The sequence below is a fragment of the Shewanella baltica genome, assembly GCF_900456975.1.
Classification (GTDB): Bacteria; Pseudomonadota; Gammaproteobacteria; order Enterobacterales; family Shewanellaceae; genus Shewanella; species Shewanella baltica.
In genome coordinates this window covers 4209051-4266721 of sequence record NZ_UGYM01000002.1, presented here as the reverse complement: position 1 = coordinate 4266721, position 57671 = coordinate 4209051, and the positions used below count along the sequence as shown (strand labels likewise).

General features: G+C 46.7%; 49 protein-coding genes (2 of these 49 cut by a window edge). 38 read left to right on the top strand and 11 right to left on the bottom strand.

Going from position 1 to position 57671, the window contains the following annotated elements; all coding sequences use genetic code 11:
• The 5 genes from DYH48_RS19040 to DYH48_RS19020 all read right to left on the bottom strand — a co-directional run.
• A protein-coding gene (locus DYH48_RS19040; RefSeq protein ID WP_115335642.1) for a DUF3373 domain-containing protein crosses the window boundary here: on the bottom strand, positions 1-31 show its beginning. Its footprint begins 1694 nt before the window's first position; 31 of the gene's 1725 nt are visible here — the first part of the coding sequence; it begins with the start codon at positions 29-31; the stop codon falls past the left edge of the window.
• Between the two features lie 193 nt (positions 32-224).
• Complete coding sequence (locus DYH48_RS19035; RefSeq protein WP_006087070.1) at positions 225-554, bottom strand: cytochrome c; 330 nt, start codon at positions 552-554, stop codon at positions 225-227.
• A gap of 497 nt (positions 555-1051) precedes the next feature.
• Positions 1052-1825, bottom strand: coding sequence for a substrate-binding periplasmic protein (locus DYH48_RS19030; RefSeq protein ID WP_115335641.1), 774 nt, complete (start codon positions 1823-1825; stop codon positions 1052-1054).
• Between the two features lie 236 nt (positions 1826-2061).
• Positions 2062-3597, bottom strand: coding sequence for a tetratricopeptide repeat protein (locus DYH48_RS19025; RefSeq protein ID WP_115335640.1), 1536 nt, complete (start codon positions 3595-3597; stop codon positions 2062-2064).
• A 118-nt stretch (positions 3598-3715) separates the two neighbouring features.
• Positions 3716-4552 carry a mechanosensitive ion channel family protein gene (locus DYH48_RS19020; protein ID WP_063883323.1) on the bottom strand — a complete coding sequence of 279 codons (837 nt, stop codon included), beginning with the start codon at positions 4550-4552 and terminating at the stop codon, positions 3716-3718.
• 170 nt (positions 4553-4722) lie between these two features.
• Here DYH48_RS19020 and DYH48_RS19015 point away from each other — a divergent pair, with 170 nt between their 5' ends.
• Both DYH48_RS19015 and DYH48_RS19005 read left to right on the top strand, forming a co-directional pair.
• Positions 4723-5202 carry a hypothetical protein gene (locus tag DYH48_RS19015; protein WP_115335639.1) on the top strand — a complete coding sequence of 160 codons (480 nt, stop codon included), beginning with the start codon at positions 4723-4725 and terminating at the stop codon, positions 5200-5202.
• Positions 5203-5859: 657 nt separating this feature from the next.
• Positions 5860-7035 carry a type III PLP-dependent enzyme gene (locus DYH48_RS19005; protein ID WP_115335637.1) on the top strand — a complete coding sequence of 392 codons (1176 nt, stop codon included), beginning with the start codon at positions 5860-5862 and terminating at the stop codon, positions 7033-7035.
• Positions 7036-7099: 64 nt separating this feature from the next.
• Here the strand turns inward: DYH48_RS19005 and DYH48_RS19000 are convergent, their stop codons facing one another.
• Entirely contained in the window at positions 7100-7312 is a 213-nt protein-coding gene (locus DYH48_RS19000) for an HP1242/YdcH family protein (protein WP_006083288.1), read from the bottom strand.
• Positions 7313-7725: 413 nt separating this feature from the next.
• Between DYH48_RS19000 and udp the strand changes: the two genes are divergently transcribed.
• Positions 7726-8484 (top strand): uridine phosphorylase, encoded by a 759-nt coding sequence (udp, locus tag DYH48_RS18995; RefSeq protein ID WP_006083287.1) that lies wholly within the window; start codon positions 7726-7728, stop codon positions 8482-8484.
• A 102-nt stretch (positions 8485-8586) separates the two neighbouring features.
• On the opposite strand, the gene DYH48_RS18990 is transcribed toward udp, so the two are convergent.
• Positions 8587-9339, bottom strand: coding sequence for an outer membrane protein OmpK (locus DYH48_RS18990; RefSeq protein WP_063883325.1), 753 nt, complete (start codon positions 9337-9339; stop codon positions 8587-8589).
• A 475-nt stretch (positions 9340-9814) separates the two neighbouring features.
• On the opposite strand from DYH48_RS18990, the gene DYH48_RS18985 reads away from it, so the two are divergent.
• From DYH48_RS18985 to DYH48_RS18975, 3 genes are read left to right on the top strand one after another with little or no spacing between them, the layout of a single operon-like run.
• Positions 9815-10285: an NfeD family protein gene (locus DYH48_RS18985; protein WP_012586650.1), complete on the top strand. Its 471-nt coding sequence runs from the start codon at positions 9815-9817 to the stop codon at positions 10283-10285.
• Positions 10286-10297: 12 nt separating this feature from the next.
• Positions 10298-11233, top strand: coding sequence for an SPFH domain-containing protein (locus DYH48_RS18980; protein ID WP_006083284.1), 936 nt, complete (start codon positions 10298-10300; stop codon positions 11231-11233).
• Positions 11233-12171: an SPFH domain-containing protein gene (locus tag DYH48_RS18975; protein WP_006087061.1), complete on the top strand. Its 939-nt coding sequence runs from the start codon at positions 11233-11235 to the stop codon at positions 12169-12171. The genes DYH48_RS18980 and DYH48_RS18975 overlap by 1 nt, the downstream gene beginning before the upstream one ends.
• A gap of 206 nt (positions 12172-12377) precedes the next feature.
• Here DYH48_RS18975 and DYH48_RS18970 read toward each other — a convergent pair whose 3' ends face one another.
• From DYH48_RS18970 to priA, 4 genes are all read right to left on the bottom strand, one after another.
• Positions 12378-12602 carry a hypothetical protein gene (locus DYH48_RS18970; protein ID WP_006083282.1) on the bottom strand — a complete coding sequence of 75 codons (225 nt, stop codon included), beginning with the start codon at positions 12600-12602 and terminating at the stop codon, positions 12378-12380.
• 356 nt (positions 12603-12958) lie between these two features.
• Complete coding sequence (locus tag DYH48_RS18965; protein ID WP_012088109.1) at positions 12959-13675, bottom strand: SPOR domain-containing protein; 717 nt, start codon at positions 13673-13675, stop codon at positions 12959-12961.
• A 3-nt stretch (positions 13676-13678) separates the two neighbouring features.
• The gene (gene argS, locus DYH48_RS18960; protein WP_006083280.1) at positions 13679-15424 is read right to left on the bottom strand and encodes an arginine--tRNA ligase; all 1746 of its coding nucleotides are present in this window, start codon (positions 15422-15424) and stop codon (positions 13679-13681) included.
• 134 nt (positions 15425-15558) lie between these two features.
• Positions 15559-17754, bottom strand: a complete 2196-nt coding sequence (gene priA, locus DYH48_RS18955) for a primosomal protein N' (RefSeq protein ID WP_107402736.1) — start codon at positions 17752-17754, stop codon at positions 15559-15561.
• A gap of 102 nt (positions 17755-17856) precedes the next feature.
• Here priA and DYH48_RS18950 point away from each other — a divergent pair, with 102 nt between their 5' ends.
• The 32 genes from DYH48_RS18950 to DYH48_RS18795 form a co-directional block, all read left to right on the top strand.
• The gene (locus DYH48_RS18950) at positions 17857-18906 is read left to right on the top strand and encodes a FimV/HubP family polar landmark protein (RefSeq protein WP_115335636.1); all 1050 of its coding nucleotides are present in this window, start codon (positions 17857-17859) and stop codon (positions 18904-18906) included.
• 181 nt (positions 18907-19087) lie between these two features.
• Entirely contained in the window at positions 19088-19300 is a 213-nt protein-coding gene (gene rpmE, locus DYH48_RS18945) for a 50S ribosomal protein L31 (protein WP_006083277.1), read from the top strand.
• A gap of 534 nt (positions 19301-19834) precedes the next feature.
• The gene (locus DYH48_RS18940) at positions 19835-21079 is read left to right on the top strand and encodes a malic enzyme-like NAD(P)-binding protein (RefSeq protein WP_115335635.1); all 1245 of its coding nucleotides are present in this window, start codon (positions 19835-19837) and stop codon (positions 21077-21079) included.
• 185 nt (positions 21080-21264) lie between these two features.
• On the top strand, positions 21265-23208 hold the full coding sequence (csrD, locus tag DYH48_RS18935; protein ID WP_115335634.1) for an RNase E specificity factor CsrD: 1944 nt from the start codon (positions 21265-21267) through the stop codon (positions 23206-23208).
• 245 nt (positions 23209-23453) lie between these two features.
• Complete coding sequence (locus DYH48_RS18930; RefSeq protein WP_063883333.1) at positions 23454-24332, top strand: hypothetical protein; 879 nt, start codon at positions 23454-23456, stop codon at positions 24330-24332.
• Entirely contained in the window at positions 24329-24931 is a 603-nt protein-coding gene (locus DYH48_RS18925) for a PilN family protein (protein ID WP_115335633.1), read from the top strand. The genes DYH48_RS18930 and DYH48_RS18925 overlap by 4 nt, the downstream gene beginning before the upstream one ends.
• Positions 24928-25578: an MSHA biogenesis protein MshJ gene (locus tag DYH48_RS18920; protein ID WP_115335632.1), complete on the top strand. Its 651-nt coding sequence runs from the start codon at positions 24928-24930 to the stop codon at positions 25576-25578. The genes DYH48_RS18925 and DYH48_RS18920 overlap by 4 nt, the downstream gene beginning before the upstream one ends.
• Positions 25565-25885 carry a hypothetical protein gene (locus tag DYH48_RS18915; RefSeq protein ID WP_063883335.1) on the top strand — a complete coding sequence of 107 codons (321 nt, stop codon included), beginning with the start codon at positions 25565-25567 and terminating at the stop codon, positions 25883-25885. Before DYH48_RS18920 ends, DYH48_RS18915 begins: the two co-directional genes overlap by 14 nt.
• Before the next feature lie 14 nt (positions 25886-25899).
• Positions 25900-27579, top strand: coding sequence for a pilus (MSHA type) biogenesis protein MshL (gene mshL / locus DYH48_RS18910; protein ID WP_115335631.1), 1680 nt, complete (start codon positions 25900-25902; stop codon positions 27577-27579).
• Positions 27580-27585: 6 nt separating this feature from the next.
• Positions 27586-28494 (top strand): ExeA family protein, encoded by a 909-nt coding sequence (locus tag DYH48_RS18905; RefSeq protein ID WP_011847945.1) that lies wholly within the window; start codon positions 27586-27588, stop codon positions 28492-28494.
• Complete coding sequence (locus DYH48_RS18900) at positions 28491-29849, top strand: tetratricopeptide repeat protein (RefSeq protein ID WP_115335630.1); 1359 nt, start codon at positions 28491-28493, stop codon at positions 29847-29849. Before DYH48_RS18905 ends, DYH48_RS18900 begins: the two co-directional genes overlap by 4 nt.
• A complete protein-coding gene (locus tag DYH48_RS18895) occupies positions 29846-31606 on the top strand; it encodes a GspE/PulE family protein (RefSeq protein ID WP_115335629.1) in 1761 nt (586 codons plus the stop codon). Before DYH48_RS18900 ends, DYH48_RS18895 begins: the two co-directional genes overlap by 4 nt.
• A gap of 2 nt (positions 31607-31608) precedes the next feature.
• Positions 31609-32829: a type II secretion system F family protein gene (locus DYH48_RS18890; protein WP_006083266.1), complete on the top strand. Its 1221-nt coding sequence runs from the start codon at positions 31609-31611 to the stop codon at positions 32827-32829.
• A 50-nt stretch (positions 32830-32879) separates the two neighbouring features.
• A complete protein-coding gene (locus DYH48_RS18885) occupies positions 32880-33374 on the top strand; it encodes an MSHA biogenesis protein MshF (RefSeq protein WP_115335628.1) in 495 nt (164 codons plus the stop codon).
• Between the two features lie 75 nt (positions 33375-33449).
• Positions 33450-34067, top strand: a complete 618-nt coding sequence (locus DYH48_RS18880; protein ID WP_115335627.1) for a prepilin-type N-terminal cleavage/methylation domain-containing protein — start codon at positions 33450-33452, stop codon at positions 34065-34067.
• Between the two features lie 111 nt (positions 34068-34178).
• Positions 34179-34700 (top strand): prepilin-type N-terminal cleavage/methylation domain-containing protein, encoded by a 522-nt coding sequence (locus tag DYH48_RS18875; protein ID WP_115335626.1) that lies wholly within the window; start codon positions 34179-34181, stop codon positions 34698-34700.
• A 170-nt stretch (positions 34701-34870) separates the two neighbouring features.
• Complete coding sequence (locus DYH48_RS18870; protein WP_172481215.1) at positions 34871-35368, top strand: type II secretion system protein; 498 nt, start codon at positions 34871-34873, stop codon at positions 35366-35368.
• The gene (locus DYH48_RS18865) at positions 35358-35912 is read left to right on the top strand and encodes a type II secretion system protein (protein WP_115335624.1); all 555 of its coding nucleotides are present in this window, start codon (positions 35358-35360) and stop codon (positions 35910-35912) included. The genes DYH48_RS18870 and DYH48_RS18865 overlap by 11 nt, the downstream gene beginning before the upstream one ends.
• Entirely contained in the window at positions 35912-36784 is an 873-nt protein-coding gene (locus DYH48_RS18860) for a PilW family protein (RefSeq protein WP_006087043.1), read from the top strand. Before DYH48_RS18865 ends, DYH48_RS18860 begins: the two co-directional genes overlap by 1 nt.
• Positions 36774-37253 carry a hypothetical protein gene (locus DYH48_RS18855; protein WP_006083258.1) on the top strand — a complete coding sequence of 160 codons (480 nt, stop codon included), beginning with the start codon at positions 36774-36776 and terminating at the stop codon, positions 37251-37253. The genes DYH48_RS18860 and DYH48_RS18855 overlap by 11 nt, the downstream gene beginning before the upstream one ends.
• Complete coding sequence (locus DYH48_RS18850; RefSeq protein ID WP_115335623.1) at positions 37243-41874, top strand: DUF6701 domain-containing protein; 4632 nt, start codon at positions 37243-37245, stop codon at positions 41872-41874. Before DYH48_RS18855 ends, DYH48_RS18850 begins: the two co-directional genes overlap by 11 nt.
• A gap of 339 nt (positions 41875-42213) precedes the next feature.
• On the top strand, positions 42214-43263 hold the full coding sequence (locus DYH48_RS18845) for a rod shape-determining protein (RefSeq protein ID WP_115335622.1): 1050 nt from the start codon (positions 42214-42216) through the stop codon (positions 43261-43263).
• A 44-nt stretch (positions 43264-43307) separates the two neighbouring features.
• Entirely contained in the window at positions 43308-44318 is a 1011-nt protein-coding gene (mreC, locus tag DYH48_RS18840) for a rod shape-determining protein MreC (protein ID WP_115335621.1), read from the top strand.
• Complete coding sequence (gene mreD / locus DYH48_RS18835) at positions 44315-44803, top strand: rod shape-determining protein MreD (RefSeq protein ID WP_006083254.1); 489 nt, start codon at positions 44315-44317, stop codon at positions 44801-44803. Before mreC ends, mreD begins: the two co-directional genes overlap by 4 nt.
• 2 nt (positions 44804-44805) lie before the next feature.
• On the top strand, positions 44806-45408 hold the full coding sequence (locus tag DYH48_RS18830; protein ID WP_115335620.1) for a Maf family protein: 603 nt from the start codon (positions 44806-44808) through the stop codon (positions 45406-45408).
• Between the two features lie 229 nt (positions 45409-45637).
• Entirely contained in the window at positions 45638-47104 is a 1467-nt protein-coding gene (gene rng, locus DYH48_RS18825) for a ribonuclease G (RefSeq protein WP_172481252.1), read from the top strand.
• The gene (locus DYH48_RS18820) at positions 47104-51444 is read left to right on the top strand and encodes a YhdP family protein (RefSeq protein ID WP_115335618.1); all 4341 of its coding nucleotides are present in this window, start codon (positions 47104-47106) and stop codon (positions 51442-51444) included. Before rng ends, DYH48_RS18820 begins: the two co-directional genes overlap by 1 nt.
• Positions 51368-52198, top strand: a complete 831-nt coding sequence (locus tag DYH48_RS18815) for a carbon-nitrogen hydrolase family protein (RefSeq protein ID WP_115335617.1) — start codon at positions 51368-51370, stop codon at positions 52196-52198. Before DYH48_RS18820 ends, DYH48_RS18815 begins: the two co-directional genes overlap by 77 nt.
• Before the next feature lie 113 nt (positions 52199-52311).
• Positions 52312-53760: a metalloprotease TldD gene (gene tldD, locus DYH48_RS18810; RefSeq protein WP_006083249.1), complete on the top strand. Its 1449-nt coding sequence runs from the start codon at positions 52312-52314 to the stop codon at positions 53758-53760.
• Positions 53761-54030: 270 nt separating this feature from the next.
• Complete coding sequence (locus DYH48_RS18805; protein WP_006083248.1) at positions 54031-55452, top strand: TolC family protein; 1422 nt, start codon at positions 54031-54033, stop codon at positions 55450-55452.
• Positions 55442-56416, top strand: a complete 975-nt coding sequence (locus tag DYH48_RS18800; protein ID WP_006083247.1) for an HlyD family secretion protein — start codon at positions 55442-55444, stop codon at positions 56414-56416. The genes DYH48_RS18805 and DYH48_RS18800 overlap by 11 nt, the downstream gene beginning before the upstream one ends.
• Positions 56417-56496: 80 nt before the next feature.
• Positions 56497-57671 carry the 5' portion of an ABC transporter permease gene (locus DYH48_RS18795; RefSeq protein WP_172481251.1) on the top strand. Its footprint extends 43 nt past the window's final position, so only the first 1175 of its 1218 coding nucleotides appear in the window; the start codon lies at positions 56497-56499; its stop codon lies beyond the right edge, outside the window.

Genomic DNA, 57671 nt, shown 5'->3' with positions numbered 1-57671 from the left:
TAGCAACGAGTATTGAGATAAGGGTACGCATAAGGTTTCTCCCTGAGTTTTTCTGTTGGCGCTATCTCGCTAAGAAGCATTTCGCCAAATTTACCCAATAGGAGTCCCTGAGGTGTTTCCCCATTTTTCTCGCATTGGTTTTTTAAATTCTTTAAGTCAATGAGTTAGGTCGCAGTTGCAGGGCTGCTTTCTACCATTGCCTTAGGCCGTTAAATTGGCAGAGATCAGCCGCAGGTTTGTGGTTGGTCTGAGTCGGCGGCGTGGTCATACAAAAATTGCTGTATGTCCTTGAGGTCTTGTTCTGTGAAGCCGTTGAATACCTCTGGTTTGAGTTTGTGCTTATCTTTATCAAAGAAGCGATCCCATTGGCTCATAGTCTTGGTCATCGGTGTGAGTTCACCGCCTTCGCCACCTTGGCTATGGCAGGCTTTACATTCTTTTTTGTATAAATGTTTACCTTTCTTTGGGTTACCACCGTCTGCTGCGTAGGCATTGATACCTAAGCTGCCTATTACGGCCATTGCTATTGCTATCTTGGTTAATGTTTTCATCATCTCATTCCTTACTTTTGTGGCCATTTGTATGACTTTGTTGGCTAAGTGTTTTTATTGATTCCGCCTTGTGAACAAATTTATCAAAAACCACAGTGAGTAAATTTGAGGTGCATCACTTCCATTAAAAAAATCTAATTGATAAAAACTTCATTGATAAAAATCTAATTGACTATATTTTGTCGCGGTTTACGTCATTTTTATTTCAGTAAAACCAATAGGTTGATTTTTTAGCTAAATTAGCCATGACGATTTTACCTGTCGTGTTTGGTACTTAACACGCAAAAAGTGACTGTGACTTGGTTAACACTTTGTAAAATATGCATTAACTAAAGTAGCTATTTTAAAATTAGCGAGATGGTGGAGGGATGTGGCACTAAGCTGAAAATGCCACAGCATGATCAGATATTTTTAGTTTTTGGCTCGGGTTTGATGAGTGTTTCTGAACCGTATAAGCCTAAACAGTCTAGGCGAATAGGGACTCGGGACTGACTATCAGCTTAGTGAGTGGTGGGCGATTCGGTGAGATTTAGCGGAGGCTCGACACCATAGGATTCAAATAGCCGAGTGATTTCGCCTGAGGTGCGCATGTCGTCGACTATCTGGTGAACTTGCTTGGCATATTGATGCAGTGGCGACTTGAGCGGAATGCTGAAATAGCGACCGTTCTTGCTGATGTCGACGTATTCCATCTGCTTAAGTTGGGGATCTTTAGCAAAGAATGGCATCTCATGTTGTTCGGAGGTGATGGCTAAATCGATACGTTCTGCCTTCAACATATTGATTAACTGGCCGTTATCATTAACAAAAGACACTTTTAGTTGGTTTTGATTGTCATTGAACTGCGGACAGTAAAAAGCGCCTCTGAGTGCGCCAATGATATAAGGCTTTAATTCATCGAAATTTTTGACCTCAAGCTGTCGATTCGCAAGGGCAAAGTAATAGACGTAGCGCTTGTCGTAGCCCAGTAGCATAGGGTCCAGAAAATCGTTGCGCTCGGGTGTCATCGAATGGACGGGAATGAGGTCGACTTGTCCCGTTTCGGCGACTTTAATCGTGCGTGCCCAAGGCACATTACTCCAATTTACCTTGTGACCTAGATGGGTGATAACTTGATTGATCACCGCAGCACCTGGGCCTTTGCATTCACCATTTTCGAAATAAATAACAGGATGCCTATCGCGACAGTGTGCTTGCCAGACAATAGCAGAGGTTTCTGCTCTCGCTTGGGGCAGAAATAAGCATGAAATGACGATTATCAGTATCAGCCTCATTCATCTTGCCTATTAAAATGGTCAGTTTTAATTATCGGGCTGGACAGTTAATCCGACTAGGTTTTATGTCTAGTCATTTAGCCGTACAGGTTTAGTGAATACAATGATTGTAGTGCTTATAAATCCACTGTGCTTTTTAAGTAATTATAAATGCACTCTATTTTGCCACTAAAAGGTTTGGCTTATTTAATTTGGCCAAACCTTTTCTGGGGCTTATTCGCTACTGCGAAACTTACCTATACAGACTCAAGATAGGGCGTTAATTGAGTTTCAATGGCCTCAATTTGGGTTTCGGCGTAGACAAGCTCGGATTCTGTTAGGCAAGATTTAGCGTTGGTTTGATAGAGCAGCTGATCGCTATTCATACCGTATTTGCCAAAATGACGCAGTAATAAGCTAGACCAAATAAACACTTGTACTGGCTTGTTTAATCGCTCCGCGCCATAAATATCCACCAGTTCTTGCATGGCATTTTCATTACCTAGCTCTGCCGATTTGATGTACCAAGCTTCTGCTGCCTGTAGATCCTCTCGCGTAGGATTTTCACCACTTAGAAACGATTCAGCCTTGTTGCCATAGAAATAGGCTTGTTGCTCAGTGGGGATCGGATACTGATGCAAGAAACTGTCACGCAGCCGCTCGGCCTCTCTTATCTCTAAGGTGCCTAATTGTTGACTCAATCTGACTAATTCTTTTAGGTGATCAGCGCTATGGCTCATGGCCGCGAGCTGATAATACATTAACGCTTTAATCGGCTGGCGGCTCACGCCTAAGCCTTGTTCATGTATTTTGCCTAAGCCTGATAGGGCGTCCTCATTCCATTCTGTGATGAGTTCTTCGTAGTAATTTTTGGCTTTTAGGTAGTCATCATCATTTTGCGGGTCGACGAGTAAAAGATTGGCCAACGTGACCTGAGCAAAGCTATTACCTGCTTCACAGGATTTCGTTAACCAATAACGGGCCTTGACATAATCCACTGGAAAATCTTCGCCATAAAAGAAGCGTCTACCCAAGTAAAATTGTCTGAAATCATTGTCTTCGGCTTGTTCGCTGAGCAAAGCCTCTGCGCGAGCTACATCTTTTGGCCCACCTTGGCCTGCGAGGAGCATATTGCCTAAGTGCTCTTTGGCCAGTTCATCGCCTTGAGCCGCAGCTTTTTCAAAGTACTGTCTCGCTTTGGCAAAGTCAGACGTCACTCGTTTGTCATGCCAATAAAGCGCTCCTAGGTGGTAATCGGCATCTGGATGTTGTTGGGCTGCAGCTTTTTCAAACCAATCAATGGCTTGAGTCGCATCTGGATCGAGTAAAGGCTGCCTTTCATATAAAAGCCCAAGTTCATACTGAAAGGCGGCATCGCCTGCTTCAGCATTGGATTTGAGCTGAGCCTCCAGCATTTCTAGATCTTCCCGCGTTTGCGCTTCTGGCGAAAGCAAATTCGGTAGCGTTAACAGTGATAAGTATTGGGCATCCAGTTCGGCCGCTTTTTTATACCAATCGTTCGAGGCTTTAGCATCGGCTGGCACTTGTGGAAATCGGCCCGAATATAATTCGGCAAGGGTGATAGCCGCAACTGCTAGCCCTTTATCCACGGCTTGATGAATAAAATCTAAGCCTGTTTCTACTTGATCTTTATTAATCAGTGCGATGCCATGATGGAGTAGCGCATTGGGCTCTCCTGCGGCAAGCGCTTCGGCTTGAGCTTGTTTTTTTTGATATTTAGCGAAGAAAATAAACAGTACAACAAAAGAAATAATTATGAGTATCAACAACATAGTAATCCATCACTATCGATATTTGGGAGCATAGTAAACGTAAATTCGTACAAGAATGCAAGTTTACAATGTGAGCTAGGCTGACTGACTACGCCGGTCAACCCCAGGATCATTAGCGTTATTTATCTTGCAGATGGATCTCCCTGATGGGGCAGGCAATCTCTATTCCCGCCTGCTTAAGGGCGTTGTAGAGGGCTAAGTTCACCTTATATTTATGCTGAAAATAGCTTTGCGTGGGCACCCAATAGCGCACTCCCATTTCAATCCCGATAGCATTAAAACCATTGATGCCGACATTGGGCATGGTCTCTTGATAGACATAGGGATTGTTGCTCAATAACTCAGTGATCACACTAATGGCCCGTTCGGGATCTGTGTTGTAACTGAGATTAAACTGGGTTTCGACCAGTTTATTGCTAAAGGAATTATGCAGGATCTCACCGACGATATGCTTATTGGGAATGCTGATTTGTTCGCCTTCCTCATTGGTGAGTATGGTCATGCCTAAGTGAATACGTTTAACGACGCCGCTTTCCCCTTTGATTTCGATAGTGTTTCCCACCACGAAAGGACGGGTGACGATAATGGTCACGCCGGCGGCATAGTTGGCCAACATGCCTTGCAAGGCTAAGCCAGCACCTAAGGAGGCTGCACCAATGGCTGCCACCATAGGGGTGACGCTGATGCCAATTTTGCCGAGGGCGATGATCCCAACCATGATGATGATCAGAATGCGGATCAGGTTACTGACAAAATTACTTAAGGTAATGTCGATATTGTGTTTTTCGAACTGCTTCGCGACTAAACGTGATGCCTTACTGGCGACCCACAAACCCAGTAAAAAGATCAGCAAAGCGCCGACCAATTGGAAGCTATAGGTAACTAAAAACTCTGTGATCAGCTGATAAACGCCTTGTAGTTGCTGCAATTCCTGATCGAGTCCAGGTGTTATCATTATGATATCCTTGTAATAAACTTAACTGTGCGATTATAGCGCAGAAATCCCATCAAATGCTTATTCGCCATGCATGTGTGAAGCGTATCATGTAATCGCGGTTGGTTTAATGAGTCGATAGGGGGAGTCAGGTATGCTGTCCGCCTATCCAATAATGGAGTCGAGTGTTTATGAAAACGCTGTTGTTATGTCTGTCTTGTCTATTAACCCCCATGTGGGCCTATGCTGCGAGTTATGTTGCTGGCGATGCGATTAATCCTATTTCACTTCTCGATCAAAATGATCAAACGATAAGTGTGACAGATGAAACTCAAGTTTTACTCTTTAGCCGCAGCATGAAAGGCGGCGATGTGATTAAAGAAGCACTCACGCCTCTGAGTACGACTCAAATGCCTGCTGGGTTAGTTTATGTCGCGGATATCAGTGGCATGCCTTCTTTGATTGCTAAGTTTGTTGCTGTGCCACAAATGCAAGATTTACCCTTTGCGATTGGGTTAGATAGGGAAGGTGAGATCAGTCGCTTATTACCCGATACCAAAGATATGGCCACTATGATATTGCTTAATCAGCGCAATATTTTAGATATCGCCTATTTTGATTCCAGTGAAGCCTTGGGCCAAGCACTCACAAAATTGAATCAGCCGCAGTAACGATTCAACTTACTTGAACCATTTTAAGGCATCACATTAGCTCGTTTTCGTGGCGTGCTCGCCCCTCAAGCTTATCGCTTTGGGATGGAAATGTTGGCTTGAGCCAGTCAATCCATCTCCTTTGCGATAACGTCGTAAAAAATTCACTTTTTATTCTGCTAATGCACACAAATTTACCTTATACCAATCACATTAAATATCTAATCAGTTCAGAGCCTCACAGGCATCTCAATCCAAGGCGCATTGACGCAGAAATGGTTATTCCCTTTTAAGTCAATGCAACACCGGAGTGGGATGCCTGTGTGGCTCCCGAAGGGCGGCTGATGTTAAAGGCATGGCAACGCGCTTTATACTGCGTTCAAGGCTTTCGACAGAGCACCACTATGCCTTCAAGCCTTCGCCTTGTCTAAAGCGCGTTGAATTCCCGCTCAATGAACAGATATTTAATACGATTGGTATTAGGGTTTGTGTGCATAATCATTTGTTTTATAGAGGCTTTTTTTGGTGGTCTGGCCCCTTAAAACATTGTGGAATAAAAAGTTATAAATTCAGCATAAAAATTCGTTGCGTAAAGCGATAAAATATCGTTTACTGCGCACGTTTTTTAAGACATTACACTCACTTTTATCTACCTGACCCAAAGGAGACTCTGGCCCAATGAGCCAATTTCAATCTATTGATGTTGCTGACTATTATGACATGGACACATTCAAGCGTATTGAAGCGTATGCCAAAGACAAAGCAACCCCGTTCGTAGTGATTGATACCAGTATCATAGCGAAACAATACGATGACATGGTTAATAGTTTTCCTTACGCCAACGTTTATTATGCAGTTAAGGCAAACCCCGCGGCCGAGATCTTATCTTTACTTAAAGATAAAGGGTCAAACTTTGATATTGCCTCGATTTATGAGCTAGATATGGTCATGAATGTCGGCGTGACAACCGACCGAGTCAGCTACGGCAATACCATTAAAAAGCGTCAAGATGTACGTGCATTTTATGAGCGTGGTGTGCGTATGTATGCATCCGACTCAGAGGCCGATCTACGTATGATCGCCGAAGAAGCACCGGGATCGCGTATTTACGTGCGCATTCTGACCGAAGGCACAGATACGGCTGACTGGCCGTTATCGCGTAAATTCGGCTGCCAAAACGAAATGGCCTATGAGCTATTAGTATTGGCGCAGGAATTGGGCTTAGAACCTTTTGGTATTTCGTTCCACGTCGGTTCACAGCAACGTGACATCGGTGCTTGGGATTCTGCCATTGGTAAAGTGAAAAGCATTTTCGACCGTCTGCGTGATGAGCACAATATCACCCTGAAGATGATCAACATGGGCGGCGGTTTCCCTGCTAACTATATTGATAAAACCAATCAATTGGGTGTGTATGCCGAGCAGATCACTCACTTCCTGAAGGAAGATTTCGGTGACGATTTACCGCAAATTATTCTGGAGCCGGGCCGTTCGTTGATTTCTAACGCGGGGATTTTAGTGTCTGAAGTGGTACTGATCAGCAAAAAATCCTACACAGCGTTAGAGCGTTGGGTATTTACCGATGTGGGTAAATTCTCAGGCTTGATTGAAACGATGGACGAGGCGATTAAGTTCCCGATTTATACTGATCGTCAAGGCGAGCTGGATAAATGCGTTATTGCCGGCCCAACCTGCGACAGTGCCGATATCATGTATGAGCACTACAGCTATGGTTTACCGAATGACTTAGCCATTGGTGATCGCATGTATTGGTTAACCGCTGGCGCTTATACGACGACGTATTCGGCAGTGTGCTTTAACGGTTTCCCACCGCTGAAAGATTACTATCTGTAAGCTATTGTGGTGACATGAATAAGGGCGCTTAGGCGCCCTTGTTGTTCGGTAAAGAAGTTTGGGATTACTCGTGGGATTTGAGGATCTGATAAATCTCTTCTTTTAGGTGTAACTTTCTGCTTTTGAGTTCTTTCACTGTCGGATTGAAATCACTGGCGACACGTTTTTCCAGTTGTTTGATTTCCTCGTCTAACTGATTATGCTCGTTAAACTTACGTTGAAAATGAGCATCTTGGGTTTTCAGGGTGGAAATTAATTCTCTGTACTCTGGAAACATCGGCATTCTCCTTGTCGTCATCTACTACACTTCTGGTTTCGCCTTAACCCTAACCTTTCACTCTATAGTGAAATGTGACTTAGATCACCTTTCGTCCCGCTTCAGATTAATACTAAATGATGATTTATTTTAATCATTTATAAATCATTGGATTAGATGATTTCGGCCGCTGTCTATGGCATGTGATTAGGATCTGGTTCACACTTTGTTAGGCATAAATCAGACTGACATTCGCAGCGCGGGCAAATTTGCTATCTTGTGATCAGATGTGAGAGCAATTGGTAATTTCATTACGACTAAACAATTACCTCTTGCCGATAATTCTGTGATCAAGTTAACCTTCACCGCTTCGATACTAGGTTAAAGTCGATTTTATAAGAATTTAATTATCAAAAATGAAAGGGGTTTTCACAATGGCTGATGTATTTCATTTAGGTTTGACCAAAGCAATGCTCGATGGTGCAACTTTGGCAATCGTTCCTGGTGATCCAGAGCGCGTAAAACGTATTGCCGAACTAATGGACAATGCGACGTTTCTTGCTAGCCACCGCGAGTATACAAGCTATTTAGCTTATGCCGATGGCAAGCCAGTAGTCGTGTGTTCAACCGGTATCGGTGGTCCATCTACTTCTATCGCAGTAGAAGAACTTGCACAGTTAGGTGTGAATACCTTCCTGCGCGTTGGCACTACAGGCGCAATTCAACCCCATGTGAATGTGGGCGATGTGATTGTGACTCAAGCTTCAGTGCGTTTAGATGGCGCGAGCTTGCACTTTGCACCTATGGAGTTCCCTGCGGTTGCAAACTTTGAATGTACCACTGCTATGGTTGCAGCGTGTCGCGATGCAGGCGTAGAGCCACACATTGGCGTAACGGCTTCTTCTGATACTTTCTACCCAGGCCAAGAGCGTTATGACACTGTCACTGGCCGTGTAACGCGTCGTTTCGCGGGTTCAATGAAAGAATGGCAAGATATGGGTGTACTGAACTATGAGATGGAATCTTCCACTTTGTTCACTATGTGTGCCACTCAAGGCTGGCGTGCAGCCTGTGTTGCTGGTGTGATTGTAAACCGCACCCAACAAGAAATTCCTGATGAAGCTACAATGAAGAAAACCGAAGTAAGCGCGGTTTCTATCGTGGTTGCAGCAGCGAAAAAACTGTTAGCCTAATTTTTATTACGCTAAGCGACACTCCCCTGCAAAGTGAGTGACCAAACTAAAAAAGGTGCCAATGGCACCTTTTTTGTTACTTCAAAATTGTGTCTATACCGATTAGAAGTGGTATTGGGCAATCACAGAGTAAGTGTCTTGATCGACGCCTTTCACACCGTATTTATTGGTCCACAGATCGTATTCAATACCCACCAATAGTTTATTGGCTTGATGATCACCGAACAGACTCTTACCTAGATCGTATTTCAGCTGTGGATTGAAGTGGAAGTTCTCCTCGTAGCCATTATCATCGGTGGCAAATACCCAGTCGATAAAGCCATCGAGCACTATGTTGGCTGAGCCAACGGGAATGTCGATGCGAAATACTGGGGTGAACTGCCAGCCGTCACTGTTGTTACCTGTGCTCATGCCATTGCGGCGATAGGTGTTAAAGTTAAGATAAGTGAAGTATGGTACTGCTACGTCAACGCCTAAACCGTACAGCAGGCTGTGAACTGGGCCTTCACCTTCTTCATAGGTCAGTGCCAGAGACAAATCTGTCACTGGACCAAATGCGATTTTCTCGCCGAGGATTTTGCTGGCACTGAAGCGTGGCGAAATCTCACCATAGGTGGTGCTTTCCATGCCCGTGTCGTTACCTTTGAAATAGATAAAGTCTTGGAAGGCAAACCAATCACCGTATTTCCAGCCGCCCGCCGTTTCTAAGGTGATAGTAGCTTGTTTGTCCGATGGTGCTAAATCGTAGTCTTCGCCATAGAGGGCTGTTGCACTGAAATCCCACCATTGTACTAAGTCACCCGCAAATGCTTGAGGAGAAAGCATGAGTGCTAGGCATAGGCATGTTTTTTTCATTGTTATTTCCTGTTGTATAGGTCGAAGTTAATTCGTGTCTTACTCAATCTGCTCTCTGACCTATGGCATGGTTTGATGGGTAAGTTCAAACCATGCGTGGGTGTACGTCAAAGGACTGGCACAAAAGTGGGGGCAATATATGCAAAAATTTACATTTATTCAAAGTTTTTATCGAATGTTGTTGTCAAAATCACATAATCGTTATGGTGGAAATTCATTTTTAGCCGATTGATTTTAAATGGATTTTTTTATGAATGAATAAGTGTCGGCTTTGAGGTTTGCTATCTTTTTGAATTGATTATGCTTAATCTTAAAACAACCTAAGGGCATTGCCGTGTGGATGTGGGAGAATGAGGCTTAACACATAGGCGATTGATTGCGCGTTTGGCTGAGTAAATTTTGACATATTATGTCGCTTATCCGAAACGCTGCTGTTATAGTTGCTGCAAAGGACACTCTCATTTCAGGGGGAAATATGGAGTTTTCAAATCCGATTTTAGTGTGGGCTGTGGTGGGGCTAGTATTCATGCTCGCCGAAATAGTGGTTCCCGGTGGCATCATAGTGTTGCTGGGTGCGGCTTGTTTAGTCGTGGCTGGCGCGTTAGGCATAGGACTAGTCGAAGGCGTGGTGCAGAGCATGACCCTATGGTTTATCTCGGCCATTGTGCTGTTATTGACCTTCAGACAAGTGACTCAAAGGCTCGTTGGTGGTGATTCCCATGTGGATAACACGGATGAAGCAATCGATCTATACAATCAAATTGTTCGCGTTAAGCAGACCATAGGTCCTGGGCAAGCACCTGGGCGGGTGGAATTTCAAGGTAGTGAATGGCCAGCGCTTGGCGATGGCACCACTATCGCTGCGGGGACCGAAGTCAGAATTATTTGTCGTGAAAATATCGCTCTAGTCGTTGAGCCTATTTCAATAGAAGCTTCCAAAAACTAAAGGATGGAATCTATGTTTGTATTTACCTTAGTCATTTTATTTATCTTTTTTATTCTCTATAAGTTGATGCTTATCGTGCCGATGCGTGAAGTGCATGTCATTGAGCGTCTTGGCAAATTCCGTGCAGTATTAAGCCCTGGATTTCATTTTTTGATCCCTTTCTTCGATCGCGTCTCCTACCGTCACGATACCCGTGAGCAAGTATTAGATGTGCCGCCACAGAGCTGTATCTCTAAAGATAACACTCAACTGGAAGTGGACGGCTTAGTCTACCTAAAAGTCATGGACGGCAAACTGGCGAGTTATGGTATTGAAAACTATCGTAAAGCGGCGGTGAACTTAGCCCAAACCACAATGCGTTCTGAGATAGGTAAGCTGAGTTTGAGTGAGACATTCTCCGAGCGTGATAGCTTGAATGAATCCATAGTGCGGGAAATCGATAAGGCGTCTGAGCCTTGGGGGATCAAAGTATTGCGCTATGAAATTCGCAATATCACCCCTTCGCGCCATGTGATCCACACCCTTGAGAAGCAGATGGAAGCCGAGCGTCGCAAACGCGCCGAAATCACCTTAGCCAATGCGGAAAAAGCGGCGATGATCAATATGTCTGAAGGTGAGCGCCAAGAGGCGATTAACCTGTCAGAAGGTCAAAAGCAGAAACGGATTAATGAAGCCAAAGGGACAGGGCAAGAGATTGCTATTATCGCTAAAGCGAAATCCGAAGGCATGGCAATGATCTCGCAGGCGTTAGCGGTTAATGGCGGCACCGATGCGATGAATATGTTATTAAAAGAGCAGTTTATTGCTCAGGTTGGCAAGATCCTCAATGATGCGCAAGTCTCTGTGGTCCCCGCTGAAATGGCGAAACTTGAAGGTTTCTTCGAAGGCATGGAGCAAGTTACTCAGACTGTGAGTGGCCAGAATAATAGTGGCAAAGGAGCGCGATAATGAATATTCCATTAGATACAGATTTGATTGTGATGGCAATTTGGGGACTGATTTTTGCCATTTTCGTGATTAAGCTTTTCCAATCAATTCGCCTAGTACCCACTAAATCGGCTTATATTGTTGAGCGTTTAGGTAAGTACCACAGCACCTTAGATGCGGGTTTCCATACCTTGATCCCCTTTGTGGACAAAGTCGCTTTCATTCATGATTTGAAAGAAGAGACCATCGATGTACCGCCGCAGGAGTGTTTTTCGAGCGACGAAGTTAACGTTGAAGTGGACGGGGTGATTTATATCTCTGTGACCGACCCAGTCAAAGCCAGTTACGGTATTACTGATTATCGCTACGCGGCTATCCAGTTGGCGCAAACCACCACACGCTCTGTCATTGGGACGCTGGACCTTGACCGCACCTTTGAAGAGCGTGATGTGATTTCTGCCAAGGTCGTGCAGGTATTAGATCAAGCCGGTGCCATGTGGGGAATACGCGTGCATCGTTATGAGATTAAAAATATCACCCCACCTGAAACCGTTAAAAATGCCATGGAAATGCAAGTGAATGCTGAGCGTGAGCGCCGGGCATTATTGGCTAAGAGTGAAGGCGACAAGCAGAGCAAGATTAACCGTTCAGAAGGTGTTAAAGCTGAGACGGTAAACCGCTCTGAAGGTGAGATGCAGCGACGTATTAACGAAGCTGAAGGTAAGGCTGAGGAAATTTTAACTATTTCCCGTGCGACGGCGGAATCGATCGAACGTCTTGCCACAGTTATTGCTGCGCCGGGTGGCCACAATGCCCTGCGGATGCAACTTGGTGAACAGTACTTTAAACAGCTCGATGGCTTAAGCCAGAAGAATAGCCGAGTGGTATTGCCGGGTAATATGGTGGATTTCGATTACTGGATGAATAGCATAGGCTTAACGGAAGAAAAACCGAGCTAAGGCTGTGGTTAACATCTGAAACTAGCTAGATCATTAAGGTCAAATACTCAGGTATTTGGCCTTATTTTTTGGCTGTAATTGGGTGATGTGTGTGACGGTTTGTGTGGTGGATAGTGTAGAGGAGAGGGGGAGATCATACAGCTTCTGTTGAATGAACCGCCAGAAGCTGCAGTTGGGCATAGATAAATTTTTCATTGAATGGAAGGCTAATAAGCTAGGCGTTCATGAATTTGGGAATGGGCGTGGGTTTCAATGAGTTTCGCAATTTGGTTTTGTTCTAATTGCTGAAGCGCTGAAATTTCGTCATAAATCTTGTCTTGAACATCCAGCGGCATGCGAACATGCTCCATAAACATTCTAATTCCTAGCATGTCACCACTTTTGAAAAGTTGGCTGAATTCGGTGGCTTCTATCTCTATTAATGCATTCATAATACTTCACCCTAAGGTTGGATTTGACACAGATACAACAGTCTTGCTGTTACTTAAGAGATACGCCTAAGTTTGATCTAGGTCAATTAAACTGCATATTAATCTTTATTAATAAAGGATTTTGTTGTTTATAAATAATCAGTTATAGATTTAACAAAACAGTACTATTAAAAAATAGGGCTGTTTAAAACTGGGGATGTCGAGGTGAGCTTGGGTAAATAGTGAGTGATGTTATGTGGCAAGCTAAAGCGAGATCACATTAAGTCTAGCGGATAAAAAATAGCGACGAGCTATAAACGCTGGCCGCTATTTTTTGTGACTAGGCTTATTAAAATAAGCCTAGAAAGGGTGAAGCCTTATTTAGGGATTGCCAGAATCTGACAACCATTAATCCCCGCATTTTGTAGCGTATGACGCTTACGTTCTGCATCACGCTTACGTTCGTAAGGACCTAAAGCGACTTTGTACCACATACCTGTCGTACCTTCGACCTGTCTTACTTGCGCCTCTAAACCTTGGAAAGCGATCACGGCTTTCATCTCGTTCGCCTGTGATTCTTGGCGGAAAGAAGCACACTGCAACTGATATTGCATCGGTGTTCGGCTCGCGACCACATCGGGAATATCGACTTCAACATGCTTGTTTTCAAGCTCACTGAGATAGGTCCATTCTTCCTTCGGTTGAGGCGGCAGAGCGTTAGGGTCCTTCTTCGGCGGAGCAACAGGCTCTGCTGTCTCCTCTGTCGCCACAGGAATAACGACGGCTTTACGCTCGGGTTCTTTCACCTTAGGGGTGAGCACCACATTTTCTTGCGGCTTAACTCGGACTTCAGTTTTCTTAGCCGGAGTTGGCCTCGGCTGCTCTTCTTGCTGAGCATTATCTTTAATGCTCCATAGAAAATAGACGAAACAACCCACAGCGAGTATGACAAAGCCTATCAGCGTCAGCGGCAGCTTCTTACGCGGCGCTGATTTAGATTGTGAAGGCTTTGCTCGGGTTGGGCGAGTCGCGCGGACTGGGCGCGGTTTAGCGCCCGACTGCGGCCTTCTATTGGCATAATCGCGATTACTCATGGCTTACATCCGCTCTAAGGTTTCGATACCGAGTAGATTTAGGCCTTTTTGTAACGTACGAGCCGTCAGCTGTGCGAGTAATAAACGGCTGTTCTTTTGCGCGTCGTTATCAGCAGCAAGTACGGGGCACGCTTCGTAGAAACTTGAGAAAGCTCCCGCTAATTCATACAGGTAAGCACACAGTACGTGCGGTTGACCTTTATCGACAACGCGACTGAGGATCTCACCGAACTGCGCTAACTTGTTACCGAGGTCTTTCTCTTTTTCATGCTCAAGCACGATTTTCGCTTGGCTGAGATCCAGATCGGTTACACGCTTGAAGATGCCTGCAACACGGGTGTATGCGTACAGCAGGTAAGGTGCGGTATTGCCTTCGAAGCTGAGCATTTGTTCGAAGCTGAATATGTAATCGCTGGTACGGTTTTTCGACAAGTCAGCATATTTAACGGCACTGATCCCAACGACGCGAGCGATTTCAGTCAGCGTGACTTCATCCATATCTGGATTTTTGCTGCGAACGAGTTCAAGTGCGCGCACGTTGGCTTCTTCTAACAGGTCGACTAACTTAACGACGCCGCCGCTACGGGTTTTGAATGGACGGCCATCTTCGCCGTTCATCGTGCCAAAACCTAAGTGTTCCAATGACATATCTTCACGAACAAATTTAGCCAGCTTGGCTAGGCTGAAGACTTGTTGGAAATGCAGCGCCTGACGTAGGTCAACAAAATACAGTACGCGATCGGCTTTTAACACGTTCGAACGGTAGCGCATTGCCGCAAGATCTGAGGTGGCATACAAGTAGCCGCCATCAGCTTTTTGGATGATCACTGGTAGTGGCTCACCTTCTTTATTGCGGAAGGCTTCTTGGAATACAACTTTGGCGCCGTTGCTTTCGGTTAATAAACCTTGGGCATCTAAATCTTTAACTACTTGCTCGAGATCGGCGTTATACGCACTTTCACCGTGCACGTCGGCGCGGGTCAGGCTCACACCTAAACGGGCGTAGACTTCATGGCAGTGGCTCAACGAAATGTCGTTAAATTCGCGCCACAGTTTGTTGCAGTATTCGTCGCCAGATTGCAACTCAACCACTAATTGACGAGCGCGGGTCGCAAACTCGGCCGATTCGTCGAAGCGCAGTTTGGCAGCGCGGTAAAAGTTTTCTAAATCAGACAGTTCAAGTTGCGCTTTCTCACCATTTTTGGCGCGTAGCTCTTCCATATAGGCCAGCAACATACCAAATTGTGTACCCCAGTCGCCCACATGGTTTTGACGAATGACTTTGTGGCCTAAAAATTCCAGCGCACGTACCACACTGTCACCAATGATGGTTGAACGTAGGTGACCTACGTGCATTTCTTTGGCGAGGTTTGGTGAAGAGTAATCAACAACAACGGTTTGCGGTGTCGGTAACTTGATACCTAAATGCTCATCGTTGACGGCATTTTGCAGTTGATCCGCTAAGGCGCTGTCGTTGATAAAAAAGTTGATAAAGCCAGGACCTGCGATCTCAACCTTAGCCACATAAGCCGAAGCCGGTAAGGTGTCGATGATCAGTTGGGCTAATTCGCGTGGATTCTTGCCTGCGACCTTAGTCAGCATCATGGCTAAGTTGGTTGCCAAGTCGCCATGACTCTTATCCTTGGTTCGATCTACCTGAATGCGCGCTTCAAAGTCAGCAGGCACAATACCTTGTTGTTTAAAGGATTCTAGAGTTTGTTCAAGTAATGATTGGATATGTGATTTCATGGGTTCTAATCGGCACTAACTTTAAGAGTGAATACAGGGAATAACCGCATATTTTAGCCGTTTGTGGCTAACAATTGCTATCTTCCCGATGATTTTTTATCAAATGGCGCTTAAATACTTATCAAATACTCGACTCAGAGGAGATCCTGTGGATCTCTGTCTAAGCTCCATCGGCAGCGCTTGGCTTCGATAAGCTGCTCTACAAGCGGATGAATACGTTCAAACTCTTGCTGCAGACGGTTGCGGTTTTTAGCTTGGAATAGCAGTTGGCGACGGAACTTGCCGGCTTTTTTATCTAAGGGCGCTGGCATAGGACCAATTACCTCAAATTCTTTATCTTGCGGCAAAAGCGCGGCGAAGGCGTTGAGAAAGTTATCGGCATCACTGGCTAAGTGCGCTTCGGCGCGCACCAACACCATGTGCCATGCTGGCGGCAGCAGTGCTTGTTGACGCTCTTTTAACTGGCTGCGGGCAAACTCGCCATAACCGCGATGCAGCAAATCCCGCAAAATAGGATTGTCGCTCTGGTGAGTTTGCAATAATACCGTGCCGGGTTTGCTGGCGCGCCCAGCACGACCGGCGACTTGGGTATAGAGTTGCCCAAAACGCTCGGGCGCGCGGAAGTCGGCGCTAAATAAGGCGCCATCGACATCGAGTAGCCCAACAAGCGTCACATCAGGAAAGTGATGACCTTTGGCTAGCATTTGCGTGCCGACGAGGATTTTATATTCGCCCTTATGAATTGCGTTTAAGTGGGTTTCTAATGAGCCTTTTAGGCGAGTGGTATCGCGGTCGATGCGCACCACTGGATGTTTCGGAAACTCCTGTTGCAGTGCCTCGGCGAGTTGCTCTGTGCCTATACCTTGGCCCATCAACATAGTGCTACCACATTTGTGACATTGCTTAGGTATGGCATATTGATTGCCGCAATGGTGGCAGCAAATTTCACCAAGGGATTGATGCACTGTGAAAAACGCGTCGCAGCGGTCGCACTCGTGTAAGTGCCCACACTCGTGGCAAAGCAGAGCGGGTGCGAAGCCGCGGCGATTGAGAAACAGTAATACTTGGTTGCCTGCGTCTAAATGCAGACGGATTTCGTTCAGCAGCGGCACCGACATTCCTGCTTTTAACGGCATATTTTTAATGTCGATAATGCCTTGGCGCACTTTTTTAGCTGCGCCAGCGCGCTCACCCAATTGCAAATGATGGTAACGGCCACTTAAGGCATTTTGTAGACTTTCGAGTGAGGGGGTTGCCGTGCCTAATATCACAGGAATTGATTCTAAATGGCCTCGCATGACTGCCAAGTCACGGGCGTGGTAACCGACGCCTTCCTGTTGCTTGAAGCTACTGTCGTGTTCTTCATCGAGTATGATGATGCCGGGATAGGCCATCGGCGTGAACAAAGCCGAGCGGGTGCCGATAATGATGGCGGCCTGACCACAGCGGGCTTGGCGCCAAGCTTCGAGTCTTTGATTGTCGGTTAACCCTGAGTGCAATATGGCGACATTGACTTTAAAACGGCGCTTAAAGCGATTGATAGTCTGGGGTGTTAAACCGATTTCAGGCACTAAAATTAACGCTTGCTTGCCTTGCTTGAGGATTTCCTCGAGCACCGCCAAATAGACTTCAGTTTTACCCGAACCGGTAATGCCTTCTAATAAAGTACAGTGATACCCTTGTTGCAGATTTAACGTGGCAACGGCGACGGCTTGTTCTTTATTGAGTTTATGTGGCGTTTCGTCCATTTCGAGTGTGGTACGCCAGTCGAGGTTAAGCTCGGCGATTTTTTCGTGGCGTGCCACCCAGCCTTTATCTTCTAGGGCTTTCAGTGCCGCTTTACTGATATCTAAGCTGATCACTTCTTCTTGGGTTAAGCTGGCGGGTTTGAGTAACTCGAGTAATTTTTTCTGTGCGGGTGCTCGCTTAACCGCTTCGGGCGCAATATTTTGGCCTATCTCAGTTAATTGCCAGAATTGGATCTTTTGCGGCGCGGCATCGAGCCCTTTGCGAAGGGCCACTGGTAAGGCTTGGGTTAGCATCTGCCCTTGGCTGCAAAAATAGTATCTCGCGGCCCAAAGGGTTAATTTATAAAGTGATTCAGGCAACAAAGGTTTATCGTCGATAAACTCAAGCACAGACTTAATCTGCTTAGGCGCTAAGCTGCACGTATCTGTGATACCTGTGACTAATCCGATTAATTGTTGACGACCGAAGGGGACTTTAACGCGCACGCCTATCTGCGGTGTACTAGGATAAGTTTCGGGTACGCGGTAGCTAAAGGTTTGCCGCATAGGCACAGGTAACGCAACTTCGACAAACAATGACATATGCAGGCAAGTCTTAGGCAAGAATGTGGTTTAGTGTACTCAGCGCGGCTGGCTAGGGCTAGCCCTAATGATGGTTTACCAAGGATAGTTGAGAGTAAATAAATGGCTAATATAGTGAAATCATTAGGTCTACTCGCGTTAGTGTGTAGCGCACAGAGCATGGCTCAAGTCTCCCATGTGAGCGTTAACAGCCGCATGTTTGAGTTAGGTGGTTATCCTAAACTCAGGGTGAATGTGATTGCGGACAATCAAGACATGTCGCGCTTAGAGTTTGTAGTGCAGCAAGCCGGCAGCGAAGAAAAGTTAATGGTTGAGGCGCTTAATCGCTTTTTAGTTTTGCTTACGGGTGTTGAAGATGTAAAAGATGACAAGGCTAAACTCTTAGTGAGGGAGTATCGACTCGACCGATGGTATGAGGTCAAAAGTATCAATCTATTTGGTGAGGCTAAGCCAACATTGGCCACGCTAACCGTAAAAGCGGCATCGGGCAGTAAAAATACGACGACAGCGCTGGTGCAAAAGCGTGCGGATAAAGTGAATGCTCAGCCTGTAAAAGTGGCCGCTGAATCCACGCCAGTGGTGGAGGCTAAGCCTGCGACGGCGGTTATCGCGGCTGCAAATACTCATGTCGATACTAAGCCCACAGTGCCAGCGCCTGAAGTCGTGACTGGCTTTAAATTCCCTGAAGCAGCGAATGAGCAAAATACACAGGTTGCCGAAGTAAAGCCTGTCGTTAAAATCTCTGAACCTGTTGCTGCTAAAACAACGCCTGTTGAAACTGTAGTACCTGAGACTGTTATGTCTGAAGTCGTAGCTACAGAAACTGCGAAGACAACACATAGCGAACTCAAGGCGAATGCTGTTGAAACGTCCCCAACAGCTTCGCAGACACCTGAACATTGTCAGTTAACTTATCTTGCTGGTGAGACCTTGTGGCGTATCGCCAATCGCTATGCCAACGATTGGGACGTGAGTGTTTATGGCGCTATGCTGGCGATCTACGAGGCGAATCCAGCGGCTTTCTCAAAAAATAAAATCAACGCACTCAAGAGTAATGCGGCTCTGTCCTGTCCTTCAAAAATGATTTTGGCACAGCATGCTAACGCCAAAGAGGCGCTGGCGATGTTTGAAGCTAAAGAGGCGGAAAAATGAAGCGGCGAACTAAAGTCAAAATAGACGCAGAATAACCGTCAAACGCTCAGATAATCTACTTGTATCCCTTGTGGGTATGCTGTACCATTCTGCGCCCTAAACATATTGTTATTAACATGCATGTGGTGTCCGACTACGGGTTGGAAGAGCGACATGGCCTTACACTTTTGAGGTAACCCCAATGAAACCAGGTATCCACCCAAAATACGCTATCATCACTGCAAACTGTACTTGTGGTAACGTTATCAAAGTAAACTCTACTGCTGGTAAAGATCTGCATTTAGACGTATGTGGTGCTTGTCACCCATTCTACACTGGTACACAAAAAGTTGTTGATACTGGCGGTCGTATCGACAAATTCAACAAGCGCTTCGCAGTGCTTGCAAAGAAATAATTGCGATTGCAGTGTTTCTAGAAAAGGCGCCTATGGCGCCTTTTTGCTTTCTGTCATTTGCCGAACTGCTTTATTTACGCCTATCTTAATACTTATGTTAAATCCCATCTGGTACGACTTCACTCAATTAATCGTCAACTTATTGAGTATTGCGAGTTCAAGTATGTAATTCGACTTATTTATAGCAATTAACTATAAGATAAATATGCTAGCCGTTATATATTGTAATTTAACCAACATTTTTGAGATTAACTCGCTACAACTAGCGCTATAACTACAAAATATATGTTTGTTTCCTACAAAATATATTAAGAAATGCAGCTTTATTATAGGAGATAAGTTTATAAAACTAAGCTTAGAGGGTCTATTTGAAGGCTAAAGTGAAATTTCTGAATCTCTTATTTAAAAATTCCCCTTATTGGCGTATCTTACCCCGACCAGCCAGGCTATTAACATCACCCTTTGGTGAGACTAGATGTGTGTTGGTAGGCCTTACTCTCATAAATTATAAATGTCGCATTTCAGGATTTTAAAATGTCAGATATTCGTCAACAAGCACTCGATTATCATGAATTTCCAATACCAGGCAAAACCGCAGTTTGCCTTACCAAACCTGCCGAAACGAGTCACGATCTCGCCCTAGCTTATAGCCCTGGTGTGGCTGAGCCTGTGCGTGAAATCGCGGCTAATCCTGACAATGCGTATCGTTATACCAATAAAGGTAATACGGTTGCCGTGATTACTAATGGTACGGCGATCTTAGGTTTAGGCAATTTAGGCCCCTTGGCTTCTAAACCTGTGATGGAAGGCAAAGCATTATTGTTCAAGCATTTTGCAAATATCGATTCGACAGATATTGAGATCACCCACAATACGCCTGAAGAATTTATCAATACAGTTGCAGCGATTGCTGACACTTTTGGTGGTATCAATCTTGAAGATATTAAAGCGCCCGAATGCTTTGTTATCGAACGTGAATTGATTGCCCGTTGTAAAGTGCCGGTATTCCATGACGATCAGCACGGCACCGCAATTGTGACTGCGGCGGGTATGATTAATGCGCTGGAAATTCAAGGCAAGTTGATCCGCGACGCAACGTTTGTATGTATGGGCGCCGGTGCTGCTGCCATTGCTTGTATGACTATGTTGGTCAAATGTGGTGCGAATCGCGCTAACATTTATATGCTAGACACTAAAGGTGTTATTCATTCTGGCCGTACGGATCTTAATGAATATAAAGCGCTATTTGCGAATGATACCGATAAACGCACGCTTCTTGATGTTATTAAAGGCGCAGACGTGTTTTTAGGTCTATCAGGTCCTGACGTGATTGGTGCAGAAGAAGTTGCGCTGATGGCTGATAAGCCGGTGATTTTTGCCTGTTCTAACCCAGATCCTGAAATCAAACCGGCACTGGCTCACGCAACGCGTAGCGATTTGATCATGGGTACGGGTCGCAGCGATTATCCAAACCAAGTGAATAACGTATTGTGTTTCCCGTTTATTTTCCGTGGTGCCTTGGATGTACGTGCGTCATGCATTAATGATGAGATGAAAATCGCCGCAGTTCATGCCATTGCTGCACTGGCAAAAGAGCCTGTGCCTGCGAGTGTATTAAAGGCTTATCCTAATGTGACTTCACTGAGTTTTGGCCCTGAATATGTGCTACCAAAACCTATGGACCCACGTTTGTTGCCTAATGTTGCCCGTGCGGTTGCACAAGCGGCGATTGACTCTGGTGTCGCTGCTATCCCTACTTTACCTAAATACGCTGACTAAGCTAAAAGTGGTAAAAACATCGAAAAGAGGCTAATTAGCCTCTTTTTTGTTTTTAAGTGGACATTAAAGTCACAGCGTCTTGGTTGCCTTTTAGGTTATGCTACTGAATAATCAACGGACAACTTTGTTGTACTCCTGTTAAAATCGCACAAATAATTATAATAATCCTGCAGGATAGCGGATAGATGAAATTCACCCGAATGTTAACTACAAAATTAACCAGCTTTTGGTTAATGTCATTAGCCGCTATTGCCTTCGTATTTTTGCTTAGCGCTATGATGAGTTTCGTGCAGATGACCTATAAATTTCAGCAGCAAAAAGTCGCCGAACTCGAAACTATGTTAGTGGACCAATATCAACACCAACCCGATTGGGATTTGGAAGCTTGGCTGCCGCCCATGCTGCTCGCCTACAATGCTGTTGATTTTCGGCTGACCTTGAAAGATGAAGTGATCTTTGCCTATGAAGGCAATCTCACTACGCAAAATGCCATGGTGTATGACCATGTGTTAGATCCAAAATCTGGTCTGCGTATGCAGCTGACCTTGACCCAACCCTTCGATCATTACACTTTTAGTTGGTATGAAATCTTGATCCTGTTGGTCGGTGTGTTAGCTGTGGCTGCCTTAGTGCGTTTTGGCTATTTATGGTTTTCCCAGCAATTGGATGGCATTGAAGAATTAGCCTTACGCAGTCGATTGATTCTGCAAGGTAAGCACGAGCAAGCACTCGCGGCTCCCGGAAATGGCAAGCCAAGGCTGATTAACCGCGCTTTGACCAAGTTGTTAGAAGAATTACAAGACGCACAAAAAGAACGCGGTCGTTTTGACAAATTCATTCGTTCTAATACCTTTCTCGATGCGGAAACGCGCATTGGTAATCGACTTTTCTTAAATAACCGTCTCGACGCCCTTAGCCATAATCAGGCGATGCTCGCCCATGGGGTGATTTATTTATTAGAGATGGATGATCTGGATTTACTGCAGCAATCCCAAGGTGAAGCGGTAACCAAAGAGTTATTAAACTCAACAGTTAACGCGATAAGCCAATTGCTGCAAACTCAAGCCAACAGTATTTTTGCCCGTCGTTCCCACAATCAATTTGCCATAGTCGTGCCGCAAATCTCGTTAATTGAAGCCGACCAATTTGCCAGTAAGTTACTTAAGATATGTTTGAGCCAGCCTTTACCCGAAGTCGAGAATAGCGATAACTTTTTCCACCTCGGATGCGCTTATTTTACCGCAGGCGACAATGCGGCGCAGTTAATTGAAGAAGCCGATATGGCTTTGAGGGCGGCACAATTACAGGGTAACAGTAATTGGTTTATGTACGACAAAGGCGCGATTGATGAAGAGTTTGCTAAAGGCTCGGTGCGTTGGCGTAGCTTTTTAGAAAACGCGTTAGTGCAAAGGCGATTCTTCCCCTTTAGCCAGCCGATAATTGATTCAGATGGTAATGAGCACCATAAAGAGATATTTACTCGGGCGCGGGATAATCAAGGAGCGTTAATTCGTGCCACACTGTTTATTCCAATGGCGAATAAATGTGGTTTAATGCCGCAAGTCGAACGGCAAATTATTGAGCGGGTATTATTGTTACTGTCGAATGAATTAGCGGACGGCGTGTCGAATGCTCAAACAAATAAAAAATCAGCGCCACAGATATACAGTATTAATCTGAGTTTGGATTCGCTCATGAGTCGAGCTTTTACCCAATGGCTAAAAACGACGCTGTTAGAATATCGTCATTTGACCACACGACTGATTTTCGAAGTGTCGGAAGATATCGTGATTCAGCATCAAGAAAAGTTGCAGCCTAAATTAGATATGATCCGTAAAATGGGCGCGAGATTATGCGTCGATCATGTGGGCCAGCAGGTCGTTGGCACTTACTATATCCGTGAATGTCATTTTGATTTAATTAAGCTACATAGATCGATTGTGCGGCATATTCATTTACGCCCAGAAAACCAATTATTCATCCGTAGCTTGATTGGCGGTTTGTATCGAACGGAAGTGCAAGTTTGTGCCGAAGGGATTGAAGTCTTCGAAGAATGGCAGACACTGCAAATCCTCGGCGTTGGCGCAGCGCAGGGAATGTATTTCAGTGAACCCATTGAAGCTAAGTAAGGCAAGTGCGGTATTTGGGTGACTAATGTCGTCTTAGAGACAAATAGATCCTATTATTCACGTATTTATCTATAAAATACGAGTATTTGCAGCTAAACTATTCAGTGCCAAAATAATGACGTTTGCCGTTTAAATTAGGTATACAGCAGCTCATAGGGCAAGGAACACTGGAGAGTGGAGTAACAGGAAGTTTAAGCATAAGAGACTACTCACGCTTTTAAATTCAGTTGGTTACAGGCATCTTTATGGAAAAAAGTCTTATAGGTCGACTCGCCTTTTGGCAAAAAAGAACGGATCCGACTAGCCTTGGCGTCTATGTTTGTGCCGATAAATTATGGGTTTACGCACCTGCTCAAGGAGATAGTGCTGAGCAGTGGTTACCGTTTGAGCTTAAAGATGAACACTGGTCATCGGCGTTTGCTGCCGTCGCTAAATCCTTCCCTAATGCCCAGTTACAACTGATTTTGGCTTCAGGGCTTTATCAATTACTGCTGACCGATAAACCCAATGTCGATACTGTCGAATTATCCCAAGCCTTGCTGTGGTCAATTAAAGACATGGTTACGCTACCTGTGCCGCAAATCCATTTAGACTATTTCGAGTCACCCATTCCCAGTAATAAAATCAATGTGGTGGTGGTCGATAAAGCTAAACTCGTGAGTATGGTACAGGTCATTCATGAACAAAATTTACAACTTATCGGTATCAGTATCGAAGAGTTAGCCATGACCAACTTATTTGGTGATGACAACCAAGCTCGTCTGGTGGTCAGCCATATTCCAGGGCAAGAGTTGTTATTGACTGTGGTTAAGCAAGGTCAGCTGTATATGCAGCGGCGTGTGCGGGGATTTGCTCAGCTGGATAAGACCCAAGCCGATGAGTTAACTTATGGCATGGCAGACAATTTAAGTTTAGAAATTCAGCGCTCTATGGATTACTTTGAAAGCCAGTTAAGGCAAGCTCCGGTATCTTCTATTGAGCTCCTTGCCGATGGCGCCGTGGATACTTTAGCTAAGCTAGTGTCGGCAAACTTTAATCAAGCTGTGAATGTTATCGATAAAAGCTGTGTTGGCGCGCGAATGGCGGGATTAGCCTTCGCCGAATTTTCCAGAGGTGCTGAGTGATTAAATACCGAGTCAATCTCTACACTCCTTCCTTACTTCCGCCGAAGCAAAGATTAACCTTTGCACGTTTGGGGGCTTATGCTGCGGGATTTTTGGTCCTATTTGCGGCTTTAGGCGGTTATAGCTACTGGCAAGTCAGTGAGCTGCAACAGGCTCAGCAATTGGCTGCCCAGCAAAAGTTGCAATTCGATACCCAAAAACAGGCATTAGAAGCACAGATTGCTGCGCGTAAACCCGATGTCGATCTTGTTGCGCGAGTCGATTTAGCGGCACAACAGTTAGAGCTGAAGCAGTTACTCATGGGTGAATTGAGCCTTAGAGCCTCTTTAACTAGCCGAGGTTTTGCGCCTGTACTTAAAGATTTAGCGATCGTGTCGGATGCGAGCGTGTGGCTTAGTCATATCGTCATTAATGAGCAAGATTTTATGTTCGAAGGTTTTGCCGACCATCCCCAAAGCATTCCGCAGTGGATTGGCAAACTTAAGACTACGCAGACTTTAAAGGGGCAAGCTTTCTCGTCGATGAGCATGGATCGCGGTGAAGATAAACCTTTGGCCTTTACCTTGAAGAGCGATAACAAGGAGGAGACCGCGCAATGAAGCAAAAGTTAGCCCAAATAGGACAACAGTTTGATGCGTTAAGTCGCCGAGAGCGAGTGTTGATCTCAGTCGCCATTCTGGCTGTGGTCGGCATGCTGAGCTATTTACCCTTAGAGTCCCTGTGGAAAACCCATGTGGCGTTGTCACAACAGTTAAAAGCTTTAGAGCAAGAAAACGCGATTTCGGCCCAGCAGGTTGACTTGTATCAGCAACGTTTAGCCTTGGATCCCAATCAAGATTACCAACAGCGTTTAGTGTTGTTAGAGCAACAGAATCAAGCCTTAGATGCCCAGCTCAATGAGCTGATGGTGGATATGGTGCCGGCAGACTATATGCCACAGCTGCTTGGTAATTTACTGGGACAAGTGCAAGGGATTAAATTAATTAAGTTTATGTCGATTGCGCCTATTCCCCTGTTAGCTGTGGGTGAAGAGAAGAAACTCAATCTGTATAGCCATGGTATTCGTATGAGCTTAGAGGGCGATTATTTCTCTGTGCTGCGCTTTGTGGAAGCCGTAGAGGCCATGCCAGATAAACTTTATTGGAAGCGTCTCGACTATAAAGTTGCAGAATATCCCCAAGCGACGGTAGAGATTGAACTTTATACCTTGAGTATTAATAAGGACTTTATCAGTGTCTCTAAATAAGTCTTATATTATCAGTGTGTTGTTATTGGTCAGCAGCCCTATGGCGTCTGCTGAATCACTGCGCGACCCTACCTTGCCCGGTAAAGGTTTTGCTGTGGTGGGTCATGCGAGTCAAGCGCAGGCTCAGGCAATGGTACTTAACAGTATAGTGAGTTCAGGCAACACGGCTTATGCTGTGATAAATAACAAGATATTGTCGGTTGGCGACAGCATTGAGGGGCTGAGTATCGTCAAGATCACCCCCACTTATGTGTCGCTGTCCGATGGACGGAAATTGACATTGTTTCAAGCAATAACAGAGAGATAGGGAATAAACCTCAGATGAAAGCGATTAAATACTTTACACCTCTGCTCTCACTTTGCCTTGTGGCGTGTCAGACCACAAATAGGCCACAGCCGGAGGCGAGTAAGGCGGAATTAGCGGCCTCAATGGCGACGGCTACGGCATCAACGACGCCACCGCCTGCGACTATGCCGGATGCGGTTCAGCGAGAATTGAATTCGGGCGCTTTACTGTCAGGTTTAACCCCTGCGCTGGAAACTGAGCGTCGTTTCGATGTCTCTGCCCATGATGTGGATGCCAAAGTATTTTTTCCAAGCTTAGTCCAAGGTACGCCGCTGAGTGTTGCCGTGCATCCTGATGTGCAAGGTACGATTTCGTTATCCCTTAAAGGTGTAACCTTAAGCGAAGCGATTCAAGTGGTTGAAGATATCTACGGTTACGAAGTGAGCCGTGAAGGGCGTATTCTAAGAGTCTTCCCCGCTGGAATGCGTACTGAGACTTTCCCGCTGAATTATCTTTATATGGAGCGCGACGGTTTATCAGTGACCTCAGTGAGTTCTGGACGGATTTCCGATAGCAATAATTCCAATAGTAATTCGAGCAATAACAACTCAAATAACAGTGGTTCGAGTAATAATAATTCCAACAGCAGTAATGGTAGTAACTCCAGCAGCAATGGCAGCAGCGATAGCAGTAACGGTACATTTATCCGCTCGCGCACTAAGACTGATTTTTGGGGCGAGCTGAAAGAAACGCTGACGGCGATTATTGGTGACACAGGAAATGGGCGGCAAGTGGTGGTCACGCCGCAGGCGGGTTTAGTGACCATTCGTGCTTTTCCAAGTGAATTACGCCAAGTTCGCACTTTCTTAAATTCCGCCGAGAGTCATCTGCAGCGCCAAGTGATCTTGGAGGCTAAGATCATCGAAGTCACATTATCTGATGGCTATCAGCAAGGTATCCAATGGGAGAATGTGCTGGGTCATGTCGGCAATACGAATGTGAATTTTGGGACTTCGAAAGGCCCTGGGTTAAGTGATAAAATCACCTCGGCGATTGGTGGCGTGACCTCGCTGAGTATTAAAGGCTCCGACTTTACGACCATGATCAATCTGTTAGATACCCAAGGCGATGTGGATGTATTGTCTAGCCCAAGGGTAACAGCATCGAATAACCAAAAAGCGGTGATTAAAGTCGGTACCGATGAGTATTTTGTCACTGACGTTTCATCGACCACAGTAGCGGGCGCAACGCCTGTGACCACTCCACAAGTCGAGCTCACGCCGTTTTTCTCAGGCATTGCCTTAGATGTCACGCCGCAAATTGATAGTGACGGTAATGTGTTATTGCACGTGCATCCATCCGTTATCGATGTGAAAGAGCAGACTAAAGATATCAAAGTGAGTGATGCTTCGTTGGAGCTACCTTTAGCGCAGAGTGAAATTCGCGAGTCTGATACCGTTATCCGCGCCGCTTCCGGTGACGTAGTCATCATAGGTGGCTTGATGAAGAGCGAAAATACCGAAGTCGTCTCGCAAGTGCCTTTGTTGGGTGATATTCCTTTCCTCGGGGAATTGTTTAAAAACCGCAGCAAGCAAAAGAAGAAAACTGAGCTGATTATTCTGTTAAAACCTACGGTAGTTGGCGTCGATACCTGGAAAACTGAGCTACAACGTTCTAAGACCTTATTAGATCGTTGGTATCCGGAGACAAAGTAAGCTTCTATGTATCAGAAGCATTTTGGCTTAAACCAAGCCCCATTTTCATTGACACCCAATACCGGATTTTTTTTCGGCCTATCGCCACACGTAGAAGCCTTGCAAGTGTTGCAAACTGCGCTACAAACGGGTGAAGGTTTTATCAAGGTGACAGGGGAGGTGGGGACAGGTAAAACTCTGATTTGCCGCAAGCTTATCAATGAATTACCGACTAAGTTCCATTGTGCCTATCTGCCCAATCCTTACCTCACGCCTGCAGAGTTACGCTGGGCGGTGGCGAGTGAGTTAGGCCTTAAATACGCCAGCAATATCGATCAGCAGCAGCTCACTGGGCTTATCCAGCAGCAGCTTTTAGCGTTGAGCGCCCATGGTCACGCCATCGTATTAGTGCTCGATGAAGCGCAGGCATTGCCGGACGACAGTCTAGAAGCGTTGCGGTTATTCACTAATCTCGAAACCGAGACGCGAAAATTATTGCAGGTGGTGTTATTTGGGCAACCTGAGCTTGATGAAAGGCTTAAACGCCAAGAATTCAGGCAATTAAGACAACGTATTACTTTTAGCTACAACCTTCGCCCACTGACATGGGATGAAACCGATGCTTATATTCGTCACAGATTAGCCATAGCAGGGCGTGCGGGCGAACCACTCTTTACATCACGGGAAACACGTCAAATTGCCTATGCGTCCCGAGGGATCCCCAGATTGATCAATATTCTTGCCCACAAAGCCTTGTTACTGAGTTTCGGCGAGGGTGCTACGCGTGTGCAAACCTCCCACGTTAAAGCGGCGATTCAAGACACTGAAGATGCGAGCGTGCGCCGATTATTGTCGTGGAAATGGCTGCCTTTTTTCACTCTGATAACTGTGGTGTTCGGTTTGGGATTACAACACGTTTTGAGGAGTGTTGTATGAGCGTGATCAACAAGATGTTGCAGGATCTCGACAAACGTCAGCAGGGGCATGAACTCAGCAATGTGGCTCAGCCGCAGGTGCAATATTTAGCTCGCAGGCGTTCATCATCTCATTGGCTGCTACTCTGTGGTGTGTCACTGCTACTCGGTGGCGGCGCGGTTTATGGCTGGCAATTTTTCATGGCAAAGCCTGCAGAAGCGACAGCTTCAGCTCAAGTGTATGAACAACATAGATTTACCGCTAAAACTGAGCCTGTGCGGATGGAGAGTGTTGCCTCAAACGAATCTGCACCTAACGTCGATACCGCTGCTGAACCCTTGAAGCTTGCGACTGCGAAGAAGATTGCGGCAGTGATGACAGCGAATAGTGAAGAGTTTGAACCAAGTGCCACCGAAGGGGCATCGAGTCAGGCACCAGAATTAGGAACCGCAAAAGAAGCTGAGCATGAGCAACAAGCTCAGTCTCAGTCGCAACCACAACCACAACAAAAACCACAAGCAGACGTGAGCCTTGTACTCGCAGATAACAAGGTCGATACGGTAAGCGAGCCAAGCCACTCGCAGCCAAATAGTGCGACATCGAGCGTGCGTAGCGCCGAGGTCACTGTAGCAGCGCCCTCTGCGTTAATGATGTCGGAGCGGGCCAGTGTGGCCGCCGATAATGAAGGTAACGCGAGTAATGGGCTTAACGTACAAGAAGTTAACGCTGATGCAGGTACTCATCGAATCGCGCCCAAAGAACAAGGGCAAATGGCAATTACTGAGGTGAAGTTAACGCCAAAGCAGCTGGCAAAGAAGCGGTTCACGCTAGCGAGCGAGGCAGAAAGGGATGGCAAGCTCAAAGATGCCATTAGTTATTATGAGCAAACATTAGCGCTTGAACCCAGTATGCACGAAGCGCGCAAGCAATTGGCTGCGCTGCATTATGGGCAAGGTCAATTAGCCAAAGCCAGTGAAGTGTTACAGCAAGGCATGCTGTTATTCCCACAGCAGTTAGACTTTGCCTTATTGCTCGCTCGGGTTCAGCAAGCCGCTGGTCAGGCTGATCTCGCATTAGTGACGTTAGCTAACATACCTGATACGCATCCGCTGGCGAGACAAAAGTGGATGGCACAATCGGATCTGGCGCAAAAGCTAGGGCAGTTTTCAGTGTCGGAACAAGCCTACAGGCAGTTATTACAACAAGACCCCCAACAGGCTAAATGGTGGATGGGGCTGGCCTATGCGCTTGATTCGCAGCAGCAATTTACCCAAGCACGCCAAGCCTATCGGACTGCATTAGGCCACAGAGGCTTATCGGCGCAGGCGAGTGCCTTTATCGAACAACGTTTGACTCAGCTAGGAGATAGCCAATGAAACCCAGATTAAAAATGCGTTTGGGCGATCTGTTAGTTCAAGAAGCCATTATTACCGAAGCGCAGTTGCAACAGGCGTTAGGCGAGCAGCGCAATACGGGCAAAAAACTGGGCCGTACCCTCATTGATCTGCAATCGATTACAGAGCATCAGTTGCTGCAGTTTTTGTCGCAACAATTGAATGTGCCTTTGCTTGATATCAGTAAAATGCCAATCCCTGCGGAAGTCGTGCATCTTATTCCTGAGGTGCAAGCCCGACGTTTCCGCGCTTTAGCGGTTGAAGACAGGGGCGATAGCGTACTGGTAGCTATGAGTGATCCTGCCGATTTGCAGGCGCTCGATCACCTCGAAATGCTTATCGCACCTAAGCGTTTGAAGTTAGCGGTAGCGCCTGAGCAGCAACTGCTGCAAGCGTTTGATAACTTATATCGCCGTACAGATCAAATAGCTCAGATCGCCGGTAAGCTCGAAGAAGAATACGCCGCCGATGAGATGTTTGATTTAGCCAGTCTGACTTCTGGCGACAGTGACAATGAAACCACAGTGGTTAAGTTGCTACAGTCGATTTTTGAGGATGCGGTGCAAATGCGCGCCTCGGATATCCATATCGAACCCGGTGATAAAGCCCTACGTATTCGCCAGCGTATCGATGGCCAGCTACACGAAACGATTCTGAATGAAGTTAATATTGCCGCGGCTTTAGTATTGCGACTTAAGTTGATGGCTGGACTCGATATTTCTGAAAAACGTTTGCCGCAGGATGGCCGTTTCCACATGGAAATCAAAGGTCATCATATCGATGTGCGTATGTCGACCATGCCGATTTACCACGGTGAATCTGTGGTAATGCGTTTACTCGACCAATCGGCGGGGTTATTGACCCTAAACGAAACCGGTATGCCACCCGCAATTTTGGCGCGTATTCGTAAACAGATTAAACGTCCCCACGGCATGTTGTTGGTTACTGGTCCCACGGGTAGCGGTAAAACCACCACTTTGTATGGTATTTTGAGCGAGCTCAATACCGCCGACCGTAAGATCATCACGGTGGAAGATCCGGTCGAGTATCAATTGCCACGGATCAACCAAGTACAAGTTAACCATAAGATTGGCTTAAACTTTTCCAACGTATTGCGCACCACCTTACGTCAAGACCCCGATATCATCATGGTCGGGGAAATGCGTGATCAAGAAACCGTTGAGATTGGCCTTAGGGGCGCATTAACGGGTCACTTTGTGCTATCGACCTTGCACACTAACGATGCGGTCACCAGTGCGCTGCGTTTACTCGATATGGGCGCCGCCAGTTATTTAGTTGCCAGTGCCTTAAGGGTGATTATTGCCCAGCGTTTAGTGCGCCGCGTTTGCCATAACTGTGGCGTTGAGTATCAGCCGACACCGCAGGAAAAAGCTTGGCTGAGTAGTGTGAGTCGCAAAGATTTTACCCATGCAAACTTTAGAATCGGTACCGGTTGCCAGAGTTGCAACGGAAGTGGTTATCGTGGCCGTATTGGTATTTTTGAGATCCTCGAGCTCGACGAAAAGATGATCGATGCGATGCGTACCGGTAATCCGCAGGATTTCGCCAGAGCCGCGTTGCAGAGCCCTAACTTTACCCCGCTCGCCGAGTCAGCGTTGCAATATTTGAGCGAAGGCATGACGACCATTGAAGAGGTGGCTAAGCTGGTAGAGGACGTGAGTGAATCTCAGATACCTTTGTCGAAGGATATTATTAGCCAACAAGGCGTTGAGGCGTAATTATGCCGATTTATCAATACCGTGGACGCAGTGGTCAAGGTCAATCCGTTACGGGGCAGTTGGATGCCGCGTCGGAAAGTGCTGCCGCTGACATGCTATTGGCGCGGGGGATTATTCCCCTCGAAGTCAAAGTCGCTAAAGTGGTTAAGTCATTCTCACTGGCCCAGCTGTTTGGTGGAAAAGTTGCGTTAGAAGAATTACAGATCTTTACTCGGCAAATGTATTCTCTGACTCGTTCTGGCATCCCGATTTTACGGGCGATTGCGGGCTTGTCTGAAACGGCACATTCCCAGCGGATGAAAGATGCGCTCAACGATATTTCTGAGCAGCTCACCGCAGGACGGCCCTTGTCATCATCCATGAATCAACATCCCGATGTATTTGATTCCTTGTTTGTTTCTATGGTGCACGTGGGAGAAAACACCGGTAAGTTAGAAGATGCCTTTATTCAGCTGTCGGGTTATATCGAGCGTGAGCAGGAAACGCGGCGACGAATTAAATCGGCCATGCGTTATCCCATGTTTGTATTGATTTCGATTGCACTCGCTATGGTGATCCTCAATATCATGGTGATCCCTAAGTTTGCCGAGATGTTTTCTCGCTTTGGCGCCGACTTACCTTGGGCGACAAAAGTGTTGATAGGTACATCGAATCTGTTTGTGAATTATTGGGCGCTGATGTTGGTGGCGCTGATTGGCACTATCATTGGCATCCGTTATTGGCACCATACGGAAAAGGGCGAGAAACAGTGGGATAAGTGGAAACTGCACATCCCCGCCGTAGGATCGATTATCGAGCGCTCGACGTTAGCCCGTTATTGTCGCAGTTTCTCTATGATGCTGAGCGCTGGCGTGCCTATGACACAAGCCCTAAGTTTAGTGGCTGATGCGGTAGATAATGCCTATATGCACGACAAAATAGTCGGTATGCGCCGTGGGATTGAGTCTGGTGACTCTATGTTGAGGGTATCGAATCAGAGTAAGTTATTTACGCCATTAGTGCTGCAAATGGTGGCAGTGGGTGAAGAGACGGGGCAAATCGATCAATTACTCAATGATGCGGCAGACTTCTATGAGGGCGAAGTAGACTATGATTTAAAGAACCTCACTGCTAAATTGGAGCCTATTTTGATCGGTTTTGTGGCCGTGATTGTACTCGTATTGGCCTTAGGGATATACCTGCCCATGTGGGATATGCTTAATGTGGTCAAGGGCGGTAAATAATCGATATGGATAATGTTTATCTTCTATCTTATGTGTGGGGCTGAGGTTAAATGCAGACTCAGCAAAAGGCAGAAAGCGATCTATTACGCATCTATGGGCGTATGATAACCATAGGGTTAGTGTTGGTTATCATGGCGGTGATCGGTGCTAAGTACTTTTTTACCCTACCGCAAATCGCGGCCCGTGGATTAGAAGTCGATCATGCGCGTTTTTTAAATGTACTGGTGATGGCGCGCTCCCAATGGTTATCTTTGGGTAAGCCGGCGCAATTGCAGTTGAACTGGGAGGCGTTTGGCAATTCCGCCAAGGAAACTGAGTCGAGTGTCGTTGATGTGAATGGTTTAGGTTGGCCGCAACCTAAACAGTTAAACGGCCAAGGTTGCCAAGATTTGTGGCAGCAACTTATGGGTGCCGAAGTGGATAACGCAGGGCTGGTTGCTGATTATTTAGTTAAGGATAACAGCTGCCACTATCGGTCGCACAATGGCGATAGTTTAGGCTATCAACTGAACTCTGGCAGGGTCATTTTTTTGACTGCACCCTAAAATATTGTTAACTCAAAGGCTTTTTAAAATTGATTTAGCTGTTAGAATAAAATTTCTTAAGTATGGGGCATATATATGAAAACTAAGCAAACAGGTTTCTCATTAATAGAGCTTGTGATTGTGATTGTAATTTTAGGGCTACTCGCCGCAACCGCGATCCCACGATTCTTAAATGTCACCGATGATGCTGAAGACGCCAGTGTTGACGGCGTGGCCGGTGGTTTATCGACTGCCGTTAGCTTTGTACGTTCGCAGTGGGAAGTCGATGGGCGCCAAAATAGCAGTGTGATCTTAGATGGTACGTCAGTTTCGCTCGATCCTCGTTTTGGTTATCCAACGGGAACTTCAGTGACGGATGTGACTGCTATGACTGATGCGAGTTGCCAACAAGTATTTAATACCGTGCTGCAGAGCGCTCCTCGTAATGTGCTCTACACTCAAGATGCGCGTAATCAACGTTATACCGTGCGCGTGATTGATGGCGCAGGAGGTAGCGCTAATTCGATTGCAGGCACTGTCGTTGCTGGTTTAGATTTATGTGTTTATCACCAAGTGGCTTCACTGGTGCTAAATCAAACAACTGGCGTACCGACTCCTACACCGGATTTATCAACAGCTGGTGCGAAAGGGATAGTGTATAACCCTGGTACTGGTAGAGTGTTAAGCTTTACTCAAACGCCATTTGTGCCATAGGCTGTAATTAACAGTTTTATTTTGTTCATGTTTTAAGTAACTTAGTTCAGAAGTGACTTAACTTAATTAGTACTCACACGAGTACTCACTGATAAAGAAAGGTAGTTTGATATGAAAAGACAACAAGGTTTTACCTTAATTGAATTAGTCGTAGTGATCATTATCTTAGGTATTCTTGCTGTCACAGCGGCACCTAAGTTTATTAATTTGCAAGGTGATGCGCGTGCTTCTGCAATCCAAGGTATGAAGGGGGCTATTCAAGGTGCAAATAGCTTAGTTTATTCAAAAGCAGCATTAGCAGGTAAAGAGACAAAAGCAACTGATACATTAGATATCGCAGGTACTACCGCAACTACCGATGATGTCGCCATTGTTTATGGTTATATGGCTGCAACAAAGGCTGCTTTAGAGGCTGGTATGGATGTGAAATTTGATGCTGGTAGTTCTCCAACTGCTTCTGGTAATAATGACTGGATCATTAACGAAATTAGTACAGGTGCAACTATATGGCAACGTGGCGCTCCTGCTGATGTAACTACAACTGGTTCTGAAGCAAGCTGTAAGATTGTTTACACTGCGGCAGCAAGTGCAGGTGCTTTGCCAACGATTACTCTAACAGATAACGGTTGTTGATTTATTTTGTATTAGAAGGCCTGCCTAGCAGGCTTTTTTTTTAGGTAAAATGCGGTTCTTACATGATGTTAAAGAAATGAGTCCGCCAAATTTGCCGACATTTATTTGCGTTAATCATACCGTTGGCAGAAACTGAACTTAGCACTTGAAATCAGCAATTAACCCGAGCGATGCTTAACTTCTCTATGTCAAAACAGGCCGGATTTACCTTAGTCGAATTAGTGACGACCATCATCTTGATTTCAATTCTTGCTGTGGTTGTATTACCTCGCCTATTTACCCAGTCTTCCTACAGTGCTTATAGCCTACGTAACGAGTTCATTAGCGAGCTGCGTCAAGTACAGCAAAAAGCGCTCAATAATACTGACAGGTGTTTTCGTGTAACTGTTTCTGGCACTGGTTATCAAGTGAGTCAATTCTCAGCCCGAAATGGGGCAGCTTGTTCTGGTACTGCATTATCGCCAAACCCGCTTTATAGCCAAGCTTTTCAAGGTGGTGCTCAATTAGTGCTAGTAGGCCCTAACAGTACTAACAGCAGCAACTTCAGCCTCGATTTCAATATCAATGGTAGACCTTCGTTGGCTTGTAATGGGCCATGCATTAATGTGATTGCTAATGACACTGTGATGATTAATGTCTCTAGCGAGGGTTATATTTATGCGAATTAATCCTTTGCTGTTTTCAATAAAAAAATCAATAAAAGCATCCAAAAAAGCTAAACCACAGCAAGGTTTTACCCTTATCGAATTAGTCATTGGTATGTTGGTGATGGCCATTGCAATAGTGATGCTAACCAGCATGTTATTCCCCCAAGCTGATCGTGCGGCCAGTACCTTACATAGAGTACGCAGTGCTGAGCTTGCACATTCGGTGATGAATGAAATCTGGGGTAAACGTTACGATCAAAACACTAATGCCAATGGTGGCACACCAGCCTGTGGTAGTCCGCTCGGTAGTAATTGTTCAACGTCATTAGGCCCTGAGTTCGGTGAGAGTCGTAACAACTTTAACGATGTGGATGATTACAACGGCTTAAATGAAACCGCGACTATGCTCAATTCGACCCAAACCTATGCAAATGCTTATCTTAACTATCGCTTAAGCGTCACTGTCGCCTATGGGCCTGCGCCTAATACTAAGCTAGTCACCATTAATGTGACTACGCCCGACAACGAAGTGATTACTTACAATATGGTGAGGAGTAATTACTGATGGCCTCACCTTTATCTGCGGTTAATAAAAAATCCACACTAGGTTTTACCTTGGTCGAGATGGTCACTGTTATCTTGATTCTGGGGATTCTTGTGGTCGGGGTGAGTAGTTTTATTATTTTTGGTACGCGGATTTTTGTTGAGTCGAGTTCAGTCGATCAAGTGCTCAGTCAGAGCCGTTTTGCCGTTGAGCGAATGACCCGTGAGCTGCGTAGTGCCTTGCCCAATAGCCTGCGAGTTAATACCGATTCGCTAACCTATCAATGTATTGAATTTGTGCCTATCGAGGCCAGCACGACTTATCTCACTATGCCAATCATCCCCGATGCTGCCGCGAGCACTGGGATAGTTATTCTAGATAATACGGTGAGTGCGATTCGCGTGAATCAATTCGCTTGGATCTATCCCTTGATTGATGCCGATGTGTATAGCAGCGCGAGACAAAAGCGGGCACAGGTTAAAACGATTGCTACTTCGCCTTCCCCTTTGGAGCATCAAGTTACGCTGACTTTTACTGCGCCAACACGTTTTGCAGAAGCATCACCACGGCAAAGGATCTATTTTGGTTCGAGTCCAGTGAGCTATTGCTTTGAAAAGGGGCCAAGCGGCAATGAATTACAATTATTGCGTTATGCTGGTTATAACTTTAATGCCGTTCAGCCAAATCCTGCCGCTATGCCTACCACTATGGGCACGGGCGTGCTAATGGCGCAAAGTGTGGCAAATGTTTTAAATAATGGTGCTGATTTACCGCTGATTTTAACGCCATCTAGCCTAGTGAATAATGCCATGGTGCATTTACAACCGCGGTTTAATGTAAATGGTGAGACGTTCCAATATCGACATCAAGTGCAGGTGATCAATGTTCCTTAATTCACAGCGTCGCTCGATAGGGCGTAATTCAGCATCCAGATCATCACTATCAAGATCAAAATCTTACGCACTGCCTGAGCGCCAGCGTGGTAGTGCGTTAATCATTGGTGTGTTTGTGATTACCGTGATGTTTCTGCTGGCATCGGCACTGATCAATATTGTGGAAGACGGTGATGTTGGGCTCACCCAAGAAGTATGGGGAACCCGTGCCTTTGCAGCGGCGAACAGTGGCGCCGATGCGTTGCTGGCTAAGCTGTTTCCATTGAATGGCAATGTTGGAACGTGTTTAGCATCAGATGTTTGGACACCGCCCGATGTAACTGGTTTTCATGCCTGTAGTGTGACGTTGACTTGTACAGCATATGCGGTAGACACAGTCACTCAATATCGAATCAGCAGTAAAGCGGTATGCGAAAGCGGCGAAACGCGCGTCAGCCGACAAGTTGAGGTAGAAGCCCGTGGGAATTAATCTTTTTCATCGTGCCATATTGGCAGTACTTATCTTGAGTTTCCCTTCTGCTGTGATGGCATTCGACCCTATTGACCAGAGTGTTATTTTTGCCAAGGTTGCTCAAGGGCATCATGGCGATAACTCTAACGTATGCCATCAGATATCATCGCCACAGCTGATGATAAACGGTAATGGCATTATTAATGGTACTGGTGGTGCTGCATTAGATTATTGTTCGAGTAACGATGGCAGCGGGCTTGCTAATAACAGTTGTGATAACGGTTCTGGTGGAGTGCGTAAATGTACTATCGATGGCAGTGATATTCGAGGGTTAAAATTAACTGGGAGCAATGCTTTTTTATCGAGTAGCGGCGCTGGTGGCGGTTATGGTTCTTGTAATAGTGGCGAGCAATTAACACTTGGTGCTAATGGGCAAAATCAGTTTAGCAATGTTTCGCTTTATTCTGCTTGTACTCTGACTCTATCGGCAACTCAAAATGAGTATCGATTTAACACTATCGCTATTGGGGGCGGGGCGACGCTCGTTTTATCCGAGGGGGACTATTGGGTAGATAGTTTTACCTTGAACCAAAATGCTAAGGTGATTTTGCAAGGTAATGTCCGCATTTTTACCAAACAAAAATTTGAGTTAAATGGCGGTAAATTTAATGAAAATAATACGGCTTCTGCACTTATTATCGGTTATAGCGATATTCAGCTAAATAGTGATGCTTTACTCAATGGGCGAGTTTATAGCGATGCAACATTAAGTTTAAATAATAACTCGATTATTAATGGTCGTGTCACGAGTCGTTATTTAGTCATGAGTGGTGGCAGTATTAATGAAGATTTGCCTGTTGCACCGCTACAATTACAGTTTGGTAAAGCGACCACTACTTCAGTGACGTTTGCCAATGCTTTCCCTGTTGGCGTGAAACCACTTATTTTCCTTATGCCGACAATATCAACGGCGAATACTAGCAACGATGGACCTGCATCAACCTTTGTATCATCTGTGACTAATACCGGATTTACTTGGGTGCAAAGTGAACCAACGAGTCCCTCAAACCGCTATATCGCTTCGAATAGTATGCCGGAAGTGCATTGGATTGCTGTGACGGCAGGTTCACATGTTTTATCCGATGGCAGTCAACTTGAAGCAGGTAGAATCTCTACCGTTAACGCATTGAACATGAGTAACTCTGCCTGGACGAATGTGCCGCTGAATACGTCTCTGAATGTCGTATTGAATCAGTTGCAGACGCGCAATAATTCTTCCTGCTGGCTGACAAGCGTGGCACAGTTAAATTCGAGTGGTATTCAACTCAATTTAGATACCTCTGAGGTCCGTTCTGGAACTCAATGTAAACCTGGTAATCTGCGAAGTTTACAATCAGAAACGATTGGTTATTTAGCGGTAAAATCCAGTGTTGGCACAGTCATACTGAATGGTGAGGATGTTCACTATCAATTCGGTACTGCACTTACCCACACAGGCGGGGGAAATACTAAAACGCTGGCTGAGCAATGTGCTTACAACACGAGTTTGACTGGATTTGTTAATCCTCCGACTTTAGTCGCGGGGAAAGATTCTCGTCGAGGTGGCGATGGTGGCTGGCTAAGACGCTGTAATTTGAGTGCAACTCAAGTCAGTATGGTGAACGACGAAGATACCTATGGCGATAGTGATCGTAGTCATCTTGCTGAAGACTATGGCTTTGTTGCGCTGGAGAAAGTCGCGCCAGTTGAAGAGTGTTTTACTGATGACTTTTCCCGCAGCAGCTTAGGTAACGATTGGGCAACGAAAGTGCTGGGTTCTTCTACTCCGCCGGCTATCAACGGGGGGCGATTAAGAATCACGCCAGCATTGGGTAATCAGGCCACTGCAAGTACTTACCAGCGGTTATTTCCTGCTGAAGGCAATCTCGTCACGATAGAGTTTGATTATTATGCTTGGTCACCTACATCTGGAACGGGAGGTGATGGGGTTGCGGTTATTTTATCGGACGCTTCTGTTACACCGCAACCTGGCAGCTTTGGCGGTTCACTCGGATATGCACAACGTGATGATGGTACGCCGGGCTTTGCGGGAGGTTGGATTGGTGTCGGTTTAGATGAGTATGGTAATTTTTCCAATCCGAATGAGGGGAAGATCGGTGGCCCTGGATTTAGATCTCAATCGGTAACATTACGCGGTTCTGTGGCGGCAAATTATCAGTATTTGGCTGGTACCGCGGCGAATTTGAATCCTAGAATTGATGTTCGTAGTACGTCAACCGCAGCACCCAATCATAAATATCGGATTAAAGTTGATTCAACTATCACAGGTCAAGCTTGGGTATCGCTAGACAGAGATGTGCGTGATGGTAATGGATATCAGGTACTTGTCCCTCGATTTAATGCGAGAGCGATATCAGGTCAAGATTCTGTTCCTGCCGATTTTTATCTGTCATTTACGGGTTCTACTGGTGGCGCCAATAACAACCACGAAATCGATAATTTTAAAGTTTGTGCAATAAAATCCAAACCGATTGGCTTACAAGTACATCATTTTGAATTTGATTACTCATCATCACCGCTCACCTGTAAGGCAGAGCCTATGCAGATCAGAGCGTGTGCTGATGGAAATATTCCTTGTACCCTGTTTACTGATCCAGTTAGTGCGCAATTGTCACTGAATCCTGCTAGTAATGGCGGTTGGTACCAAAATGGCAGTAGTGTTAGTAATGTCGGTTTCATCAACGGAATCGCCTCTGTTGACTTACGTCATAATGTCACCACCCCAGTCACAATCGGAGTATCGAGTTCAAATCCTGCCACCGTCCCTGGTAGTAATACCTTGTGCCGCAGTGGCGCTGGCGCGTTATCAACCGCGGCTTGTACGCTGTCATTTGCAGATAGCGGCTTTTTAATTGATATGCCAGATAAATTGGCCAATAAAGCCCAAAATGCGACTATTTCTGCGGTCAGGAAGTCAAACGACAACCTAGAGTGCGTGCCGACGTTTGCTGGTCAAACAAAAAGGGTCGATTTATGGAGTCAATATATTTCGCCTGTCGCTGCATCTATGTTTACCCCAACAGCCGTTAGCGTTAACTCAACGCCTATCAGCGGTTCGAGTTCGTCACCTTCTTCCCTGAATTTATCCTTTGATGCCAGCGGTAAAGCAACAATAGCGGTTAATTATGGCGACGCTGGTAAAGTTGGGCTAAACGCCAAATATACCGGTGTCGCAGGCACTCCCGATGAAGGGCTGGTGATGATAGGTAGCGATCCCTTCGTCAGTTTTCCCGTTGGTCTGTGTGTTACGCCCAAAGACAGCGGTGCTTTGTGCCCTGCGGGAGACGTTAGCTGCGCTGTGTATAAAAAAGCCGGTGAGAGTTTTAATTTGCAGATTGCTGCTAAAGCCTGGGTTGCAGATAACGACAGTAATTATTGTGATAACCCTAGCACGCCCAATTATGTCCAATCCGGTATTGCGTTATCCAGCCAACTGGTGGCGCCAAGTCCCGGTGCTCAGGGCGTAGTCGGTATTGCCAGTTACGATCAAGTGGCCGCGACAAATAATCTCAATACAGTCGTTCAAAGTATCAGTGAGGTGGGGGTATTTACCTTTAGTGCTGCGCCGCCCGCGAGTTACTTGGGATCAAGTTTTTACTCAATACCACTGGCAAAGAGTACCAACATAGGCCGATTTGTTCCTGACCGCTTTGGGGTGAACGCACCGAGCGTAATGCCTGCATGTAGCAATAGCTTTAGTTATATGGATCAAAATTTTGCTGTGGCATTTAATCTTAAAGCGCTAAATATCGCTGGCGTTGTGACCAAAAATTATCGTGGCAGTTTTGCTAAGGCATCGGGATTGCTGGTGGGGGAAAATAATGATGATGGTAATGATATGCAGGCACGATTAAATGACGTGGTTGTACCTTTGCAATCGAGTTCTTGGGTGATAGGTGAGGCTAACATAGATTATCAACCCCATTTCTCGCGCCTCCCTGCTTTAGTAGGTGGTGAAGTTGATGGTACCTATGAACAAATGCTGTTGGGGATTAAAGTATTTGATAATGACGGTAATGTGAGTTCAGTAGCAACACCCAATATGAATGCTGCCACCCTTGGCGACTGCAGTGTCGGTAGCAATTGTGATGCAGTTGTATTATCCGCTAACCAACAGAAATATCGTCATGGCCGTGTGGTGATGGATAACACCTATGGTCCTGAAACTGAAATACTGCGTATGCCGACTCGGGCCGAATATTGGAATGGTAGCAGTTGGGTATTGAATACCAACGATAGCTGCACCACTGCAGTGTATGGTTTGGGTTCGCAAGTGGACAATGCCGGCCTTGGCTACAATTTTGATCCCGACTTAGTGGTGGGGCAAAGTGTTACTCGTTCTGGCGGGACTGCAACGTTCCAAGCTGGCCAATTTGAGTTGCTCTGGCAAGCGGTCATCTCAAGTGGTGCGCCATACCGCGGTCAAGTGACTGCGCCCTTGGATGTGCCGACATGGCTTGAATGGTACTGGAATTGGAATAGTGTATCACCAACAGATCTTACTGATCCGCGGGCAAGTGCGTATTTTGGTCGCTACCGAGGGCATGACAAAATTATCTATTGGCGTGAGGTAAACTAATCTGAGTTATCTCAGCTATTGAATCGAGCTGAGTCTTTCGTATGAAATGCGCATCAGTTTCAGTTATTGCAGTCGACTAAAACCCTAGTGGCAAATTTTAAATGCAAGCTACTAGTGTGATATTTGTTGTTGGCTTGTATGTTTCTTTGTTTTTGGCTGTCGATATTTTCGTCAATAAACAGTATTTCCCGCTTAAATACTGTTTTTTAGAGGACGATTTGAAAAAAAATCACCTCATTAGCGATTGTTAACCTCATCGGTCTTGTGGAATCAGGGTGGCATTGATAAAGTTAGCTGATTTTTCTTTTCTTCTGACTCCACAGAATACAGGCTAGTTACATGTTTAAGAAGCTACGCGGCATTTTTTCTAATGATCTATCGATCGATTTGGGTACAGCTAACACATTAATTTATGTTCGTGGCGAAGGCATAGTGCTCAATGAGCCTTCTGTTGTTGCTATACGTGGTGAGCGTGGTGGCTCCGGTCAGAAATCTGTTGCCGCGGTCGGCACAGAAGCTAAACAAATGCTCGGCAGAACGCCTGGCAATATCCAAGCTATCCGCCCAATGAAGGACGGTGTAATCGCTGACTTTTATGTGACTGAGAAAATGCTGCAGCACTTTATCAAACAAGTGCACAACAATAGCTTTTTTCGTCCAAGTCCACGGGTTCTAGTGTGTGTGCCAGTTGGCGCCACTCAAGTTGAACGCTGTGCGATCCGTGAATCAGCCATGGGCGCTGGTGCTCGCGAAGTGTATTTGATTGAAGAACCTATGGCTGCTGCGATTGGAGCGGGTTTACCTGTATCTGAAGCGACGGGTTCTATGGTAGTGGACATCGGTGGTGGTACCACTGAAGTCGCGATTATTTCGCTGAATGGCGTAGTGTATTCGTCTTCCGTCCGTATCGGTGGTGATAAGTTTGATGATGCGATCATCAACTATGTTCGCTGTAACTACGGTAGCTTAATTGGTGAAGCCACGGCTGAGCGTATCAAGCACACTATTGGTACAGCTTATCCTGGCGATGAAGTGCTAGAGATCGAAGTCCGCGGCCGTAACTTGGCTGAAGGTGTACCTCGTAGCTTTACACTGAACAGCAACGAAATTTTAGAAGCATTACAAGAGCCATTATCTGGCATCGTAAGTGCTGTGATGGTGGCGTTAGAGCAATCTCCACCAGAATTAGCTTCAGATATTTCTGAGCGCGGTATGGTGTTAACGGGCGGTGGTGCGTTATTGCGTGATTTAGACCGTTTATTAATGCAAGAAACCGGAATTCCAGTAATGGTGGCGGACGATCCATTGACCTGCGTAGCACGTGGCGGTGGTAAAGCCCTCGAAATGATTGATATGCACGGCGGCGATCTGTTCTCCGAAGAAACCTAATTTAACTTCGGTATAGGGCGGTTAATCACCGCCTTAGCTTTCCTATGAAGCCAATTTTTGTTCGTGGTATTTCAAACCAATTCCGTCTGACACTGGCAATTATTTTGTCGGTGATTATGCTCGTGGCTAATCATCGCCTCGATCCTGCGCGGCAATCCCTGTCCTCCGTTTTTAGTCCATTGCAGTATTTAGCCAGCGTGCCAGGTGTGGCGCTTGACTGGTCATCTGAAAGTTTTGCCACCCGCAATATGCTGGCGTTGCAAAATAAAGAGCTGCTCAGGCAACAACTGCTGATGAGTGAACGCTTACAGCGTTTCGAACACTTACGCCAAGAAAATGAGCGTTTGCGTGCACTGTTAGGCTCACCCGCCTATCTGGATTCGCGCAAGATGGTGGCCGAAGTGCTAGAGGTCGCCAGCGATCCTTTCCATCATTACGTGGTGCTGAATCATGGTTCCCGTAGCGGTGTATTTGTCGGTCAGCCCGTGGTGGATGCGCAAGGAGTTGTTGGCCAAGTAGTGCAGGTCAGTGAAATGACCAGCCGAGTGTTATTGCTTTCCGATGTATCGCACGGTTTACCTGTGCGTATTACACGTAATGATGTGCGCCTTGTCGCCAATGGTACGGGTGAGCTTGATGAGATTGAACTGCGCCATGTGGCCAAGAGTACTGACATTCGTGTCGGCGATTTATTGGTGACTTCAGGCTTAGGCAATCGTTTCCCCGAAGGTTATCCCGTTGCGCGAGTCATGGAGGTTTTGACTGAAGATGGCCAAAGTTACGCTCGAGTCACGGCCCAACCGCTAGCCGCTTTAGATCGTATTCGTTATGTGTTGTTGATTTGGCCGTCTCCCGATTCGGGTGTGACCTTGCCTAATCAGCCTACAGTCCCCGCTGCGGATCATTCGCTTATCGAAAACTCATCAAAAATCGGCAGTGCGAGTCCAGCGGAAGGCACATCTGCAGACACGACTAAGCCTGTGACTACACCCGCAGCCACTGTGGCCAAACCGGCAACGGAAACCACTCCTCCAGCGACTGAGGTGCACCAATGAGTTTTCAAGCCGCCAATGGGCGCTTCATTGTTTGGGTGACATTATTTATCGGCGTGATCAGCCAGATTATGCCTTTGCCGAGTGTGGTCGATGCTTGGCGTCCCGACTGGTTGTTGATGATTGTGCTCTACTGGTCTATCGCATTACCCCATAGATACAACATTTTAACCGCTTGGGTCTTAGGCCTAGTGTTGGATATTTTATTGGGTGCCACCTTAGGTGTGCGCTCTTTAGCGATGTCTTTGGTGATTTATGTCGCCATCTTGCATTGCCAGCGATTGCGAAATTTCCCTAAGTGGCAACAGTCGTTGGTGATCATGCTGCTCATTTGTATGTATCACTTAGTGATTTACTGGGTCGAGTTTGTCATGCAAGAGGCGGTGTTCGATACGGATCTATTCCTACCTGCGATTTCAGGATTAGTGATCTGGCCTTGGATATTTTGGATTCTCCGTCGGGTTCGACGCCACTATAAGGTTCGCTAACTGTGGATTTAGTTTTAGCTTCAACTTCGCCACGTCGCAAAGAATTATTGGCACACATTGGACTCGGTCGTCCTGAGTTTTGTTTCACGCAAGTGGCGCCGGATATCGATGAAACCGTGCAGCAAGGTGAAGCGCCAAGGGATTATGTACGACGTTTAGCCGCCGAAAAAGCCCATGCTGGACTGGCATTATGCGCAGATATGTCACAGCCTGCTGTATTAGGTTCTGATACTATCGTTGTGCTTGAAAACCAAATATTAGGCAAACCGCTGGATGTGGCCGATGCTAAGCGTACGCTCAGTGAATTATCTGGCCGAACGCATACAGTAATGACCGCTGTGGCGCTGACTTACCAAGCAGATGCAGATTTAAGCTTCAAAACCTCAGTGCGCTTAGTCGAAACACAAGTACGTTTTTGCGCCTTATCGGCCGCCGATATTGACGCTTATGTTGCTTCACAAGAGCCAATGGATAAAGCCGGCAGTTACGGTATCCAAGGACTTGGCGGTTGCTTTGTGGCTGCGATTGAAGGCAGTTATTCTGGCGTCGTGGGTTTACCTTTGGTTGAAACACGTGAGTTGTTAGCCGAGGTTGGGCTGATTTAACGCCTTGTTACTGGTATTGCGGCTTGAGGTTAGAATGAACCTTGTGGAGGTTTTAGGCTCTTAATCGAGTATCTCCATGAAGTTACCCTTAGCCTTGATCCTTTATTCGGTTTTCATGCTTAGATAGTGGGTAACTTCTAGTTTGTAACTTCGATTAATTAATCTAGTTTCCCGAATGGGGTGAGTCGTGAATACCAGTCGCTTAAATCCAAATAAAATACAGCGCAAGATGGGTTCAGAATTACTGATCAACGTAACCCCCTCTGAGGCGCGCGTAGCCTTAGTTGAGCATGGCGTGCTGCAAGAAGTACACATTGAACGCCGCATGAAACGGGGTTTAGTTGGCAATATTTACAAAGGTAAAATCAGCCGTGTGTTGCCCGGTATGCAAGCCGCTTTTGTCGATATTGGCTTAGATAAAGCCGCTTTTCTACATGCTTCCGACATAGTGCCGCACACTGAATGTGTCGCCGATGTTGAGAAAGGTCATTTCGTTGTCCGTGATATCGCCGAATTAGTCCGTCAAGGACAAGACATTATGGTGCAAGTGGTTAAAGATCCGCTGGGCACTAAGGGCGCACGCCTGACTACCGATATCACTTTGCCTTCCCGTTATTTAGTCTTTATGCCTGGCTCTAGCCACGTTGGCGTTTCCCAGCGTATCGAGCTTGAAGAAGAACGCAGTCGCCTTAAACAAATCACTTTGCCCTATGTCGATGATGACGGTGGTTTTATTATCCGCACCGCCGCCGAAGGAGTGGGTGAGGATGAGTTATCCCAAGATGCGGCGTTTTTAAGGCGTGTTTGGTCAAAGGTTAGTGAGCGACGTCAGCGCAGTGGTGTGTCGCTCTTATATCAAGATTTAGCCTTACCCGTGCGGATTGTGCGTGACTTTGTCGGTACTGAACTTGACCGTATTCAGGTCGATTCTCGCCGTACCTTTGCCGAGTTACAGTCCTTTGCCCAAGAGTTTATGCCTGAAATTGCCGAGAAGATTGAGCATTATTCAGGGCCTGCGCCCATTTTCGATCTCTACGATGTGGAGAACGAAATTCAACGTGCGCTTGGCCGTAAGGTTGAGCTCAAGTCTGGCGGCTATTTGATTATCGATCAGACCGAAGCCATGACGACTGTGGATATCAATACCGGCGCCTTTGTTGGGCACAGAAATCTTGAAGAAACCATTTTTAATACCAATCTCGAAGCGACCCAAGCGATAGCAAGGCAGTTACGTCTGCGTAATCTCGGCGGCATCATTATTATCGATTTTATCGACATGATGACGGCGGATCATAAGGCTCGGGTGCTCAGTAGCTTAACCAGTGCTTTGTCTAAGGATAGAGTGAAAACCAATGTAAGTGGTTTCTCTGGCTTAGGTTTAGTTGAAATGACCCGTAAACGAACTCGTGAGAGCTTAGAGCACGTGGTTTGCGGCGAATGCCCCGCCTGCCATGGCACGGGCAGCATGAAGACTGTTGAGACCGTTTCCTATGAAGTATTTCGCGAAATCATCCGCTTAAACCGCGCCTATGATGCCGATGAGTTCCTGTTGTACTGTTCGCCAGCCGTTTATCAAAGCCTGCATACCGATGAAAATCATCTGATTGCTGAGCTTGAGGTTTACATCGGTAAGCGTATCCGTTTGCAAAATGAGCCTATGTACTCACAGCACAAATACGATGTGGTGATGATGTAGTGGCGGCACCTTTTACTGCAAAAAAACTAAGTCGTTTTTGTTGGCAATTTATCGCGCTAATCTTAGTGCTATTTGCGCTTGCAGTGAGTTTGATCCGTGGCTTATTGCCACAGGTTGATGGGGTGCGTCAGCAACTGGTTGATTACGTAAAAAGCGAATATAAGGTTGATGTGCAAGTGGGGGAATTATCCGCCCACTGGCAAGCGTTTGGTCCGGCAATTAACATAGATAATCTAGTTATCCCGCCGCAGGAACAACTGCCCGTCACCCTGATTATCAAGAATGTGCAAGTGAAGTTAGATTTTTGGCAATCGCTGCTGACCTTCACGCCGCGTATTGAAGATGTCAATTTTGATGGTGTCCATATCGCGTTAAATATGGACAAGCTGACCGAAAATAATCCCGCCGCAACTAATAAAACGCCGCAAGTTGATTGGCTCTATGCATTATTGCTCAAGCAACTCGACAGATTTTCGTTAACCCATGCCACAGTGCAGCTGCTCAGCTTGCGCCAAGAGTTTCGCCCGATCCATATTCGCCAGCTAAATTGGCGCAATAACGGCGAGCGTCACCGCGGTGCAGGGGAACTGTATCTTGATGATAATGCCTCTGAGCATGAATCTCTGGGATTACAGTTAGATCTCAATGGTGATGGCGCGAATCCCGACAGCTTAACGGGGCAGATTTATCTGGCGGCTAACTCATTAGACTTAGGTGAGTGGGCATCGCGTCAGCCTAATCCCTATGATGCGAGCAAAAAATTACCCTTAGAAGGGGTCGTTAATCTTAAGGCTTGGCTTACGTTTGCCGATCGCAGCATCAGTTCTGCCATGGTGCATTTTGAGCCGAGCTGGTTGCAATGGACCTTAAAGGAAGTGCCACAACGATTTGAAATCCAAGCGGGTGATATCGTTTGGCAGCCAAAGAATTCAGGTTGGGAAGTACAGAGCTCAGGGCTCGACTTTGTCACTAACGGTGAGCATTGGCCGCAGTTAACGCTGGCGGCTAAGCGTCAACATGACGAATTCTTTGCCTATGTGAATCAAGTTAACACTCAAAACCTGTTACCCCTGTTACCGCTATTCCCCGGAGTCGATAAAGCCGTATTACATCAATGGCATGCCTTAGCGCCTGAAGCCAGTATTGGGCCCATTCGACTGTATCAAAAGGCCGATCAGCCTTTGCTCGCTACTTCTGAGGTGAAACAGTTACATTGGCAGAAGGTCGACGGTATCCCCAATACTCATCCTTTGGATCTGAACTTACATTGGCAAGACCAGACGCTGTATTTCTCTTTGCCTACACAAGTTTATACCGTGGATTTTGGAGATGAATTTTCGGCGCCACTCGTCTTTAACGGTGCGGCAATTGATGGTCAGTTCAATACTGCAGAGTTGAGTTTAAATCTGCCGCAGTTGCAGCTTGAGAACGATGACATAGGCTTAGATGCCGCGCTTAAATTGGATTTCAGTGCTGCGGCGCATATGGCGCTGGCCGCTAATGTTCATATCAATAATGTCGCCAATGCCGACAAGTATTTCCCCAATAAGGCGATGGGTGAATCACTGGCCGAGTATTTGGATACAGGACTTAAAGCGGGTCAGACCCAAGATGCGCAAGTTGTTTGGCGTGGTCCGTTAAACGGGTTCCCTTTCGATGACAATAGCGGCGTGTTTCAAGCGGCATTTACTTTAACGGATGCCCAATTCCAGTTTCAACCCGATTGGCCTGCTGTCACAGACTTATCCCTTAATGCTTTGTTTGAAAATGCTCGTATGGATCTTTGGCTCAACCAAGGCAAGCTGATGAACGTGGATGCCACGGGGGCCCATGTATTTATTCCCGCGATTGGCGAGCACACGCTGCTAAGGATTGAAGCTGAACTTGCCACTCAAGGCAGCGCGGCGACTAAGGTGTTGCAAGCCTCGCCTTTGGCGGGTTCAGTGGGTAAAACCTTAGATATCGTGCAAGTACAAGGCGCTGTGACTGGCAATTTGGATATCAGTATTCCGCTGTATGACGGAGGCGCAGAAGATATTCGTGGTCAAATTAGTTTTGATAACACGCCTGTGTATATTGCCCAGCCCGGACTGCAGCTTAATGGCGTAACGGGTATCGTCGACTTTGCGAATGAGGTGGTGACAGGTAAAGGTATTAAAGCGCGTTTGTTCGAACAGCCGCTCAACTTAACCTTTGATACTCAGCCTAAAGGCAAAGATTTTGGCCTTAATCTATTACTCAAAAGTCGTTGGGATCTGAATCGTCTCCCCGAAGAATTGCATAATCCTTTGAGTGATTTTTATCAGGGTAAAATCAGTTGGGACGGCGCTATGACTATGCTGTTTACTGAAAAAGGTTACCAAATTCAAGCCAAAGTGACTTCGGATATGCTTGGCACTCAATTGTCATTCCCGGGATATTTTGCCAAACCCGAAGATGAGCCACGGCCCTTAGTCGCTGAATTTGTTGGCGATCAAAATGATGCGACCTTAGATGTAAAGCTGGCGAGTCATGCTGAGTTTATCGGTGGTTTCGATGCCGAAAAAGGCGCTAACTTTAGTTATTTTGATTTGTTATTGGGGCGTTTATTCGATGAGGATGAAGCCCGAAATACTGAGAAAGGTCATATTCAAATTGACCTTGGTAAGGCAAAATTAGCCGACTGGTTACCTGTGATTAATGCCTTTGTTGGTCAAGAGAAATTACCTAAAACTGGCATCCTCGTGGACGATATTGACCATGACAGTTTATTCCCTGCCGTGGCGAGTATCGATTCCCATATTGGCCGCCTCGACCTTTTAGGGCAACAGCTGACCGAGCTTAGGCTCAATGCGAAACCCAATGAAACGGGCTGGCGTTTTAATACCGTTGCCAACGAATTTGACGGCTGGGTCGATTTCTATCCCAACTGGCGAACCCAAGGCCTCAAAGTTGTGGCGAATAAATTCTATTTTTCACCTGAGGTTAAGTTGGATACCGATGCCGATTTTGCCAGCGATCAAGTGCTGACGAACCTGCCACCCGTGGCCGTGAATGTGGAAGATTTTCGTTTCTTCGATAAACCTTTTGGCAAGCTAGTCTTGCAGGCGAGCCCCCAAGCGGCGGGCTATAAAATCCAAACTCTGTCGTTGACTACGCCCAATGTCAATTTGCAGGGCAGTGGCATTTGGCAGCAACAGGCTGGGCAGAATAAAACTGATCTGAGTGTTGAATTGAACGCCACTCAGTTTAATTATCTCTCGGCTCAGTTGGGCATAGATCCCGGCGTCAATGAAGCGCCATTAAAGGTTAACGCGGATTTATCTTGGCAAGGTGCGCCTTATGCTTTCTCCCTCGAAACCTTAAATGGCAAGGTGAAGTTCGACTTAGGCAAAGGGCATTTATCTCAGGTGAGTGATAAGGGCGCACGCATTTTCTCCCTGTTCAGCTTAGATTCTCTGGTGCGTAAACTATCGCTGGATTTCACCGATGTCTTCGGTCAGGGAATGTATTTCAACTCCTTCAATGGCAATCTGCAAATTGATAATGGCGTTGTGAAAACCACTGATACCGAAATGGATGCGATTGCGGGTAATATGAAGGTCCGTGGCTATACGGATCTCACCACTGAAAGTTTGAATTATGATATCCGCTTTGTGCCGCAATTGGCCTCGAGTGTGCCGACTGTGGTATTGCTCAGTACCAGTGCGTGGACACTCGGCCTGGGCGCATTTGCCCTGACAAAAGTGCTTGAGCCTGTGATTGAAGTAATTTCAGAAATTCGTTTTCGGGTGACAGGCACTATGGCTGAACCTGTGGTTGAAGAGCTGGAACGTAAGAGTAAAGAGATTGAAATTCCAGAGGCTATTCTACCTGTTGTCGGAGTTGAGCGCCCAGCGGCGCCAACCGAAGCTCAATCAACAGAAGCTAAGCCAACTGAAACTAAGCCAACTGAAACTAAGTTAACTGAAGCTCAGTCAACTGAAGTCAAACCAAACGACGCTAAATCTGAGCCAACTCAAGCGCCACTTTCTCCAATATCAGAGCCACAGCTTCAAGAAGCACAATCAGAAGCGCTTGAGCTACAAGACATTAAGCCTGAAGAGGCCAGAACTGAAGAATCAAAGTCAGAAGAGCCAAAGCCAGCCACAGATCAAATTAAAGCGCCCGATTTAAAGTTGGTGCAACCTCAAGCAACGCCTTCGCTTGAAGTACCGAGCACGCCCGCCACACCAGAGAATCAGCCAGCAGTAGAACCGATTAAGCAAATTCAGGGAGATCAGAATGCACATCAGCCTGTTGCAATGTCAGAGCAGTCGCGACGTCAGCGCCAATCTGCTGTTTATCGAATCGCAGCTTAACGAACTCAAACGGGATGCCGATGTGCCCCATTTAGTCGTGTTGCCCGAATGCAGTTTACTGTTTGGTGGCCACGAAAGTCAGCAACTCGCCTATGCGGGTGATGCTCATCAGAGTCCGCTCAAATCGGCGTTAAGTGCACTGGCCGCCAAATATCAGGTATTTATGGTGGCAGGTACTATTCCGGCGCTGGCTGAGGATGGCCGTGTCTATAGCCGCAGTTATCTGTTTGATGATAAAGGTGATACTTTAGGGCATTACGATAAGCTGCATCTCTTTGATGTGGATGTTGCCGATGGTACAAAGCAATATCGCGAGAGCGAAACCTTCTGCCCCGGTGATCACATTAGCGTTATCGATACACCTTTTGGCAAAATTGGCCTAGCCATCTGTTATGATTTACGCTTTCCCGACTTATTTAGGGCGATGCGTCTTGCGGGGGCCGAGATCATTACCTTGCCGTCGGCCTTTACCAAAGTGACCGGTGAAGCCCATTGGCAAGTATTGCTACAGGCAAGAGCCATTGAAACCCAATGCGTTATTCTTGCTGCAGCTCAGTGGGGACAGCATAACGAAGGCAGTCGTGAAACTTGGGGGCAGAGCATGATAGTCGGTCCTTGGGGCAATATTTTGGCTGAACGTAAAACGGGTACGGGTTGGGTGCAGGCTGAGGTCGATTTAACCGAACTGCACAGTATTCGCCGTAAAATGCCCGTGATGCAGCATAATCGTTTCCTTGAGCCAAGCTTGAAATAACCGCCCGCACTGGCGAGCGGCAATACCGAATTAGACAGCGATTTACGTACAGAATTAGTACAGCGAATTTACACTCAGAATATCAAGATCCCTTGGGGTCAAAGAGAGCATAGATGCCATTTTTAGCACAAGTAGAGCAAAGTTTATTGAAGAATGGGTTAGCGTTAGAGGGTCTGCAAACCTATCTAAACACCATACATCAGCACAAAATCGATTATTCCGATCTCTATTTTCAAGGTAGTCGCCACGAGTCTTGGGTGCTGGAAGACGGCATCATTAAAGACGGTAGTTTCCATATCGAACGCGGTGTGGGCGTGCGTGCAATCAGCGGTGAAAAAACCGGTTTCGCCTATGCCGATGATATTACGCCAGCAGCCCTAAGCGCTGCCGCTCAGGCCGCCCGTGGCATAGCCAGTGCCGGTGAGCAAACTCAGGTTCAAGCCTTTAAACGTCAAAAAGCCTTGGCGTTATACGACAGCTTAGATCCGATTGCGGCGATGGAAGAAGTCAAAAAAATCAATCTGCTGAAAGAAGCCGATGCTTTTATTCGCAGTTTAGATAGCCGCATTATTCAAGTCGTTGTTAGCCTTGCAGGCGTACACGAAGAAATCCTTATCGCTGCCAGCGATGGCACTTTAGCGGCCGATATTCGTCCTTTAGTGCGCTTTAACTGTAGCGTGATCTTAGAAGAAAACGGTAAACGTGAACGTGGCGGCGCCGGTGGCGGTGGTCGTCATGATTACGGCGTATTAATGGCAAGCGATGACACAGGTTTACCTATGTGTTTTGCCTTTGCCCGCGAAGCTGTGCGCCAAGCGCAGGTCAATCTTAATGCTATCGATGCACCAGCGGGCGAAATGCCAGTGGTGTTAGGCAATGGCTGGCCGGGCGTATTACTCCATGAAGCAGTTGGACATGGTTTAGAGGGCGACTTTAACCGTAAGGGCAGCAGTGCTTTCAGCGGTAAGATGGGTCAGTTAGTCGCCTCTAAGTTAGTGACTGTGGTCGATGATGGCACCTTGCCTAATCGTCGCGGTTCACTCAGCATTGACGATGAAGGTGTTCCGACCCAAAGAACCGTATTGATTGAAGACGGTATTTTAAAGGGTTACATCCAAGACAAACTCAATGCTCGTTTGATGGGCGTTGCGCCAACGGGTAATGGTCGTCGCGAATCTTACGCGCATTTACCTATGCCACGTATGACTAACACCTATATGACGGCGGGTGAGTCGGATCCAAGCGAGATCATTAAGTCAGTGAAGAAGGGCATTTACGCCCCGAACTTTGGCGGTGGCCAAGTGGATATCACTTCGGGTAAGTTTGTGTTCTCCGCATCCGAAGCCTATTTGATTGAAAATGGTGAAGTCACACAAGCCATTAAGGGCGCCACTTTAATCGGTAACGGCCCTGAGGCTATGAGCCAGATTTCTATGGTCGGTAACGATATGGCTTTAGATCAAGGTGTTGGCGTTTGCGGTAAAGACGGTCAAAGTGTCCCTGTAGGCGTAGGCCAACCCACCTTGAAGTTAGATCGCTTAACTGTGGGTGGTACGGCTTAGTATTTGTTGAGCTTGTAGATGCGCGATGGCGATAAGCGTGGTAACTGGCAAAGCTTTGTTCGGCTTTAGGCTCATATTGAAATGTAGCTCATGCTTATTTTCAAGTGCATGAGCATGTTGAGCGCCAAGGAGCAAAACTGAGATAAATCGCCTTAGTCGCTCGGTCGAAGAGTACTAGGTTCGATCCTCTGTGATCGTCCTTCTAGCCGCTTACCATGATGGATGTTATCATTCGCAAAGGAAATTAGAGTAACTACTCTAGAGGTGTTAATGAAACTATCACGTGTGGCTTGGCTGTGTTTACTGCCCTTGCCTTGTTTATTGCCTTTGGCTGGCCATGCCCAGCCCACGAGCTTCACCGACGCTTGGCAACAAGTGCTGAAGGTGAGCGATAAGTTGCAAGCGCAATCCCAGGAAGTTAATCGCGCTAAAGGTGAAGAAGAGGCGGGCGAGAGCTTAAATCTGCCCTCCTTGAGCCTTAATGGCAGTTATACCCACCTCGAAAAACCGATTGAACTGGATCTTCGGGATCTCAATCCCTTAGCCTCCCTTGATCCCGCGACGTTACCACCCGCCCTTGGCGGTGCTCTGGCGAGCATTCCGGGGTCAATGTTTGTCACGCCTTTTACCGAGCAAGATATCTTCCGCGCGAGCTTACAAGCCATGTGGCCGATTTATACGGGCGGGCAGATCACCGCAGCCCAAGGTATACACGCGGCTATGGTGGCTGAGAAGCAACAAGAGTTACAGCTCGCCACCCGTGATTTATTTACCCTGCTGGTAGACAGATATTACGCTGTCGATGTCACGCTGGCATTGGTGAACACCCAAACCGATCTTGTCGGCTCTTTAACTAAGCATGTCGACCATGCGCTAGCATTAGAGCGAGAAGGTCAAATCGCTAAGGTTGAACGCCTCAATGCGCAGGTCGCCTTAGACAATGCCAAAGTCAATTTAGGCAGCGCTCGCCGTCAACACGAAATGGCAGTTATTGCTCTGTCGCGCATGTTGCAGCAAAGCGATGTCGGTACTGAGTCACCTTTATTTGTCCTGCCGCATGCGCCGTCTTTAGGCCAGCTCACCCAAGTGACGCTGAGCCAACATCCAGCGCTTAAATTGCTCGAAGCGAAGGAAGCGCAGGCCAATGGCTTGGTTTCATTAGAACAGGGCAAGTATTACCCCACAGTATTCCTCTTTGGTAATTACACACTTTACGAAGACGACAGCCTGTTTTCTCAGGTAGAGCCTGATTGGATGGTCGGTGTCGGCGTTAAAGTGCCCATTCTCAGCCGCGACGGTCGCAGTGGTAAGGTCGAGGCCGCCAAGAGTGCACTTTTGCAGGCCCGTTATACCAAGGCACAAACGCGGCAAGATTTGAGTCTGTTACTGGACCAAAGCTATCGCCAATTATTACAGGCCGAAGAAGAAGTGACGGCGCTCGATACCTCACTCGAACTCGCCACCGAAAACCTGCGCCTGCGGGAAATCGCCTTTAATCAAGGGCTTTCAACTTCTATCGACAGAGTCGATGCCGAGCTGAAACTCAGCGCAGTTAAAACTCAACAACTGGCCGCCCGTTATCGTTATGTGCAAGCCTATGCCAGATTAATGGCCATCAGTGGTCAATTAGATGAATTTATCGGTCGTACCATAGCCCTTACCCAAGTGCAGGAGACAAACAATGCGCGCTAACAGAATACTTGCCCTTGTGGCGTTGGTCGCATTAGGCCTTATCTTGGCCTATGGCCTCAAGCTGGCTTACAGTCCGCAGCCGAGCCTGTTGCAGGGCCAGATTGAAGCCCGCGAATACAATGTCTCCTCTAAGGTGCCAGGCCGCGTCGAGCAAGTGCTGGTGCGCCGTGGTGACAGTGTGGCCGAAGGGGATTTGCTGTTCGCCATCAACAGCCCTGAGTTGGATGCTAAGTTGATGCAAGCCGAAGGTGGCCGCGATGCCGCTAAAGCGATGCAGCTTGAAGCTAACAACGGTGCCCGTAGCCAAGAAGTGATGGCGGCCAAAGAGCAATGGCTCAAGGCACAGGCAGCGGCAACGCTGGCTAAAACTACTTATACTCGCGTCGAAAATCTCTTCAACGAAGGTGTGGCCGCGAGACAAAAACGCGATGAAGCCTTTACCCAATGGCAAGCGGCGAAATACACAGAGCAAGCCGCATTAGCCATGTATCAAATGGCACAAGAAGGCGCGCGGGTCGAAACCAAAGCCGCTGCCGCCGGGAACGCCCGTATGGCCGAAGGCGCGGTAAAAGAAGTTAACGCCATTATGCAAGATAGCCAAATGCGCGCGCCTAAATCGGGTGAAATCAGCGACGTGCTATTGCAGGCAGGTGAATTAGCGCCGAGCGGTTTTCCGATTGTGAGCCTGATTGACATGCAGGATTCATGGGCCGTGTTCCAAGTGCGCGAAGATCAACTTAAGCGCTTCAAGCAAGGCCAAAAAGTTCAGCTGAATATTCCAGCGCTCGGGCAAGATGTGGAATTTACTGTGTCCCATATCAGCGTCATGGGCGATTTTGCCACCTGGCGCTCGACCGAAAGCGGCCACGATTTTGATATGCGCACTTTCGAGATGGAATTGCGTCCAAGCCAGCCGATTGCCGATCTGCGTGTCGGCATGTCTGTGCTGCTGCGCAGTGAGTAAAAGCCGTGACTGAACGCACGCCCAACGCCAATACGGTCGACAAGACTAAGAGTGAATCACAGCCATCGAGCAGAAGCTTTATGGCCTTGCTCATCGCGTTAATTCGCCGTGAGCTCAGTGCGCTGTGGCGCGATCCTTGGCAGTTGGCGCTGATCAGTTATATTCCGCTGATCGGGATTTTCTGCCTGTGGTGGCTATTCAGTGCAGGCTTACCGAGACAACTGCCAGTGGCGATTGTCGATCAAGACCACAGTCAATTAAGCCGTATGCTGACCCGTCAGCTGAAGGCTAATCCTGTGACTGAGCCACAAAACTTCACCGATTTAGCCGCGGCCGTGTCGGCGATGCAGCAGGCGAAAGTCTACGCTATCGTGGTCTTTCCCTATGATATGAAAAAAGATTTGCTCACTGGCCACAAGCCCACCATAGATGTGCGCTACAACAGTCAATTTTTGCTGGTGGGTAAGTTACTCTCAAGCCAAATTCAGTTGAGTCTGGGTGATGGTTTGTTGCAAGTTGCGGGCTTAAAACAGCTCGCCAACGGCACGCCTAAATCCCAAGTGGCAGTCAATTTAAGCCCAATCAAAAGCCAGACAACGGCTTTGTTTAATCGAAATAACAACTATATAGGCTTCTTAGTGCCGCCAGTGCTCGTGGCGCTGTGGCAGTTATTATCTATGTTGGTCATGGCCAACAGCTTAAATCGAGAGCTGCATCTCGCGCCCATGACTCAGGTCAATGGCATATCGAATACCTTAACCGAGCATTTTTGGCCTAAGGTGCTGGCGAAATTAGTGTTGCTTACGCCGATATTGATGCTGCAGGGCGGCTTTATTTTAGCTTGGCTGTACTTGTATCTCGCGCTGCCGATGGCGGGCAGTTTAGCCCTATTGCTGTTAGCGCAATTAGTGATGTTGCTGGCGGTCTGGAGTGTGGTGTTATTAATCTTTGTGGTAATGCGTGACAGTGCGCGGGTTATCAGTTTTTGCACAGCCTTATTTGCGCCCGCTTTTGCCTTTATGGGGATCACTTTCCCCACCCATGATATGCCGCAATTGGCGCAGTGGTGGCGATTGATAATGCCGTCGAGCCACTATATTGAATCCCATGTGAGTATCGTCAGTTATGGCGCCGATTGGCCGAATGTGGCGAACCAACTCAGCGGTTATTGGGGCTTTATCTGTTTGCTGCCTTTGATATATTTGTTATCGCGTAAATTACTGCCCATCACGATCACCGCCAATACTATCGTGAC

Coding starts and splice junctions, on each gene's coding strand:
- DYH48_RS19020 (WP_063883323.1), bottom strand. CDS start 4,552: ATGATAACACCTGGACTCGATCAGGAATTGCAGCAACTACAAGGCGTT.
- DYH48_RS18900 (WP_115335630.1), top strand. CDS start 28,491: ATGAGCGTGATCAACAAGATGTTGCAGGATCTCGACAAACGTCAGCAG.
- udp (WP_006083287.1), top strand. CDS start 7,726: ATGGCTGATGTATTTCATTTAGGTTTGACCAAAGCAATGCTCGATGGT.
- DYH48_RS18870 (WP_172481215.1), top strand. CDS start 34,871: ATGCTTAACTTCTCTATGTCAAAACAGGCCGGATTTACCTTAGTCGAA.
- DYH48_RS18875 (WP_115335626.1), top strand. CDS start 34,179: ATGAAAAGACAACAAGGTTTTACCTTAATTGAATTAGTCGTAGTGATC.
- DYH48_RS19025 (WP_115335640.1), bottom strand. CDS start 3,597: ATGTTGTTGATACTCATAATTATTTCTTTTGTTGTACTGTTTATTTTC.
- mreD (WP_006083254.1), top strand. CDS start 44,315: ATGAGTTTTCAAGCCGCCAATGGGCGCTTCATTGTTTGGGTGACATTA.
- DYH48_RS18975 (WP_006087061.1), top strand. CDS start 11,233: ATGAATATTCCATTAGATACAGATTTGATTGTGATGGCAATTTGGGGA.
- DYH48_RS18855 (WP_006083258.1), top strand. CDS start 36,774: ATGTTCCTTAATTCACAGCGTCGCTCGATAGGGCGTAATTCAGCATCC.
- DYH48_RS18815 (WP_115335617.1), top strand. CDS start 51,368: ATGCACATCAGCCTGTTGCAATGTCAGAGCAGTCGCGACGTCAGCGCC.
- DYH48_RS18965 (WP_012088109.1), bottom strand. CDS start 13,675: ATGAGTAATCGCGATTATGCCAATAGAAGGCCGCAGTCGGGCGCTAAA.
- rpmE (WP_006083277.1), top strand. CDS start 19,088: ATGAAACCAGGTATCCACCCAAAATACGCTATCATCACTGCAAACTGT.
- mreC (WP_115335621.1), top strand. CDS start 43,308: ATGAAGCCAATTTTTGTTCGTGGTATTTCAAACCAATTCCGTCTGACA.
- DYH48_RS18890 (WP_006083266.1), top strand. CDS start 31,609: ATGCCGATTTATCAATACCGTGGACGCAGTGGTCAAGGTCAATCCGTT.
- DYH48_RS19000 (WP_006083288.1), bottom strand. CDS start 7,312: ATGTTTCCAGAGTACAGAGAATTAATTTCCACCCTGAAAACCCAAGAT.
- argS (WP_006083280.1), bottom strand. CDS start 15,424: ATGAAATCACATATCCAATCATTACTTGAACAAACTCTAGAATCCTTT.
- DYH48_RS18980 (WP_006083284.1), top strand. CDS start 10,298: ATGTTTGTATTTACCTTAGTCATTTTATTTATCTTTTTTATTCTCTAT.
- DYH48_RS18895 (WP_115335629.1), top strand. CDS start 29,846: ATGAAACCCAGATTAAAAATGCGTTTGGGCGATCTGTTAGTTCAAGAA.
- priA (WP_107402736.1), bottom strand. CDS start 17,754: ATGTCATTGTTTGTCGAAGTTGCGTTACCTGTGCCTATGCGGCAAACC.
- DYH48_RS18865 (WP_115335624.1), top strand. CDS start 35,358: ATGCGAATTAATCCTTTGCTGTTTTCAATAAAAAAATCAATAAAAGCA.
- tldD (WP_006083249.1), top strand. CDS start 52,312: ATGCCATTTTTAGCACAAGTAGAGCAAAGTTTATTGAAGAATGGGTTA.
- DYH48_RS18805 (WP_006083248.1), top strand. CDS start 54,031: ATGAAACTATCACGTGTGGCTTGGCTGTGTTTACTGCCCTTGCCTTGT.
- DYH48_RS19015 (WP_115335639.1), top strand. CDS start 4,723: ATGAAAACGCTGTTGTTATGTCTGTCTTGTCTATTAACCCCCATGTGG.
- DYH48_RS18905 (WP_011847945.1), top strand. CDS start 27,586: ATGTATCAGAAGCATTTTGGCTTAAACCAAGCCCCATTTTCATTGACA.
- rng (WP_172481252.1), top strand. CDS start 45,638: ATGGGTTCAGAATTACTGATCAACGTAACCCCCTCTGAGGCGCGCGTA.
- DYH48_RS18990 (WP_063883325.1), bottom strand. CDS start 9,339: ATGAAAAAAACATGCCTATGCCTAGCACTCATGCTTTCTCCTCAAGCA.
- DYH48_RS18970 (WP_006083282.1), bottom strand. CDS start 12,602: ATGAATGCATTAATAGAGATAGAAGCCACCGAATTCAGCCAACTTTTC.
- DYH48_RS18885 (WP_115335628.1), top strand. CDS start 32,880: ATGCAGACTCAGCAAAAGGCAGAAAGCGATCTATTACGCATCTATGGG.
- DYH48_RS18845 (WP_115335622.1), top strand. CDS start 42,214: ATGTTTAAGAAGCTACGCGGCATTTTTTCTAATGATCTATCGATCGAT.
- DYH48_RS19035 (WP_006087070.1), bottom strand. CDS start 554: ATGATGAAAACATTAACCAAGATAGCAATAGCAATGGCCGTAATAGGC.
- DYH48_RS18985 (WP_012586650.1), top strand. CDS start 9,815: ATGGAGTTTTCAAATCCGATTTTAGTGTGGGCTGTGGTGGGGCTAGTA.
- DYH48_RS18800 (WP_006083247.1), top strand. CDS start 55,442: ATGCGCGCTAACAGAATACTTGCCCTTGTGGCGTTGGTCGCATTAGGC.
- DYH48_RS18860 (WP_006087043.1), top strand. CDS start 35,912: ATGGCCTCACCTTTATCTGCGGTTAATAAAAAATCCACACTAGGTTTT.
- DYH48_RS18950 (WP_115335636.1), top strand. CDS start 17,857: ATGGCTAATATAGTGAAATCATTAGGTCTACTCGCGTTAGTGTGTAGC.
- DYH48_RS18880 (WP_115335627.1), top strand. CDS start 33,450: ATGAAAACTAAGCAAACAGGTTTCTCATTAATAGAGCTTGTGATTGTG.
- mshL (WP_115335631.1), top strand. CDS start 25,900: ATGAAAGCGATTAAATACTTTACACCTCTGCTCTCACTTTGCCTTGTG.
- DYH48_RS19030 (WP_115335641.1), bottom strand. CDS start 1,825: ATGAGGCTGATACTGATAATCGTCATTTCATGCTTATTTCTGCCCCAA.
- csrD (WP_115335634.1), top strand. CDS start 21,265: ATGAAATTCACCCGAATGTTAACTACAAAATTAACCAGCTTTTGGTTA.
- DYH48_RS18930 (WP_063883333.1), top strand. CDS start 23,454: ATGGAAAAAAGTCTTATAGGTCGACTCGCCTTTTGGCAAAAAAGAACG.
- DYH48_RS18920 (WP_115335632.1), top strand. CDS start 24,928: ATGAAGCAAAAGTTAGCCCAAATAGGACAACAGTTTGATGCGTTAAGT.
- DYH48_RS19005 (WP_115335637.1), top strand. CDS start 5,860: ATGAGCCAATTTCAATCTATTGATGTTGCTGACTATTATGACATGGAC.
- DYH48_RS18940 (WP_115335635.1), top strand. CDS start 19,835: ATGTCAGATATTCGTCAACAAGCACTCGATTATCATGAATTTCCAATA.